The organism is Kribbella sp. CA-293567 (genome assembly GCF_027627575.1).
GTDB lineage: Bacteria > Actinomycetota > Actinomycetes > Propionibacteriales > Kribbellaceae > Kribbella.
In genome coordinates this window covers 3,478,758-3,536,428 of record NZ_CP114065.1, presented here as the reverse complement: position 1 = coordinate 3,536,428, position 57,671 = coordinate 3,478,758, and the positions used below count along the sequence as shown (strand labels likewise).

Here is a 57,671-nt window from a genome sequence, read left to right as displayed (position 1 = left end):
CTCGAGTTCGTCCGCAGCGACCACGCTCTCGGCGTCGAACTGGCCGTCCGTCATCTGCACGACCAGGGGCACCGCTCCCTCGGCCTGCTGCTGTCCAAGGGCAGCCCGACCTCGGCCCATCTGGCCCGCGGCTGGGACCTGGTCTGCGCGGAGCTCGGCATTCCAGCCGGCCTGGTGATCCGGGAGTCGGTCACCATGGACCAGCCCGGCCACCGCGACACCATCGCCCAGCTGCTGGCCCAGTGCCGCGCGGCCGGCACCACCGCGCTGGTGATCCACTCCGACCCCGACGCCATGTCCGTCGCCCAGTACTGCGCCGAGCAGGGCATCGCGATCCCCGACGACCTCGCGATCGTTGCCTACGACGACGAGATCGCGCAGCTGGTGGAACCTGCCCTGACAGCGGTTCGCCCGCCGAAGTCGATGGTCGGCCGGATCGCGGTCGAGCAGATGGTCGCGCGGCTGACCGAGGGCCGGCGAAGGCCGAACCAGCGGGTCCTGGTGAACCCCGAACTCGTCATCCGCGACTCCTCGATGCCGCTCCCGTTCGCCCTGCCGCCGGCCTGACGCCGCCGGCAGGTCACTCGCTCCGGACCCTTGACGGCGCGGCCGGACGCGGGCTCTAATCGTCACCACTCGATCGTGTTGACGTAAACATCCCGCTCACTCACACCCTCGCGCCGCCCCGGCGCTCGATCGCTGGTGAGGACCACCCGATGAGATCACGCATGCCCCGCCCTGCCCGGACAGCCGCGATCCTGGGCGCTGTCCTGGTGGCACTGAGCACGGCTTTCACCGCCGGGCCCGCCAGCTCGGCCCCGCCGGAACCGGCTCTCACCCCAGCGGTCGGCCCGCCGCAGTACGAGTCGCTTCGGCCAGGAGCGGAGTGGCGCGACACCTCGGGCAAGGTGATCCAGGCGCACGGTGGCCAGGTCGTGGCCGCGAAGGACCACCGTGGCCGGCGCATCTGGTACTGGTACGGCGAAGATCGCAGCAACGGGTACTTCGACAGCCCGGGCGTGCACGTCTATTCCTCTTCCGACCTGTACAACTGGAAGGACGAAGGACTGGCACTGCGGGCGATGAGTTCGCCGGAGCAGTTCGAGCAGGACAAGTACTTCTCCAAGCTCTACAAGAAGTACACCCCGGCCCAGAAGGACGTCGTCTGGCGCGACCTGTCCACCAACAAGGTGCGCTCCGACGGCTGGGCCGCGCCGTCGATCCTCGAACGCCCGAAGGTCGTCTACAACCAGGCGACCCGCAAGTGGGTGATGTGGGTGCACTCCGACGGCCCGTCCACCCCGGCCAGTACGTCGACCTACGCCCGGGCCGAGGCCGGAGTCGCGATCTCCGACTCCCCCATCGGCCCGTTCCGCTGGATCGACTCCTACCGGCTGAACCGGGTTCCGAGCGACTCGGTGACCTGGTGCGGAAGCGGCCCGGCGTTCGATCCGGCCGGCGGAATGGCGCGCGACATGAACCTGTTCGTCGACGACGACGGCCGCGGCTACCTCATCTACTCGTCCGAGGAGAACCGGACGATGTACGTCTCCAAGCTCGACCGGGACTACACCTATCTGTCGGCCAAGCCGGAGAACGCCGTACAGGGCAAGGACTTCGTTCGCACGCTGGCGTGCAACCAGCGCGAGGCGCCCGCGATGTTCAAGTCCGAGGGGACCTACTACCTGGTGACCTCGGGCGCGACCGGCTGGGATCCGAACCCGGCTCGCTACGCCACCGCCACCAGCATCCTCGGGCAGTGGACCGACCGGGGGAATCCGATCAGCGGGGACGGTGCCGCGACCACGTACCGCTCGCAGAGCACCAACGTCGTCCCGTACGACGCCGCGGCCGGAAAGTACTTCTACATGGGCGACCGCTGGACGCCCGACGATCTGGTCAACGCACCGTACGTCTGGCTCCCGATGAGCTTCGGCGAGGGCGGCAGCCTGTCGATCGGCCGGGATCAGGAGTGGAAGCTCGGCGACCTTCAGCCCTACCAGCGCTGGACCGTCGACACCGCCCTGCCGGATCACGTGTGGCTGAACGACATCACCACTCTCCCGGCCGAGGTCACGGTGAAGACCGGTCGGCGATCCCAACAGGTGGCCGTGACGTGGGACCGGTCGACGATCGCTCAGCCCGGCCCGGCGAATCTCCGCGGCACGCTGGCCGACGGACGCACGTTCACCCGATCGATCGTCGTGGTGCCTCACCACGTGCGCTACGCGGTGAACGCCGGTGGTGCGGCCACCGCGGATTGGCTGAAGCTGACACGAGCGGCCGGCAGTGAGGGCGCCCTACTGAACTCGATCCCGGAGCAGCCGACCGGGACCGACCCGGTCACTGGAACGACATGGGGTTACACCGGAGCGAGCGGCACCAGCGGCACGTCGACCGGCGACCTCTACAGCACCTTGCGGTACGCCAAGAACCACGAACCACTCGTCTACACCTTCGGCGGGCTCGAGCCCGGGACCTACACCGTGCATGCCGGCTACCACGACCCCTGGCCCTGGGCGAACCGCGCGGCGAAGGTGTCGGTGAACGGCACGACGGTCGACGCGGAACGACTGTTCACCAGCGCGAACGTCGCGGCGCAGTACGCCGGAGTCGTGGTCGGGGCCGAGGGCAACATCACTGTCACCGTCGCCCCGACCCGCTCACCGGACATCCAGGTCAGCTGGCTGATGATTGCCCGCGACAACTGATCGACGCAGTACGCCGAAGGGTGGCGCCGGCCGGAGCCGTCGCCACCCTTGCGATCAGTTGCCTTTGGCAATATTCGTGCGGTCAGCCCAGCAGTTTGAGTTCGCTGATGCTCGCCCAGTCGTTCTCCGGGTTCTGCCAGAAGGAGACCCGGACGTAGCGGGCGTCCCGTGCGGCACCGGTGAACTTCCAGGTCTCCAGTTGCATGGTCTTGCCGGAACTGCGGCCCTCCCAGGCCTTGGTATAGGTGACATTGTCGGTGGAGGTGTACACAGTGAAGTCGTTCCACCGCTGGTTGCCGCGGTGCCACGCGACCTGGGCGGCGCAGAGCTTGCGGACGGAGCCGAGGTCGGCGTACAGCGCGGCGCCGTACCCCTGACCCGACCACCTGGTCAGCAACCGGCCGTCGAGCACGTTCTTCGGCGGGTTGGCTGCTTCGGAGGTGGAGGCGAAGACGTTCTGGATCGGCAGGGCGGCCGGAGCCGTGCAGGTCGGCGGCGGTGGCGGCGGAGGCGGCGGGGTTCCGCCGCCCTGGGCCGGGTCGACGTCGGCGTAGGTGGCGTTCTCGTTGCCGAGCCGCAGCGCGTCGTAGTACAGGACTCGCTTGCGGGTGTCCGACGGCGGGTTGTTCGTGTTCTTGTTCTTGTTCCAGTCCCACTTGTAGATGCCGAACTTGAAGTACGGCGAGCGAGGACCCTTGGTGAAGGTCCGGCCCTTGTAGGCGGGCACCATCCGCTGGCCGTTCTTCCAGATCTCCAGCACCCCGTCGTTGCCGGTGGACCACTTCACGTGGAAGACCCAGTCGGTCCACTGCGTCGGCTGGTAGGCGCCCAGGTCGAGGATGTTGCCGAGGAAGTCGATCTTCCAGTTGCCGCGCTCCGTCATCAGCGCCAGCGGCGGTGACCCACCGTCGCAGCCCTGGTCGACGTTGTCGCAGTCGTGCCACTGCGAGACGATGTCGCGCGAGCGGTCCGGTGCGTAGTCCGCGGCCAGGTTGATGCTGAAGCCGTACCACCGGTCGGCGGTGCGGGGCTGGTTGTCATTCTGACTGAGCTCGGTCCGGGTGCCGTTGTTGGCGAGCGGATCGGTCGAACGGAGCTCGAACCGGGCCACGGTCCCGCCGTCCCTGGCCGGGGCGCCGGCGACGGTGGTGATCGCGTACGGCCGGGTCGTGCTGGTGGCGCCGCCCTGCTTGATCCAGCCCGGCGGCGCGGCGTTCGGCAGCGTCAGATCGGCGGGGTTCTCCCAGTTCAGGGTGCGGAAGACGCCGGCCGGATCGGCCTGGGCAGCTCCTGAGACAGCGATCACGGTGGTGACGAGGCCCGCGGTGAGCACTGTGCCCACCGCGGCCTTCCAGAACGGTCTACGCATCAGATCTCCTCTTTCCGGGGCCGTTGGCGGGGCCCCTTCAGAGCATGCGATCGAAACACCGGGCAGCGCGTGAGCACTCGATGCCCAATTTCGGGCCAGGAGGCCCGGCTGCTCCTAACGGCAGATGTGGGTGATGGTTCTGGCGGAGTCGCGGTCCGCCGCGGTGATCGGGAGCGACCACTTGCGGGCGACCTGGAGGTAGCGCAGGACATAGGTGCAGCGGTAGGCGCGGTTGATCGGCAACCACTCCCCCGGTCCGGAGTCGCTCTTGGAAGCGTTGGCCGGGCCGGAGACGGCGATCAGGTTCGATGCTGCGTCGTTGGCGAAGTCGACGCGGCGTTGCTTCGGCCACTTGGCGGCACCCATGTCCCAGGCGCGCGAGAGCGGATAGATGTGATCGATCTGGATCTCGGCCGCGGCCTCCTTGCGGAACTCGAGGCGCTTGCCGGTGTACGGCTCGGCGACCAGGGTGCCGGCGATCACCACACACTGAGACCTGCCGCGGTACTTGCGTGCCTGCAACTGCGCTCCGAGGACGTCGTTGCGGGTGTCGCAGCCGTTGTGGCCGCCGAGTCCGGCGTGGTCGTCCGACCAGGCCTGACCGAACTGGTCGCGCCGGTACCCCGGTGCCTCAGGGCGGATCGCCAGAACACGTACGCGACCCAGCTCGGCGATGATCGCCTTCGCCGTCCCAGTGACCGGGACAGGGCTCGACGAAGCGGTGGGCCGGGAGGGTGACGGCTTCGATGGACGGGTGGACGGAGTAGGCGACGAGCGTGGTTCTGCTCCGGCCTGGGGGAAGGAACAGCCTGCGAGTACGACGGGAACCAGCACAAGCATGGCTGTGAGAAGGCGGTGTTTCACCGGGCGGACAGTACCGGTGTTTCCCCGTGACTGCGCGCGGCCCGTAGGATGCTCACCGTGTCCGGCAGGCTGCAGGAGACCCACCCGGGAACCGGCCGTCTCAGGGGCTACCAGTTCGGTGTGTTGGTGCGGGAGTTTCGCCGGACCGCCGGGATGACACAGCGTGGGCTGGCCGATCTGGCCGGACTCAGCGCGGGGGCGGTTCGCGATCTGGAGCAGGGCAGGACCAGGAGCCCGAAACCGGCGTCGGTCCGGGCGTTGGCGGCCGCGCTCGAGCTGTCGGAACGTGACACGGAGAAGCTGCAAGCTGCCGCCGCTGCTCAACGCTCTGCCTCGTCGCCGCCTTCCGGCGCCACCGGCCGGCCGTACATCGGCATCCTGGGGCCGATCGAGGTCCGGTACGGCGACGTGCCCGTGTTGCTGAGCTCGGGCCCGCAACGCACGCTGCTGGCTCGACTCGCCATCTCCGTCGGTACAACGGTCAGCCAGGACGAACTCGTCGACCTGCTCTGGCCGCGCACCGTCCCGGCGAACGCGGTGAGTCTGCTGCACACGCGCGTCGCCAGGCTGCGCCGGCTGCTGGCGCCGGACGGCGCGGAGTTCCCGATGATCGTTGGCAGTGGCAACGGCTACCGGTTGGAAGCGAGCTCGGAAACCCTTGATCTGCTGGCCTTCTACAACCTCGTCGAAAAGGCTGACGTCGAAGGACCGGCCGCGGCACTGACGAAACTCTCCGCCGCGGTCGCGTTGTGGCGCGGTGAGACAGATGTGGAGGCGATCACAGCCAGCCCGCTCTACATCGCGATCTCCACCGACTACGCCGCCGCGGTTCGCACCCTGGCTGCCGTGGCTCGCGAAGCCGGTGAGCCGGAGCTGGCGCTGACCGCCCTGCTGAGCTTGACCGCGCGGCACGCTCTCGACGAGCCGCTGCACGTCGAGCTGATCCACACTCTGGCGGCGAGCGATCGGCAAGCCGAAGCCCTGGCGGCGTACGACCGGATCCGCTCGGCACTGGGCGAGCAGCTCGGTGTGCAGCCGGGCGAGCGTCTCCGCGCCGCGCAACTGCACGTACTCCGGCAGCACGACGATCCGGCCGAGGAACGAGTGGTGGTCCAGCAGACTCCCTCCGCTCCGCCTGACTTCGTCGGCCGGAGCGACGAGCTGACAGCAATCCGTACCGCGCTCATGCGACCCGGCGCCACGTCTTCGCGGGTCGTGCTGATCAACGGCATCGCGGGCGTCGGCAAGACCGCCCTCGCTCTCGAAGCCGCACATCACCTGCGCGCCGAGTACCCCGACGGCCAGCTCTACGCGGATCTCCGTGGCAGCGGCAGCGGTCACGGTCCGGCGGCGCCGGCGCCGATCCAGGTGCTCGGCCGGTTCCTGCGGGCACTCGGTGTCCCGAGCCGGCGGATCGGCACCGACGAAACCGAGGCCGCGGCTCTGCTGCGCAGCGAGTTGGCCGGTCGACGCATGCTCGTACTCCTCGACAACGCGCAGGATGCGGCTCAGATCCGTCTCCTCCTCCCGGGTGCGGGGCGCAGCGACGTCATCGTGACCAGCCGCCGCCGACTGCCGGGCCTGGACACCGTCGGCGTCGTCGGACTCGAGCCCCTCCCCCAGCAGGAGGCCGTTCTGCTGATCGCCGCCACTGCGAGAGCCCACCCGCTCGGTGACGACGCCGAGGGCGCGGCCGCTCTCGCGGAGGCCTGCGCCCGGCTTCCGCTCGCACTGCGCATCGCCGGCGCACGGCTCGCCACCCGGCCGGAGTGGACCGTCTCCGATCTCACCCGCCGCCTGTACGACGGCAGCCGCCGCCTCACCGAGCTGAGTGTCGGCGAGTCCAGTGTGCTGAACAGTTTCCAGCTGGGCTACGCGGACCTGAGCCCCGAAGCGCAGCGCGCCTTCCGGCTCTGCGATCTGCACCCGGGCGACGACTTCAGCGCCGACAGCACCGGCGTACTGCTGGGCATCTCCGCCGTCGAGGCCGACCAGGTCCTGGAAGACCTGCTCGAGGCGAACATGCTGCTGCAGTACACCAGGAATCGCTACCGCTTCCACGACCTGCTCGGCCTGTACGCCGGTCGCCTGCGCGCCGACGACCCGGAGTCCAGCAGCGCCCGTGCCCGCCTCCTCTCCTGGTATGCCGACGCGGTCACGGCCGCGATGGACCGGGTGTATCCCCAACTCGTCCGGCTCCGCGCCCGCCCCGAACCGGTCCAGCAGTTCGCCACCGAGAGCGAAGCGCTCAACTGGCTCGACGACGAACTGCCCACGTTGCTGGCGATCGTGCGCCAGGCAGCCGCGGCCGGCGACACTGCGCTGTCCTGGACGATCATCGACCAGCTCCGGGGTTACTTCCTGCTCCGGCGGGAAGTGGAAGGCTGGCTGCCCGCGGCCGAAGCCGGATTGGCTGCAGCTACCGCAGCGGGCGACGACGTGGCGCGCACCGCGATGCTGATCAGTCGCGGGCAGGCACTGTCGGCGGTGGGTCAGGACGAAGCCGCACTGGCCGACTGCCTGGCCGGTGAGGCGCTCGCAACCTCGATCGGCTGGACGGCTGCCGCGGCGTACCTTGCTCATCACGTGGGCTGGTTCTACCTGGAAGGCGGAAAGCTCGCCGATGCCGTCGCATGCATGCGGCGCGCTCTCGAGTCGACCGAGAACGACCAGCAGGGCCACGTCCGCGCGGTCGCGTTCAACGGGCTCGGCATGACCCGGCTCTACCAGGGACAGCTCCGCGAGGCCGCCGACCTGTTCAGTGCGGCCTTGCGGATCAACGAAGCGACCGGCAGGGACACCTCGGCTCTGGTCAACCGCGGCAACCTCGCCAGTGCCTGGCGTCAACTGGGTGCGGTCGATCGCTCGGCCGAACTGCTCGGCGAAGTCCTGCACGCCTACCAGGAGCGTGCGCGTCCGCGCGGTGAGCTGTCCACGCTGGATGAGCTGGCCAGGCTCTCCATCGACCACGGCGACGGGGTCACGGCACTGGAGACGGCGTTGCGAGCCCATCACCTCGCGACCGTCATCCGCGACCGGAAAGCACAGGCACAGACCGCGGCCACCGTCGCAGCCTCACATCTGGCAGCGGGTGACGCCGAGGCCGCGATCGAATGGGCACGGGCCTGCCTCACGATCGCGCGCGACACCTACCCGTACTTCGAAACCCAGGCCCTGCTGGCCCTGGCGGCCGCGCGACGAGTCCTGGGCGATGCGGCCTCGGCGACCGAGGCGAGCGAGCAGGCCGCATCGATCGCCGCCGCGTGCGGCTTCGCCCTGCTCGAAGCAGAGGCGACAGCCGACCGCGACGCGTAGCCGGACTCGGCCGCTACACCTCGGCGGCCGGTTTCGTGATCGAGGGATGTGACTCCCGGCGGTAGAGACTTCGGCCGGTGGTGGTGACGGTGTAGAGGAACGAGTAGGGCTCCTTGGCGTACTCGTCGACCTCTTCCCGGGTGAAGACGTGGATGTCCACCGGGATCAGCGAGGAGCTGACCAGCGGGGTCACGTCGGTGGCCCGGCGGGAGACGGGCAGGTCGGTGTCCCTGATCAGCACCAGGTCGAGATCGCTGGCAGCCGTGGCGGTGCCCTTGGCATAGGACCCGATGACGATCACCTCCTCGGGATCGGCACGGGCCACGATGCGATCCACCAGATCCCTGATCTCCCGTTCTGTCAGCATCTCAGCCCACCGTGTAGTTGATGATCAGGAACAGTTCCTCGATCGCCTCGGGCGGCACCGACTGCCAGTCGGCGGCGCCGTCGGCGCGGAGCTTCAGCACCCAGTCGGCCAGCGGAACCTCCGCGCCCGCAAGATCCTTGACGGCCCGGTGCATCCCGGCGAACGCCGGATCCGGCCCGAGAGTCAGCAGATCCGCCGGGGCGTCGCCGAGCGCCGACAGCATCACCTGGTGGTCACCACCGGCGATCCGCGCGACGACCTCGATCCGGCGGACCTTCTTCGCCCCCGCGTTCTTCGTGAAGAACGGCAGCCGGCCGGCCAGCTCGCTCAGCGCCAGTTGCTGATCGTCACCGGCCGCACCCGGGCGCAGGAACCGGTACCAGGCGTCGGGGAAGTCACGCTGCAGGTCGTACACCCAGTACAGCCCCTGCCGCCCGTCCGCCAGGTCGAGCTCGTTCAAGGTGCTCTTCAGTACGCCGGTCGCGGCGTCCCCGAGCGCCTCGCCGCCCTCGCGCGCGGTGTAGCTCACGTGCAGGACGACGTCGGAGATCGTCTCCAGGTCGAACTGCGCGTACTGCTTGGCGATCCGCAACTTCCAGGAACTGATCGCCCCGGCCCCCTCGAACGGCAGGTACCGGTCGTCGGCGAAGTCCAGCACGAACATCCCGTCGTCGTGCCGCGCGTCGCTGGTCGCGATCGACTGCACGGAAGCAATCTGGTCCCGGAACCGCGGATCGGCGGCCGCCGTGTCCCGCGGGTACTTGCCGCCCAGCAGGGTGTTGTCGGCGCGCAACTGGTTCCCCGTCATGGTCAGGGTGCAGGCGATCGACGTGTACGGCCCGGCCACGCACGGGATCGACAGGCTGACCGACTTGATCCGCCGGAAGTAGTGTCCCGGGAAGTCCAGGTCGAACAGCGCCTCCGGCAGATCGACATGGCACTCGCCGTTCTCCCGCAGCGACAGCAACGCGACCGGATCGAGCTGCGCGAGCGACACGTGCTTGGTCAGCTCGTACTCCCGCTTGTTCTGCTCCAGGTACGCGGCTTCCAGCCGGTTCAGGTCGTACGAGAGCCGCTCACCGGCCAGCAGCCCCTTCTTCAGGCTGTCCCAGTAGCCGAACTTGACGTAGTTCGAGGCCGGCAGTCCCAGCTCGTACCGGAAGCTCTGCTCGGCCCGTTTGGCCAGGTCGTAGGCGAGCTGATAGCTCTGGAAGTAGACGATCGACACCTGGTTGACCATCCACTCGTAGAGCTCGATGGCGGTGAACTTGGTCTTCAGGTACTCCGCCTCGACCAGGCCCTGCTCGATCCGCTTCTCCTGACCGGCCAGCTCCTTGACGGCGATCTGGTGCCGGAGGTCGGCCGCCGTGATCTCCTTGTCCAGCTGCGGCAGATGCAGATCAGCCAGCTGCTTCTGCAGCCCCCAGTCCTCGGCCCGCCGGTCGTAACCGCCGATGGTCGACGTCATCCCGGCGCCCAGCTGGGCGATCGTCGCGCCACCTCGCAGCGCGTCCGCGACGCCGTACAGCGAGATGGCGAAGTTCTTGCCGCCGATCTTGAGCTTCACCGTCGGCGACCCACCGAAGCCGGAGACGCCGGCGTCGATCTCCGCGATCAGGGCCAGCGAGGCGCCGATCGCCCGGACCGCGGTGGCCCCCGCCTCCAGCCCCATCGCGCCGATGGTGAGCCCGAGCCACGCCTTCTCCCAGCCGTTCCAGCCGTCGTCGATCAGCTTGCCGTAGTGCGCCGAGCGGGCCAGGGTGATCGCCTTCGAAGCCTCCAGCGCCTCCTTGTTCCGCAGTGCCTCGGTGATCTGGTCGGTGCGGATCGTCCGGACCCGGTCGAGCAGCTTCTGCTCGTGCCCGGCCCGCAGTACCGCGAACTCCTCGGCGTCCCGCTTCTCCAGCGCCGCGAGCATCGCCGACCCGAGATCCCGCACCTCGTCACAGACGGCCTGGGCCCGGCGCAGCATCACGGCGAACCGGTACTGCGGTGTCGGTGCGGACAGGTCGTTGATCACGGCACCGATGTCGAGCCCGGCCGCGGTCGCCTGGACCAGCACGGCCGGGTCGATCGGCGGATCGGACAACGGCAGCTGCCGGACGACCCCGGCCAGGTTCATGCAGTGCCGGATCTTGAACAGCCGGTCGTCGATGGTGTCCCAGAGCGCCTGCAGCTTGTCGTTGTCCGGGATGCCGAAGTACAGCACGTCCAGCCGCGGCAGCTCCGGACCGGCCGGTCCGGCTCCCCCGCCGGCTCCCGACGGCGGCGGTACCAGGTTCTCGATCTCGGTCAGGACGTTGCCGAAGGCATCGATACCTTCCTGCTGCAGCTGGTTGAAGGTCTTGACCGGGACCGGGTTCTGCCGTGGTACCACCCGGGCCCGCGGGCCGCGCAGCTCGGCGCAGACGACATAGAGCTGGGTCGCCTCGTTGATCGACTCGATGGTGTCCTGGGCGAACAGGTGGTCGGCCCAGGCGATCAGGGTCCGGAGGTACTTGATCAGCACGTTCTTCTGGTAGGCGACCGTTCGCATCCGGGCGATCAGGTGCGGGTTGAAGGGGTTGTCCCGCCACTCCCTGACCTGCTCGCGCAACTCCGCGTCGCCCTTGGCGATCCCGAGCATGATGTTCTGGATCTTCTGCTGGTAGTACTGCGCCTTCGTCGTCTCGTAGAACGGCTTGGTGATCCAGAACCGTTGCTGCGGCGTGTCCGGGTCGGCCGTGGTGGTGTCCGGCGTGGTCGGGTCGAAGATGTAGTGGAACCAGCTGATCGCCTCCTCGAACTTCTGGTCCGAGCTGAGCTTGTTGGCGATGAAGAACGGCACGTGGAAGAACAGCTCCCAGTTGTACGGCGAGTACGCGCCCTGGTAGCTGAAGTCCACGTCCTCGACCGGGTACGGCCTGGTCACCACCGGGGTCGGCTTGTAACCGGCGAAGTCGAACGGCTTCGGGCTGCCGGTGACACCGGCCGGATCGACCTGGATCCGCCGGTTCAGCAGACCGCCGAGCCCCCAGATGTTGAGCTCCTTGACGAACAGCTCGACGTAGGGGTGGTAGTGCGGGAAGAACTCGAACTCCGCGATCTCCTTGGCGTGCCACGCCTGCGACCAGTACGACCAGTCGGTCCGCCAGGAGTAGTCGACGAAGTAGGTCCGCCACGGGTCCCAGACGAAGAACGAGCCGTCCCGGGCGAAACCGCGGGCCTGGGAGTCGATCACAGTGTGGGTCAGGCTGGGCGCGATCTGGTCGAGCAACCGCATCGCCGGCGCGTTCTCGTGCGCGGTCAGCAGGTGCGGCTTGATCCCGCTCTCCTCGATCGCGTTGTAGTAGAAGTAGTGCGAGTGCGTCTGGTGCAGGATCAGGTTGTGGTGGAAGCGGCTCTCGGCCGGCGAGACCAGCTGCTCGTACTGCGAGGCGTGGCTGGTCGCCGTGACCTGCTTGCCGAGCTTGTCGAACCAGGCGTTGCTGATCGGCGCGTACGCGGCCGTGTCGGTGGCCGCGAACAGCCGGGTCCGGATGAACGGCTCGGCCCTGGTCCGCAGGCTGAGGTTGTCGAGCCGGTCGCCGCCGACCGTTGCGTCCGACAGGCTGACCATCGAGTCCGACAGCACCTTGGGCGTCCACTTGCCCTTCCTCAGCTCACTCCAGAACAGCCGGATCTCCCAGTACTTCGAGGGCGGGATCAGGGTGGTGCTGGCGTTCTCCGAGGGCGTCTTCAGCGTGGACGGCGGGACGGCCTTCGAGAGGAACTGCGGCCAGAGCAGCTGCAGCCTGCGGTTGTGCAGGCCGATCACCAGGTGCTCCGAGCTGATGTCGAGTTCGATCTTGCGCCAGGCCAGCCAGCGGGCACCGTTGATGCGCTGGCGGTAGTAGTGGTCCGGGCTGGCACTGCTGCGGGTCCGGCCGACCACGTGCAGGACCGACTCGTCGGTACCGATCGGCTCGTCGTACGTCGCGCGGATCTCCAGGTTCGCGACCGCGTCCAGCTTCTCCAGGTAGTTCAGGTAGGCCTGCTCGGCCGTCTCCTGGGTGATCTCGTTCTGCAGCAGCTCCTGTTCCAGGTCGACGAAGAACGGCGACTTCTCGTCCCGCAGCTCCGGCTCGATCCAGTTCTCGGGGTACAGGAAGACCTTGCGGTTCGCCTCCCAGACGCGGTACCGCTTCATCCACGGCCACTGCTTCCACTTCTGGTCCAGCGCCGAGTTCGCCAGGATGTCCACCTCGAGGTTCAGCAGGCACCGCTGGGCGAACAGCTGCGCCGAGGCCGCCGCCTGCTTGAGCCGGGTGGTCACCATGCACGGCTGCATCTCGACATCGATCAGGTAGTAGCCGTACAGACCGTCGGGGTCGACCCAGTTCTGTCCCTGCGCCTGGTTCGGGTGAGCCACCAGCCAGCCCACCAGAGCCTGCCGCTTGGCCTCCCGGAAGCCGTCCTGGATCGGCGTGATGACCTGCAACCACTGCGACAGGTCGTACTTCGCCTTGACCGACTGCTTGAGCCCCTCCGCGATCTCCTCGGTCGGAGGTGCCGCCGCCCACGACACCGCTCGTGCCGCGGTCACTCCCAGCGAACGCAGCGCGACGAAGCAGTCCGCCAACCGGTTCAGCGTGCCCGGCAGCAACAACTGCTGCACGGTCGTGTCCGTCCCGGCCACCGCGTCCGCCCAGCCGAAAGCCTCGGCCAGCGACACCACGTCGGCACTGCTCCAGCCGGTGAGGGCGCTCAGCGCGGCCACGGCGTCCGCGGGGGTGGTTCCCGGGGCGAGCAGCAACGAGGCCAGCTCCAGCGCCGTACCCTCCGACGCGGGCAGTCCGGCGCGCCAGGCGAAGTACTGCCGAAGAGCCACCCACTTGGTCAGGTCGACGGCTGGTCCGGTCGCGTCGATCGGGAAGTCCGCGGGATGCGGCCAGCCCAGGCCGGCGGCGTTGGCCTCGACCAGCCACCACGCCACGTCGAGCGCGCTGAGCGACAGCCGGCCGATCACCTGGGCGTTCTTGTGCAGCAACCGCAAAGCAGCGAAGTGCGAAGGGAACTCGGTCTCGTCGAGGGCGAACTGATAGCTGTCGTCCGGCAGGACGGCGAGCAGCCGCGGGTCGTCCAGCACCTTCGCCAACGAGTCGGCTCCGCCCGGCAGTCGCAGACCGGCCAGTAGCGAGTACGTCGTGGGCACGTCGAGCGCCAGGCTCTGCGCGACCTTCTCCTGCACGAACTCGGCAGCGTCGCCGGGCTTGCCGTGCGTGTCGTCGGCGATCCGCTGGAGTCCTTCCCGCAACGCCTTCAGGGTCGCGCCGATCGCCTTGTCCTCCAGCGCGATCCCGCCGGCGCCGGACCGCCGATCGGTCAGCAGGTAGTCGAGCTCGCGCGGCGAGAAGCCCGAACCGGCCAGTTGCCGGGCCAGGTCGAGGAAGGCCAGCGTGGCGGCCGGATCGGCGTACGGGTCCTGGCCCGACAGCCGGATCAGGGTCAGCAGATCCTCCACCGCGAGACCGGCCGATCGGGCCAGGACGGTGATGCGGTACAGACCAGCCAGGACCTGCGGGTCGAGCGGGTCGGCCGGGGTCAGGTGCGCCAGGATCCGCGTGAGGTCGTGTTCCTTGATCCGGAAGGCGGCCAGCAGTCCGGGGACGCGGGCCGAGATCGGTCCGGTCAGCAGCTCCGGTGACTCCGGGAAGGCGGCCACGGCGTCGACGAGCCGGTTGCGGAACAACCGCTGGTAGAGAGTCTGGATCGCGACCCCGCCGTTGCTCCGGTCGACGTAGGCCGTGTGGTCGATCCCGGCGTACAGTGCGCGGACCTCGGCCCAGCTCAGGTTGGTTGCCTGGCGCAACCGTTGCATCCGGGCGATGTCCTGCAGCACGGCGTCGGTGAGCTGGAGCTTCGTGACCGCGGGATCCGGATCGCTGTCGGGGAGCAGACCGTCGAGCTCCCACAGCTGCAGGTCGAGCGCGCGCCAGAGCCGGAGGAACCGGGTGATCCTGGTCAGTACGCCGGCCGTCAGGTTGCGGACCACGAAGGTGGCCGTGTCGCAGTTGGCCTGGTTGGGGTCGGCGTTCTCGAACACGAAGACCGAGCCGGTGGGGTTCACGAAGCGCAGGTCCAGCAGTTGCAGCAACTGCGGATAGGTGAGCCCGGTGCGGTGGAGCAGCACCGGTACGTCGGAGAGCACTTTCAGCCAGCTGCCGGTGACGTTGGCCGTCGGGTCCGTGGGCTTGTCCGGATGGGGCAGGTCGTTGCCGTTCTCCGCCAGCCCCCACAGCTCCCAGGGATCGCGGCCGATCGGCGTACCGGTGATGATCTGCCGCTGCACCTGGTTCAGCCCGAGCCAAGCGGACTCGAGCTGCACGGCGTCCGGCGCGAGCACGCCGCCCTTCTGCTGCCGGAACAACTCGAAGAGCCGCGCCTGCGGTACTCCGAGCCGCTCCAGGTACGACCGGGACTGCACGTTCCACAGGTCGAACGGCAGACTGATCGGGAACACCTCGCCGGACAGCTTGGTGTAGGCCTCCGCGTTGATGTACTCGGGGTTGGCCCGTACCTCCTCGGCCGAGAGGAAGGTCTGCTTGCTGGGCAGCAGCACCAGACCCGCCCCGGTCTTGCGTACTCCGTACGCGCGCTCGGCGTCGCGGATCACCCAGCGGCCGGTGCTGTCCGGGGCGTAGACCAGCGCGTCGGCACTGATCGGCACTTCCCGGGCGGCCAGTTCGTCCAGCACCGGCTGCTTCGCCGGCCCCGCGACCAGGTCCGCCTCGATCGCCGCGGACAGCACGACGCCGTCCGGTGGTGCGACCACGTCCTCGAGCAGTTCACAGACCAGGTCGACGTACGGGAGACCGGTGTTGGTGTTGTCGCAACTGAGCTCGACGTCGCCGAGATCGGGCCGCCGCTCGAACAGCACGTCGCGGACCGACCTGCCCGCGTTGATCCCGGTGCCCTGGCTGTCGCGGTCCGCCAGGAAGCTGACGATGTCGACGAAGTACGCGGCCGGGCTGTAGACCGAGCGGCAGGGCGGGCACTCGCAGTAGTCCAGCGAGCCGAACAACGACTGCAGATTCGGCAGCGCCGCGATCTTGGCCTGCGTCTCGGCGTCCAGCACCTGGGCCGGCACCGCGAACGGCGTACCGACCTGGAGGGACTGGTTGTACTGCCCGAACCAGGTCAGCGCCATCGCGTAGGTGGACTCCGCCTTGCGGTAGATCCGGCGCGCCTCGACCTTGTTGATCGGTGTGTCCTTCACCGCGGCGAGGAACTGGCTCTGGCCCTTGAAGTAGATTCGCTGGGCGGTACCGGCGTCGAGTTTCACCAGCGTCTCGACACCGTCGAAGGTCGGCGTCAGCTTGAACGCTCGCTGGACCGCCTTCAGCTGGGCCGTCAGCGCGTCCGGATCCTCCACTCCCTCCATCGCCTCGGGATGCTCGGCGAGGTAGTGGTCGATCCGGAACCGGTCCAGCTGCAACGACTCGTTGCGCTCCAGGAACGTGGTGACCTCACTGGCCCGCGGCAGCACCTCGCCTGCCCGGCCGAGCTTCGCGGCGAACGACGCCGTCGGGTACGCGCGCTGGAACTGCCCGTCCAGGATCGCCGCGTACTGCGCCATCCGGGTCTCGTCGTCGCCGTCCAGGTTGGCCGGTACGCCGACCACCTGACCGTCCGGCAGCCGGCTCTTGAACACCTCGATCCACTCCGGCTGCGAGAGCCGGGCGAGATTGCGGAACCCGTTCAGCGACCCGTCGTCGAGCTGGAGGCTCAGCGCCTGCACCAACGGCACGTGGTTGCGGGTCAGGGCGCCGAGCTCGAAGGTCCGCTTCACCGCCGGTACGGCCTCGGCGGGCAGCACCTCGTCGCGGACCAGGTCCTGCCAGAACGTCGTCAGCGGCCCGACGTGATTCGCGAACGCCGTCAGGAACACGTCCTTGCGCTGCGCCGACTCCGGCACCAGCTCGAGCAACTGCCCGATGGTCCCCTTGCCGCCACCGAACGTCTGCTCCCCCGCGAATCGCACCTTGTACTGCGCCAGCGCGGCGAGGATCCCGGGCTTCGCGTCCCTGATCCGGGCCGACACCAGGTTGTCCGCCACCGCCTTGTCCAGCAGGGACTCCTGCAGCACCGCGGTCAGCTCGGCCAGCCCCCGTAGCAGTTTCTCCTCCAGCAGCACCAGCCGGTCGGCGTGCCGGACGTCCTCGCGCAACGAGTCGTGGAAGATCGACGGCTGCCCCTGGGCGAGGAAGGCGAAGAACGCTTCCGCGTCGATCGGAAGCTGCTCACGCTCGGCCTTCTCGGCCAGCCGGAAACAGGCCGCCCAGGTGCCGATCGCCAGCGGGTCGTAGCCGGTCTCCCCGGCCAGGAAGGTGATGTCCTGGAACTGCTCGTCGTCACGAAGTTCCTGCGGCGCGACGTCCTCCAGCAACGGCAGCAGCGCCCCGCTCTGCTCCTCCCACTGCGAGCTGCCCTGGTAGGCGCGGCCGGTGAAGACGATGTCGATCTCGGCCTCGTCCGGCACGTTGTAGTGCACCGGGGTCCGGTAGAGCTCCTGCTCCTGGCCGTCCAGCACCTTGAGCACCAGGTCGGCGGAGAGCTTCTCCGCCCGGCGGAACTGCGACGGGCGGTAGGTGATCTCGAAGCGGCCTGCCCGGCTCCGGCTGCTGCCCAGCGACTGTTCGGCGCGGAGGTCGCGGTCGAAGGCCTGCACGGTCACGTCGTCACGCAGTTCGCCGTACTCGTCGCGGACGGTTCCGTGGACCCGGCGAGGTTGTTCGTTCGGTTCCCCGGGGTCTGGCTCCTGCGGTTCGCCGCCTTCCACGGTCAGGTCCAGCACGGTCCGCGGGAACTCCACCCGGACGAACTCGCTCTCCCCGAGCTGGACGTCGTCACGCAGTACCCGGATGAAGACGCCCGCGCCGCGGAGCAGCTCCGGTGTCTGGTCCCGGCCCGCCTCGATCAGATAGCGGCCCTCCCCGTCGGTGAAGCCGTCGCGGTCACCGAAGCGGACGAGTTCCTGGCCCGGCTGCGCCCGGCGCAGCCGCACGAAGGCGCGGACCGCCACCGCGTCGAGACCGGTCCCCCGGCTGTCGGCGATCCGGCCGGTGAGGCTCACATCGTTCTCTGGCATCTGGCACTACCTTCCACGTCGTCCTCACCAGTACTTGCTGATCAAGTAGGCCGCGAGCCCCACCGCCGCGCCGATCGCGGCGCCCGTCCCGGCTCCGATCGCGGTGCCGGCGATCGGTACCACCGAACCGATCAGGGCGCCGATCGCGGCCCCCGCGGCGGCCGCGCCGATCACTCCGGCGGCCAGCTGCGCCTCCCGGTTGTCGGTCACCTTCGAGGCGCCGTACTCCGCGAGGTTGCCGCCGAGCACACCGGCGACCGCGCTGCCCGCCACCAGCGGCGTGTACGCCGAAGCCGTCGCGAGACCGCTGCTGAGCGTGGTGTACCCCGCCCCGTACGCGTAGATGGAGAGGCCGGCCAGACCGGTCTCCACCTCGGCCACCAGCGGGATCGCGCCCCGGACCAGGCCGACCGCCAGCGTGCCGCCGAGCCCGACCAGGGTCGGTCCGAGGATGTACGGCGGCATCGGCCCGCGGCTGCCGGTCATGTCCCGCATCACCCGGCGGCCGGTCTCCACGTGCTGGGTCCGCGGGGTCGCGTAGTTGCCCCAGCTCTGTTCGACCTCGCCCTCGTGGTGCGGGTAGAGCCCGCGGTCGGCGTAGGTGTGCGGGGTGGCGTAGGTGCGGCCGTTCGGTGCTACTCGAGGCGTGCTGTTCTTGGAGAGTGACTGCAGCGGGCCCATGTAGCGCGGGTCGTTGGTGATCCGCGGATCGAGGTTCACCCGCTTGCCGTTGAGCCACTTCAGGTAGTGCTGGGCGTTGTCGCCGGGACCCCAGGTGCCGAACTGCCGGGCGTTGGCGCGCCCCGCCGCCTCGGCGGTCTTGAAGTTGGTTCCGGCCGGCGCGCTCGGTAGGTCGACCTTGGGAACCGGCTTGATGTCGGGCGACGGCCCGGGCGGGCCCTGGACGCCGGGGCGGGTGAGGAGGCCTACCCCGCCTCCTCCTTCGGGCGACGTACCGGGAGCTGCGCTCGCGCCGCCGCTGGAACCACCGCTGGAACCACCGCCGGACCCACTCCCCGGTCCGGCTCCTGAACTGCCGCCGGAGGAGCTGCTGTCCGCCTCAGCTGCCGGCGGGATGACCTCGTCGGCATCGATGTCATTGAGATACCAGTGCCCGTTGCCCCAGGTGAGAGTGCCGGTGCCGGGCTTGACCCTGTAGGTCTTGCCGTTGACCTCGAACGACTGTGCCCGCACCCAGGCGGAGTACTTCTCCCCCGCCGCCGGGCTGGGGTCGGATTGCGCCGCCTTGATGTCGTCCGGCTTGTTCTGCAAGCTGCCGGACCAGCCCTGGCGGCCGGTCGGGTCCGTCACCATCACCGGGTTGTTGTGGCAGTACAGGTAGAGGTTCGGACCGTCGGCGAATCCACCGGGGTCCGCGCTGATCCAGCGGCCCAGCCAGGGCGCGTAGTACCGGGCTCCGCCGTAGTGCAGGCCGGTCTCGTCGTCCCGCTCGCGGCCCGCGAACCGGTACCGCTTCAGGCTGTGGTTCGACGACGGCTTCCCCGACCGGTACGCCGTGGTCCCGTACGGGTGGTACTCCTCGTAGGAGATGGGGGTGCCGCTGTCGTCGGTCTCCAGCGTGGTCGAGCCGGCCTGGTTGCCGTACTGGTACCGGATCAAGGCGACGCCCAGCGGGTTGGCCGGGTCGGCGTTGTCTTCGTCGCGCACCTTGAGATCGACCTGCGCTATCCGGCCGGCCGTGTCCGACACGTGCAGCGTCCGGCGTTCCAGCTTGACCGGCCCGTTGCCCTGCCGTTCCCGGTAGATCTCGACCGCGCCGAGGTAGATCCGCTCCAGCCTGGCACCGCCGACCCGCTCGATCACCTTGCGGACACGGCGGCCACCGGAGTCGTAGCTGTAGTACGCCGTACCGCCGCCGCCCAGGTCGACCTCGGCCAGCTGGTCCAGCAGGTTCCAGGTGAGCTCGCCCGGGGTCGGTAGTCGCAGGTGCAGCAGGTTGCCCCGATCGTCGTACTCGTACGTCGCGGTGTACGGTCCTGCGTCGGGGTCGTTGGCCACACTGGTCGCAGCGAGCCGGTTCGTCAGGTCTGCGGGGTCGTTCTCGTACTCGTACCGATAGTGCCGCGTCCAGCTTCCGTTGGCGGTCGGCGCGACGTGCCGGAGCCGCTTGAGGTTGCCGACCTCGTCGTAGTCGTACAGCTCGGTGTAGTTGCGTACGGCCCCCGAATCGTTGCTGTGCGGGAGTTGCGGGACCGCCTCGACATCACTGCTGTCGAGCACGGTGTCGTTGGCCCCACCGGCATGCTCACGTCCAGTGGCGCTGGTGAGCTGGTAGAGCGCGTCGTACCCGTAGCGCGTCCGGGCCTCGACCACCGCGTTGCTGAAGAAGAACGTGGGCTGCGCGGCGTCGCGGAGCTCGGTGATGTTGCCGACCGGATCGTAGGTGTAGCCGACGTTCTGCAGACTCCGCGTCGCCGGGTCCTGGCCGGCTTTGACCGCGACGAGGTTCGCCAGCCGGAAGGTGTCCGGGTCGTACAGGTAGCTCAGCAGGACGCCGTTGCCGTAGCGAGCGGAGCGCCGCCTGCCGAGAGCGTCGTACTCCTGCTCCACCAGGAAGTCCACCAGCGGTCCCTGCCCGCGCACCTGCACCTGCAGCCTGGCCAGGGCACCGGCCACGTCATAGGTCGGTACGACGACGCTGCCGTCCGGCAGGGTGATCCGCCGCGGCCGGTTCATCGCGTCGTACTCCGAACCTGCGGGAAACGGCTCAGCGTCGAGCAACGGGGCCGCGGCAACCTGGATCGCGCCGTACCCGTCGGCGGCCGCCACGGGGGTCCAGTCGGGCAGCTCGGTGTGGTCCGCGGTCAGCACCCGCTCCAGCGCCACCGGGTTGCCCTTGAAGTCGACCTCGATCACCCGGGTCATGCCGGCCGAGTCGAACACCTGGTGCGTCAGACCGAGCAGGTTGCGCTGCTTGGCGTCGGCGACGGCCTCGCCGTAGACGAGGTGGCTCAACCGGATCTCCGGCCGGCCCGGCTCGGCGGCGAACGTGCCGGCCGGACGGTTGAGAGCGTCGTACTCGGTGCGATAGACCCGCCCGCACGCGTCCCAGGTGCGGACCATCGCGCCGCGAGCATCGACGAACGACCAGCGATCGCCCTTCTCCGGGCTGGTGCCGAAGACCGCCGTCCCGTTCATCGCGGTGAAGCTCGAGGACACCTTCCGTCCGAGTTGGTCGAACAAGGAGCTGAACCGGCCGGTCAGGTCGCTCTCGGCCCGGGAGCCCGCGGTCCTGCCGCCGCCGTAGTCGAGCACCGTCCAGACCGTGCGGCCGAGACTGTCGAGGTGCGCGACGGCGGGGGTGTTCGCATGTTGGGCGGCCAGCCAGGCGGCTCTGGTGGCCGGGTCCCCGAGTGGCTCCGGTCCGGCCGGGTCGGGGCTGCCGCGCTCGGCGTACCAGCGGCTGTCGAGGACGGTGTCGTTGGCGTCCTCGTCTCGTTGCCACCAGGCACTGATCGTCACTCTGGCCAGCGTGCCGTCCGGGTTCTCCACTCGGACGGCACGACCGAGCGGGTCGTAGTACCGGGTCGACGAGACGCCGACCGTCTGCGCTGTCTCCTCGTCGTCGTACTCGTCGGTGTCGCTGAAGAACGGTTCGTACTGCTTGACCGGCAGGCCCTTGTTGTTCAGGACCGTGCGTCCGGTGCAGAGCCAGCCGGAGACCGCTTGGGACTTCTGCATCGCGGTTCCGCCGGTGCCGTTGCCGTAGGCAATGGTCTGCCGCCACTCACCGGCGGCACCGTGCTCGGTGCGCTGGTACGACCGCACACGGTTGGGTGTCGAACCGTCGAGCCAGTTGAACAGCTCGTACTCGACCCGGATGGTCGGATCGTCGAGGGTGTCACCGACGCCGGCCCCGGCCTTGCCCATCACCGCCGACGCGGTCACCCGGCCGAGTTCGTCGTACCGGACGGCGCTGCGGTTGCCGTTGGGGTCGGTCAGCTCTACGGGGCCCAGGACACGGTAGTCGTTCAGGGCATGGCTGTCCTGCCAGAGGGCCTGGCTGACTTGTACCCGTTGCGGCAGCAGGTCGTACCGGTCCAGGGTTGTCAGCGTCACGATGCCGGTCGGATCGATCACACCGGCAGGCAGGAAGAAGTGCGCGGCCGGGTCAGGCGGGTAAACGTAGGTGCCGGACGGGATCCACCAACCATCGTCGATCCGGAGGTAGCCCGCGTCGACCCAGTCGGCGGTGGTGAGCTGACCGTCGTAGTACTCGGTGACCACGCCGGGCGTGAAGGCCAACTGGAGGGTGCGGTGACTGAGGCCGAGCGTGTCCCACTGTCCCAGCGGGAGCTCGGCGAGGGTGTTGCTGAGGAACAGGGTTCGGGTGTGCGCCAGCAGGCGGCGCTGCTTATCGATGCCGTTGGCAACTACTTCGTAGTCGATCGGCGCGGCCGCGGCGAGGGCGTCGCGGAGTTCGCGGCGGGTGAAGCGGGTGGCGGCGGGCGTCGTACCGGTGAGTTCGTGGTTGCGGCCCTCGTAGGCGACCGGCAGCCGGAAGGACGCCGGGCCGTCGATGACCGGGGTGAGGTCGATCTCGGTGACGGTCACGGTCAGCCGCTGCTGCGCCTCGGTCACCTCGATCGGCAGCTCCGGGTCGGCGATCACCCGGCCGTAGGTGATCGACGCGTTCGCGATCGGGATGCCGTACGGTCCGGTCTCCAGTACGACGCTGTGCTCGACCCGTGGATCGCCTGACTCACGTTCGTAGTGCCGGTCGAGGGTCTCCGTCGGCTTGGGATGCCAGACACCCCGCTCCTTGCCGCCGCTCTGCAGGCATTCGATCTCGTAGCCGAACTCGGTGACCTGGTAGGGATCGGCGGCCTTCGACGAGCCGTCGAAGCTGTAGGTCTCCTTGCGCAGCGGCAAGCCCCGCAGCGCTCGGACGCAGTCCCGCAGAGCGGCCGCGTCGAGCTCCGGTGGGAGTTCGGCATCGGGTAGCTCGCGCAGACCCAGGTGGTACTCCGCCTCCAACTGGTGCAGGATGCGGTCGGCACCCAGGTAGGCGCCGGTGTGGAACCAGCTGCGCGAGGTGACCGGCGGCTGCTGGAGCAACGGATCGGGCTCCTGACCCGCCGCCGCGACGTACTCGTCGATGCTCTCGGTGTCCTGCTGCTCGACCATGGCGAAGCCGCAGAACTCGCGCTCCTCACCGTCGTAGTGCCCATGGTGATAGCTGTACGTCGTCACGTGCCTGGTCCGGGCGATCAGATCCAGTTGCTCGAGCCGCTCGACCACGTGCACCGGGAACGGGAGCCGGGTCGCCCACGGCCGGCCGGCCCGGCGATCGGCGAGCAGGAACTTGGTCGAGGCCGCGTAGCCGATCTTGGTGACGCCGCCGAGATTGTTCGTCACCGTGGTGAGCAGGTACGGCTTGGTGCCACCCATCAGGTCGACGTACCGGACCGGCGATCCGGCGTCGGCGAGCAGGGGTGACGACCAGACCAGACAGGCGGTGCCGTTGCCGAGCAGGTCGGCCAGCTGAACGCCGGTGTGGTCGTCGAGATGCGGCAGAGTCGGCAGGTGGGTCGGCGTACTCCAGGAGTTGCCGCTTTGGTTCGACCAGAGGCGTACCTGCTTCGGGCCGACGTACAGGACGTCGGCCAGGCCGGAGCCGTCCACGTCCGCCAGCCGCAACCTGGCCGGGTCGAACTCTCCCGGCCGGTCGAAGCAGGGGCTGTTGGCCATCACGACCCGGGCCCCGAAGTTGCCGTAGCCCAGGTTCGGCCAGTAACAGATCTCGGTGTTCCTGATCCGGATCAGGTCGCTCAGGCCGTCGCCGGACAGGTCTGCGAGGAACACGCCTTCCTGCCGGCCCGCTCCGAGTTCCGGCCGGGTCTCGTCGCCAGGCGGCACCGGAAGTGGCAATGCCCGGCCGTACCCCGCGTCGCCGTGCGACGGATGCCAGCGATAGACCCCGTCGCCGGCGATCAGGAGGTCGGCCAGGCCGTTCCCGGTCAGGTCGACCAGTTGCAGGGCAGGGGAATCCCAGTCGATCTGCGGCAGCTCGGAGAACGGTACGAACGGTGCCCAGCCGCCCTCGTCGGTCCGCTCGTGGAAGCCCGCCGGTTGGCGGTCGAAGGTGACCAGGTCGAGACGGCCGTCGCCATCGAGGTCCACCAAGCGCTGACCGCTGCTGAAGCCGGCCGCGTTCGGCAACGGATCGACCGTCCGGAGCGGCCCCAACGTGCCGCCGCCGAGGTTCGGCGCGTAGTACCAGCCACCGGCCTGCTCGGTCAGTACGCCGGTCAGCCCGTCACCGTCGAGGTCGAGCCACTGGTGGCTGCCGGGTGCGCCGAGACCGTACGGCAGGCTGTCCGTCGGCAACCTGCGGACGGACGGGTCGATGGTCGCGCGGCTGTACGCCAAGCTGAGTGGCGGTGTGGATGCCTTGCTGTAGCCGGTTCCGGAACGCTGATAGCCGTGGCGGGCCACGGAGGTGAGCAGGGAGGCGACCGGCGAGAGTTCGTAGCCGAGATCCATCGAGCCGACCAGGCAGTCGGCGCCGACGCCGGCCTCGTCCGGGAAGTGGTGGAACATCAGGATCCGGCGGCACAGCCGGTAGCTACGGACTTCGAAACCCGGCCGCCTGGTCGAGTACGCGTCCGGCCTGGCCGGCCGCTTGCCGTTGTCGCCCGGCAACGGACGCTCGGCGTCGTGCTCGCCGTAGTCGAAGACGAGCTCGAACATCCAGCGTCCGTCGGCCAGTTCGGCCGGCGGAACGTCGACGGGCCGCTCACCGGCGGCGTCGAGCAGGGACGTTAGATTGCCGTAGCGGATTCGCTTGAGGTAGCGGTTGGAGATTCTGGCCCCGGCCGGCCGGTTGAGCTCGTGCGGCGCCGAGAGGTCCACGTTGTCGGTGTTCTCGGCGGCGTACTCGTAACGGACGGCGTTGCCGACGTCGTCACGGGTCTCGCAGAGCAGCCAGCTGAAGACGCGGGTGCGGCTCGCCGGGTCGGCGGGGTCCAGCGGGTCCTCGATCCGGGACCCCGCGTCGCGGCCGTACACGGCGAGCACATTGGCGGCGGAGAGAGTGCGCCAATGGACGTCGCCGTCGGTACTGCGGGTCCAGCGCTCGACCCGGACGAAGCCACCCTCGATCCGGGGCCGGTACCGGCGGACCGCGTAGGCACCGAGCTGGTCGTCCGGCCGGAGGGTGCCGTCGGGGCGGCGTACCGGGACCAGGTCCTCCAGGCCGGTCAGCCGGAAGACATCCTGCTCGTCGTCGTACCGGGGCAGCCCTCGATCGGTCGCCCGGCTGAGGACCGGCAGGTCCAGCGACCATCCCAACCCGAACGGCCCGTTGCCGGCGCCCGAGTCGTACCGCAACGACAACTGCGGGCCGAAGCCCGAACGCGACGCGCTCAACGGCAGCGGCAACGTCATGCCGCCGGTGCCGCCGGCCGGGTCGGCTGCGAACTTCTCACCGATGCCGCGAACAGCCCCGCCGCCGGTCGGCAACCCACCGGCAGGCGGCAACGTCGGAGCGGCCGGAGCCGCCTTCTGATCCTTGATGGTTCCCCCCATCAACGACGATGCACTCCATACCCCCATGGAGTCCGCACATCGTCAGCAACCCTTATATCCGCCGGCTCCGCCCGTCACCAGGCTTCGGCGGCATTTGCCGCCCCCGGTTTCTCAGAGCCGGGCCAGCGCGCGGCGCAACGGGTCGAGGCCGAGCGATCCGAGGTTGAGCGCGTCGGAGTGAAAAGCCCGCAGATCGAAGTCGGCGCCCTTGCGCTGTTTGGCCTCTTCCCGCGCCTGCAGCCAGATCCGCTCACCGATCTTGTACGACGGCGCCTGCCCCGGCCAGCCGAGGTACCGGTTCAGCTCCGCCTTCAGGAACTCGGTCTCCATCCGCGAGTGGGCCCGGAGGAACTCGTAGCCGAGCTCGGCGTTCCAGGTCTCGCCCGGGTGGAAGCCGAACGGGTTGTCGCGCGGGATCTCCAGCTCCAGGTGCATGCCGATGTCGACGATCACCCGGGCGGAGCGGAAGCCCTGCGCGTCGAGCATGCCGAAGCGGGCGCCCGGCTCGTCGAGGTAGCCGAGCTCCTCCATCAGGCGTTCGGCGTACAGGCCCCAGCCTTCACCGTGGCCGGAGACCCAGCAGCCGACCCGTTGCCAGCGGTTCAGCAGGTCGGCGCGCAGCATCGTCTGCCCGACCTGGAGGTGATGGCCCGGAACGCCTTCGTGGTAGACGGTGGTGACCTCACGCCAGGTGGCGAAGTCCTCGATCCCGGCCGGCACGGCCCACCACATCCGGCCCGGCCGGGTGACCAGGTCCTCGCTCGGCGGGGTGTAGTAGATGATGCCCTCGGAGGTCGGCGCGATCATGCACTCGATCCGGCCGATCTCGTCGGGGATGTCGAAGTGCTTGCCCCGCAGTTCCTGGACGGCGCCGTCGGCGAGTTCCTGCATCCAGTCGCGGAACGCCTCCTTGCCGTGGATCTTGCGGGCCGGGTCCGCGTCCAGGACGGCGGCCATCGCCGGGATGCTGCGCTCGCCGTCGTTCAGCGCGGCGGCGATGGTCTGCATCTCCTGCTCGATCCGGGCCAGCTCCTGCCAGCCCCAGGCGTACGCCTCCTCCAGGTCGAGGGTCGCGCCGATGTGGTCGCGGGAGGCGAGCTGGTAGACCTCGCGACCGACCGCGTCCCGGTTCGGCGCCTGCGGCAGCAGGTCGGTGAGCAGCCACTGGCCGAACTCCCCGAACGTCTTGCTGGCCTCGGTCGCGGCCGCCTCGACCCTGGCCTTGAGCGCCGAGTCCGGCGCCGTCGCGGTCAGGCCGAGGAAGTAGTCGTTGCCTTCGGCACCGGTCCAGCCGGCGATCCGCTCGGCCAGCACCTTGACCTGCCGGGCCGCCGAGACCCGGCCGGCGGCGGCCTGCTGGAGCAGGGTTTCGCGGTAGCCGTCGAGCAGCGTGCCGACCTGGTCCAGCCGCCGGCCGATGTTCTCCCAGTCCTGGTCGGTCGCGGTCGGCATCAGGTCGAAGACCGCGCGGATCTCGACCGGTACGCAGGAGATCCCGTTCAGCTCGTACTGCGGGACGCCCGCCTCGTACCGCTCGGCGTCGAGCTCGATCCGCTCCAGCAGCGCGTCCCTGGCCGTCTCCTCCCGGAACGACGAGACCTCGACCGCCTTCGCCTCGGCGATGGTGGCCCGGTGCAGGTCGAGCAGCGCCTCGAACCCGGCCGGTGACCGGTCCGGCAGCTTGTCCTCGTGCCCCTGCATGCCCATGATCGTCGCCGCGGCGGGCGACAACTCGGCACGGGCCTCGAGGAAGCGTTCGGAGAGCTCGTCGATCGGGCTGTGTGGTGCCGTCGTCTCGGTCATCGGGCGACAGTACCGTCGCGACCGGAGCGACCGGAATGCCAAGCTGCGCAGGTTTTCCCGGCCGTTTCTCGCCCTTCTCCGGCCTGCCCGGATCAAACCAGCGTTGGATTGAAATGACTGGGGCCCGGCTCAGTCCTGGGGCGGCTTGGTTTCGACGTGGCGGATCTTGGTGTGCTCGTCGCTGTGCGGGGCGGTCTCGGAGGTGTTCTCGGTGCCCACGGACTCGGCGGTCGCGGCCGCACCACGGCCCGCGGCGAACAGCGTCCAGAGCAGATAACCGACGGCCGCGAGGACGATGACGGCCAGCGCGATGACGATGGGTACACCCATGATGGTGGCTCCTCTCGGGTTGCGGTCGCAGTACCCAGTCGGGGCCGAGGGCATGCCCGGAGCGGGGAAAACGCGCGAGGCGCCACCCAGGATGCCGGGTGGCGCCTCGCGAGTCGGCAGCTCAGGTGCCGGCGAGCGGGTAGATCAGCGGGAGGATCTTGTAGTCGTCGGCGTTCGGGACCAGCGAGACGTACGTGCCGGAGTACAGGCAGCTGGTCGTCGAGGTGTTGTGGTTGAGCGACAGCGCGTGGCCGAGTTCGTGGCAGGCGATAGTACGGCGTTCGGCTGCCGTCAGCGTGTAGCTGTCGTTGAGCTTCACCGAGACCGGCCCCTGGGTGTTCGGGGTCCAGGTGGTCAGGCCCAGCCAGCCGGTGCTGCCGTAGGCGCCGTTGGCGACCGTCACACAGTGGACGCCGGTGGGACAGGCGGTCGAGCCGGACTTCCAGAAGGAATCGATGCCGGTCGCGCGGTTCCACTCGGTGACCGAGGCGATGACCGGCCACGCCGAGGACGTGGAGTCCAGGAAGTAGACCTGCGGGTCGTTGTACGCGCCGTAGGACCACTGGTGGTCACACCACTGCCGGGCAGTTCCCTCGCTCAAGCAGGCGAGCGCCTTCTGCTGGGTGGGCTGGTTCGACGGGGGCTGCTGCCCCTTCGCCAGTACGCCGGTGACGCCGCTGCGGCGGAGCTTGTCGCGCAACTGGTCGGGAGTGACGCCCTTGGCGGGGTCGTAGATGGTCACCGTCGTGTTGCCTGCCCGGTCCTTGCCGGTGGCGTAGACGGTGTCGTGCTCGGCGTCCGCGGTGGCGGCGGGCGCTGCGACCGGTTCTATCGGCTGGGCGTTACTGCTGGTGGTCAGCGCGACGACGGTCAGCAGGCCCACCGAACCGATGGCTGCAATGCGTTTCGCTAGCCTCACGATTTCCCTCTCGAGAGCGAAGTGCGGTTCCCCTGAGTGATCGAACCGCCACTTCACCGCACCATCGACGGGCGCTCCTGGCTAGGTACGAAACGTTTGATTCTCACGGTTCAGGCGGGCACGGCATCCACGGAGCGAGACACTCGCTGAGACGGTCAGGCAGAACGGCCATCCTTGGTGCCCACCCTGCGGACAGACCAAACAACGCGCGAATCAGGTCCGCGGCTGGGCGGGGTTGGTGGGATCGCCGTGGGCCGGCGGGTTGAGCGCCGGACCGTCCTCCGCCCCGACCCGCGAGCCGGCGTCCGGCGGACCGGCGACCTCCGGCCGTTCCGCGTTCGGGTCCCCGTCGGTCGGCTCGGCTCCGTTGTTCAGAGCCTCCAGGCGATGCCCCAGCGCCTCCAGTACCGCGATGCGCTGCGAGTGTTCGCGTTCGTAGCTGATCAGCGTCTCGAGCTGCCCCGCGTCGAGGGCCCGGATCCGGCTGGTCAGCGACCCGAACGGCAGGTGGTCGAAGTCCGTCAGCGGCAGGTCACCACCGTCCCGGGATTCCACGTCCTCGCCGTTCAGCCGGTTCTCGTCGTCACGCTGGCTCATCAGACCTCCTCGATCGAGCTGGGCCTTCGCGGTTCCCCGCCGGCCCGCGCTGAAAACCCTCCCGCCGGGATCGCTCAGCGGGAGCCGGTGGTGATGAACGCGGCGGTGTCGAAGTAGGTGGCGAAGCGGCTGATCCGGCCGTCGTCGGCGTACTCGAGCAGCGACACCCCGGCGTACCGGATGGGTGTACCGCCGGCCAGCTTGCCGTCGGCGGTCCACTCCAGCACCGCGAGCTGCGCGCCGGCGGCGGATCGGGTGAACGTGCTCGCGATCTCGTCGAACTGGGCCCGGTAGGCCTGCCAGAACTCTTCGGGCGACGACGTCCTGCTGTGGTGCGACCCGACCTCGGGACGCTCCAGCTCGGCCGTCTCGCCGAACAGTTCCGTCAGCTCGTCCACCGCACCGGAGCTCTCGAAGTCCGTCAGGGCCTGCCTGAAGCGCTGCAGGTTCTCTTCCGCGCTCATCCTCGAACCTTCCTTCCCGTTGTCGACGTCGGGCGTCGGTACCCAGGAAGGGCGCGCGTAGTAGCGCGCACAAGTTCGGTCATCAGGAGCTGCGGCGGGTGGCCTTCTCGATCACGTCGGCGACGATGCCGTCGGCGACCGTCTTGAGCTTGGTGTTGCTGTCCTGTGAGGTCCGGACCAGGAAGGCGAAGGCGCGGTCGGGGTCGATCGTGTAGCGCTCCATCACGATGCCGACCGCCTGGCCGATCACGTTGCGGGTGGCCAGGGCCTGGTTCATGGTGTCCTCCTGCCGGGCCCACCCCATCGCGACCGCGACCAGCCCGGCGAACAACGCACCCAGGGCGCGGGTGTCGCCGTCCAGGCTGTGCGCGCGATCGGCGTACAGGTTCAGTGCGCCGCGGGCATGCGGCTCGGCCCGGAACTGGAAGGCGATCTGCGCGCCGAAGCCCAGCGCCGCGGCCTGCGGCCCGTACTGCGGCCAGCGGTGATCGGAGGCCAGGTCGAGGGCCTCGACCACCGGCTCGGACAGCGCCGCCTGCAGGCAGGGCCCCTCACGCAACTCGTACTGCAGTTGATCCGCGCGCACCACCCGCTCGTCGGTCGGAGCCAGGGTTTCGATCAGACCGTCACGAGTGGTGACCGACAGGCTCGCCTGGTCGATCCCCGGCACCGTGTCGACCGCGCTGGCCAGCAGTTGCTCCAGCGTCTTGCCCAGGTCGAGGGGCGCCTGTAGGGCGGCGGCCGCCGCGGTCATCACCGCGGTCAGGTCGTCGGAAGTATCCGCGGTCATCCAGCAAACTCCTTACGAGCACCAGCAATCTGCGCTCAGTGTAATCCGGATCGGACCGGCTGCAGAGGTTCTCTGCATAGGATTCACCGCCGCACCACGGGTCACGATCCGGTAACCGCGCCGGCCGGCGGCATGTCCGGAAACGCCACGGGTACCGGGCCCCGCGTCCATCCGGATCAGGTCTGGAGGAGGTCTCCAGACCGCCACCGTCAGGAGACGCCCGCCATGTCCCAGACCAGCTCGGCCCGTCGCATGACCGCGACCCGGGTCCAACTCGCCGCGACCGTCGTCGCGGTCACCTTCCTCGCGGTCGGCATCCTCGGCTTCGTGCCCGGTATCACCACCGACTACGACACCATGATGTTCGGTGGTCACCACTCCGAGGCCATGCTGCTCGGCATCTTCCAGGTCTCGATCCTGCACAACCTCGTGCACCTGCTGTTCGGGGTCGCCGGGCTGGCGCTGGCCCGTACGGCAGCCGGCGCCCGCAACTACCTGATCGGTGGTGGCGTCGTCTACCTGGTGCTGTGGATCTACGGCCTCGTCATCGACCAGTCCAGCGCCGCGAACTTCGTGCCGCTCAACACCGCTGACAACTGGCTGCACCTCGGCCTCGCTGCCGGGATGATCGGACTCGGCGTCGCCTTGGCGCCGCGCAGGTCCCGGCCCTGAGCGAACTCGGCTCGGCAGAGCACCGCGTGGCCGCCGGCCGGCTGCACTACTGGACGAGCGGATCGCGCGGCCCGTGGATGCTGCTGACCCACGCCACCGCCCTCGACCACCACAGCTTCGACGAGCTGACTCCCCTGCTCGTCGAAGCCGGGTGGCGGACGGTGGCGTGGGATCTGCCAGGTCACGGCCAGTCCCCGCCGGCGAACGGCAGGACGACCATGGCCACCCTGGTCGACGACGCCGTCGCGGTGATGGACGACGCCGCGGGAGCTGAGCCGGTCACCCTGCTGGGGCATTCGCTCGGCGGCTATCTCAGTCAGCACGTCGCGTTCCGGCGACCCGACCGGATCGCCGCCCTGATCGCGATCGGATGCACCAGCGCGACACTCCTGCCGGCCCGCTACCAGCTACGTGCGTTGCGAGCCTCGGCCGCGCTGATCGCGGCGCTACCGGCCTGGGTGCGCCGGCGTCACACCGCCGTCCAGGCAAGTCACCACCCCGAAGTACGCCGGTACGTACGCCGTACGAGCGCACGCGTCGGCACCCGATCCGTCCTGTCGGTCTGGACCGCGCTGACCCACGGTTTCGCGGACGAACCGGAGCGGCGGTTGCAGGCGCCCTTGCTGATCATGCACGGTACGGACGATCGCACCGGCATCATCTCGTCGGAGGCGCCGCGCTGGGCCCGTCATCACCACGGCAGCAAGTATGTGGTCGTTCCGTGCGCCAGGCACAACGCTCATCAGGACAACCCCACCGCGGTGGCCGCCGCCGTGCAGGCGTTCACCGCTCAGTGAACTCCGCTCATCAGTTTGCGGATCGGCCCGACGGCGAGAGCCAGCATCGCGGCGAGGGCCAGGGCCACGGCCCCGATGACGCCGAAGTACGCCGTCTCGTGGTCGGCGCTGTAGAACTTGGCGAGGACCCCCGACATCGCCGTACCGAGGGCGATCGAGAGGAAGAACAGCGCGACCATCTGGGTCCGGAACGCCTCGGGAGCGAGCTTGGTCGCCAGGGACAGCCCGACGGGTGACAGCAGCAGTTCGGCGATGGTGAAGACCAGCAGGACGCCGGCCAGGCCGATCAGCGGGGCGCTGTTCGGGCCTCCGCCGGCCATCGGAAGGAACAGCAGGAACGCGACCCCCATGACGGCCAGGCCGAGACTGAACTTGACCGGGGTGGACGGCTGCCGGGAGCCGAGTTTGGTCCACAGCGCCGCGAACAGGCCGGACAGCACGATGATCATGATCGGATTGATCGACTGCACGAACGAGACCGGCATCTCCCAGCCGAACACGGTCCGGTCCAGCCGCTGGTCGGAGTAGATGGTCACCACCGTGAACTGCTGCTGGTAGAGCGACCAGAAGGCCGCGCTCGCGACGAACAACGGGATGAACGCGAGCACCCGCCGCCGTTCGGCCGGCGTCACGCGGCGGCTCCGCAGGATGACCACGAAGTAGCTGACCGCCGCGATCAGGCTCAGCACCACGACCGCGGTCGCGTAGCGGGCCGCCGGGAGCAGCCCGGTCGCCAGGACCACGACGACGATCACAACGGCGGCGGCCACCCCGAAGGCGACGCGGCGCAAGCCGGCGGCCGGGATGGGATCCGGTACTTCGCGGGCGGCATCGCTGAGTCGCCGGCGCCCGAAGCTGTACTGCACCAGACCGACCGCCATGCCCACGGCCGCCAGTCCGAACCCGTAGTGGAAGCCGACGTTCTTCTGCAGCAGCCCGGTGAGCAGCGGACCGGCCAGTGCGCCGAGGTTGATGCCGAGATAGAAGAGCGAGAAGCCGGCGTCGCGACGCTCGTCGTCGGCGGCGTACAGGGTGCCGACCAGGGAGGTGGCGGTAGCCTTCACACCGCCGCTGCCGAAGCCGATCAGGACCAGGCCGACCGCCACCCCGGCCATCCCGGGGATCAGCGCCAGCCCGATGTGGCCGCACATCACCACGACAGCGCTGTAGAAGAGCGTTCGCTCCGCGCCGAGCAGCCGGTCGGCCAGCCAGCCACCGGCGATCGTCGAGAGGTAGACCAGACCGCCGTACGCGCCGACGATGCTGGTGGCGGTCCCCTCGTCGATTCCCAGGCCGCCTTCGGCCGCGGAGTAGTAGAGGTAGATCAGCAGGATGCCCTGCATGCCGTAGAACGAGAACCGCTCCCACAGCTCGACGCCGAACAGGTTGGCCAGCACCGGCGGTTGCCCGAAGAAGGTACGACCGCGCTGTTCGCTCGTGTCCGTGGCCACAGCAACTCCCCTGCGAGTCGGCGAAAGTATTCGCGTCCTCAGTGCCCACTCACAGGCCGGACACACTCGGCCCGCGGCGCAACCTCACAAAAGCGTCAGGTCGTCCTGCCGTCCGGCACTCGTCCCTGACCGGAGGCGGCCGGCCAGCGAAGTTTCGAGCGGCGGGCCCAGACGGCTTGGGCGTAGGCCTTGGCCGCGACGGTGGCCTTGCGAGGAGTGCCGACCCGGGCCCGCCGGGAGAACACGTCGTAGTCGGCGGCTTCGATGCGTTTGAGGATCTCCGAGTACAGCACGTACGCCGTACGGACACAGGGTCGTGACACCGGGGCGAGCATGGCGATGCCTTTCTCGGCTTCCCGGTAGATCCGGCGGGTGATGGCGATCTGTTCGGCCAGCGCCTTGGTGACCCGGGGTTCGGTCCGCCGGTGGGTGACACACCAGCCGAGCAGTTCGGTGTCGACGTCGTAGGCGCCCAGCTCGTCGGCCGGCAGGTACACCCGGCCGCGTTCGTAGTCCTCCGCCACGTCCCGCAGGAAGTTGGTCAGCTGGAACGCCAGCCCGAGGGCCGCGGCCGCGGGGGCCGCTTCGGCGCGGCTGGTCACCGTGCCCAGCACCGGCAGGACCTGGAGCCCGATCACTTCGGCAGAGCCGCGGGTGTAGGTCTCCAGCGCCGCGCGGTCGGGATAGTGGGTGGTGAACAGGTCCATCCGCATCGAGGCGAGGAAGTCGTCGAACAGGTCGTCGGTGATGGTGTAGCGGTGGGCGGTGTCGATCACCGCGGCCAGGATCGGATCCGGGCTGTGGCCGGCCCGCAGCCCTGCGAACAGGTCGTCGGTGACGACGCGCAAGGCGGCTTCGATGTCGGTGGTGGTCGCCTCGGCGGGCGGCAGGTCGACGATGTCGTCGGCGTACCGGGCGAAGCCGTACAGGGCGTGGATCGCGGGCCGCTGGGGCGCGGTCAGCATCCGGGTCGCCAGGAAGTAGGTGCGGCCGTGCTCGGCGTTCAGCCGGCGGCAACGGTCGTAGGCGGCGCGCAGCCGGGGGTCGGCGATTCCGGCTGCGTCGAGTTCCGAGGTGGTCATGAAGTGCCTCCAGCGGGTGGCCGAAAACGAGCAGGATGAGCGAGAGCGGGCCCGGTGATGCGGTCCGCGGCCAGCCGGCCGGAGATCACCGCGGTCGGTACGCCGACGCCGGGCACGGTGCCGCCACCGGCCAGTACGACGTTGTCGCTGCGGCGCGGGAAGTTTCCCGGCCGGAAGGGACCGGTCTGGGCGAAGGTGTGCGACCACGCGAACGGCGTACCGGCGGCCATGTCCTGCCGGGCCCAGTCGGCCGGGGTGATGAGTTTGGTCGCGGTGAGACTGGCGGCCAGGCCCGGTGCGATCCGCTGCTCGACGAGGTCGACCACCTGCTCGGCGTACCGGGGGCCGTCCCGGTCCCAGTCCCGCGGTCCGGTCTGCAGGTTCGGCACCGGGGCAAGGATCGAGAGCACGTCGTGTCCGGGCGGGGCGAGCAGCGGATCGGTGGCGCTGGGGCGAGTGATCAGCAGCGACGGGTCACGCATCAGGGAGCCTTCGTCGATCAGCTCGGTGAAGGTGGAGCGCCAGGCATCGCCGAACGAGATGGTGTGATGAGCCAGCTCGGGCCACTCGCGGTTCGAGCCGGCGTGCAGCACCACAGCCGACGGAGCCGCTCGCAATGGCAGCAACCGCCGGGGCGCGGCGCCGAGGAGGCGGTAGCTGACCGGCAGTTCGGTGGTCAGCACGACCGCGTCGCACGGGTAGCGGTCGCCGTTCTCGGTTCGTACCGCGTCGACGCGCTGACCGGTTCGTTCGAGTTCACTGACCGTCGAGCCGTAGTGGAACTCGACGCCGGCCTTGGTCGCCGCCGCGGCCAGGCCGTCGGGGATCGCGCGGATCCCGTCGCGAGGGAAGTAGACCCCGGCGACGGTGTCCATGTAGGTGATCACGGAGTACAGGGCGAGCGCCTGCTGCGGCGCCTGGCCGACGTACAGGGACTGGAAGGTGAACACCCGGCGCAGCCGCTCGTCGGCGATGAACCGCCCGATCACCGGATCGAGCCGGCCGAAGCCCCGCAACGCGATCAGCCGGGCCAGCTGGGGCGAGAGCATCGACAGCGGCGAGTCGAAGTTCGACGCCACGAAGCGGTCGAACTCGACCCGGTACATCGTCTCCAGCCACGCCCGGAGTCGCCGGTAGCCGGCCGCCGCTTCGGCGCCGGCGAACTCGCGGACGGCATCCGCCATCTGCTCGGGATGGCGATGCACGGCCAAGCTGGTCCCGTCGGCGAACCTGGCCGAGTACGCCGGATCCAGCTCGGTCAGCTGCACGTGGTCGGCCAGCCGGCCACCGACCGCCGCGAACGCGTCCTCGAGGAGGTCGGGCATCGTCAGCACGCTCGGACCGGTGTCGAACTTGTAGCCGTCCAGATCGAATCGGCCCGCCCGGCCGCCCGGGACCGGCTCACGTTCGAGCACGGTCACCTGCCGGCCGCGGCCGGCGAGGTGAAGCGCCGCGCTCAGGCCGGCGAAGCCCGCGCCGACGACGACCACCCGGTCCGTGCGACCTGCGACTGTCCGCATCAGTGAGATCTCCCCTGCTCGGTCATGCCTGCTCGGTCATGCCTGCTCGGTCATTCCTGCTTGGTCATGCCTGTCTGGTCATGCCTAGTGGTCCCGCCGGGTGCACTTCTCGGCCAGCAGCAGCAGGCCCTGCCGCGGCAGCGCCGGAAGTCCTGCCGCCCGCAGCAACCGGGTCGCTTCGACCACCCGCTGCTCGATGAGCTGCTCGATCCGCGCCCGCGCGCCGGTGGCGACGATCAGCTCCTGCCACCGCCGGACCCACTCCGGATCACCGCCACCTTCCGTCTCCGCGGTGGCCGCCAGTTCCTCGAGCTGAGCGCGCTGCGCGGGGTCGGCCAGCTCACGAGCCATCACGATGACGCTCGTCGCCTTGCCCTGCCGCAGGTCGTCGCCCAGCGGCTTGCCGGTCGTCCGCGGATCGCCGAACACGCCGAGCTCGTCGTCGCGCAACTGGAACGCTTCCCCGATCAAGGCGCCGTACCGCTGCAGAGCCGCGGTGTGCTCCCGGCTGCAACCCGCCAGCGCCGCGCCGAGCTCGAGCGGCCTGCGGACGGTGTAGTTGCCGGACTTGCGCCGCGCCACGTCGAGCACGCTCTCCAGACTCGGGCTCGCCGAGGTGTCGTTCAGCAGGTCGCTGAACTGGCCGACCGCCAGCTCGCTGCGGGTCAGGTCGTACACCGGCCAAGCCCGGTTCAGGCAGTCGGCGGGCAACCCGGCCTCCCGCAGCATCCGCTCGGACCAGGCCAGACACAGATCGCTGAGCAGGACCGCGGCCGATCGCCCGAAGCGGTCCGCGCCGTGGCCCGGGCGCAGCCGGTGGTGCCAGTCGGTCAGCTGGACGTGCACGGTGGGATGCCCGCGCCGGGTCGCCGAGTCGTCCATCACGTCGTCCTGGATCAGCGCGAACGCGTGCAGCAGTTCCAGGCTGGCCGCCGCGTGCGCCGCCGCACCGGACTCGGGCCGCCCGCACAACCAGCCCAGATAGGCGAACGTCGACCGAACATATTTGCCACGAGCAACGAACTCGCGGAGGACCTGCCGCAGTACGTCGGTGTCCGGCGCGGTGAAGTACTCACTGCAGCGCTGCACCGTGAACGTCGACACCATCGCCTTCGCCCCGGTCACCTGCGCCTCCAGCCACTCCCCCAGGCCGGCGATCTCGTCCTCGGGGAGCTCGACGGGTGGAGCGACGGCCGGGTGGGTCCTTCCGTTCAGCATCACGTCAGCCACGCGACCTCCGCATCGTCCGATTCCGGTCTGCACGCATCTCCTGCGCCTACCTGCTGTTCTGCTCGAAGCCCCCACAGGGATGCACCTGACGCGAGAAATTTCGGCGAACCCGGGTACCGCACAAATTGTGCCTAAGTTTGATGGGGCGGTACCCGCCGATCTGCCGGTGAAACGCCGCGGCCGGCCGGTGCGATATACAGAGACCGTGGCCGATGACGCACAGCAGCAGTGGTCGCGGCGGCACGGCGGCCTGGACCCGCAGAGGTCGGTGTGGATCTCCGGATGGGTCGGGCTGGTCGATGCGTTCGCCCGGCCCTTGGCTGCACGCGGAGTCTCCCCCGACGTCGTCACGCTGCTCGGGACCGCGGTGACAGCCCTCGTACCGTTGCTCGCCTGGGCCGGATCGGTCTGGCTGTTCGTCGCGATACCGGTCGTCGTGGCGGGTGCAGTGCTGGACGGCGTCGACGGCGCGGTCGCGTCGCGCACAGGCAAGACCTCGCGATGGGGTCAGGTGCTCGACTCGCTGGCCGACCGGCTGTCCGATCTACTCCTCGCTCTCACTCTGGCCCTGCTCGGCGCGCCTTGGTGGCTGGCCGTCGCGCTCGGTGCGGTGACGCTGTTGCACGAGTCGGTTCGCGCCACCGCGCAGGCAGCGGGCCTGGCCGGACCGGGCGCGGTGACGGTGGCCGAGCGCCCGACCCGGGTGATCGTCGCTTCGTTCGCGCTGTTCTTCTGCGGTGCCGAGTGGGGCGCCCGGCAGGTCGGCGTCGACGTACTGCCTGCGGTCGACGATGCCGCCATCGCCACCGGAGCAGCGGGTCTCGGCCTGCTGCTCGCCGTGATCGGCCTAGGCCACCTGCTGTTCGCGGTACGACGTCGCCTGGCCTGATCCTGCTCAGGCCGGCCCGATCAGCTCGCTGACGATCCGGGCGGACAGGACCACCAACGGCAGCCCACCTCCGGGGTGCGACGAGCCCCCGACCAGGTAGAGCCCCGGTACCGGTGACCGGTTGGCCGGCCGCCGGAACGCCGCGCTGGCGCCGTTCGAGGACGTGCCGTAGATCGAGCCGCCCGGGGTGAGAGTACGGCGGGCCAGGTCGGCCGGGGAGAGCACGGTGCGGTGCCGTACCAACCGGCGTACGTCGAGGCCACGCGACGCCATCACCGACAGGACCTGGTCGGCGTACCGTTCGGCAAGTCCAGGCGAATCCCAGTCGACGCCATCCTGAGGATCGTGCCTGGGTGCATTGACGAGCACGAACCACGCGCCGGCTCCGGCGTGCGGAACCAGCGCCGGATCGTCCGGCGCGGAAATGTAGACGGTGGGCCGCTCGACCGGCCGGGCCCGGCCGCGACGACCGAAGACGGAGTCGAACTCGGCGTCGTAGTCCTCGGCGAACAGCACCTGATGATGCGGCTGATCGGCGGGCGCTTCGTCGAGGGCCAGCAGCAGCACGAACCCCGACAACGACGGCGTCGTACGGTGGATCCTGGCGGCGGCACGGCGTGCCAGCGGTCCTGACACGAGCCGGTCGTAGACCTGGGCGGCATCAGCGTTGGCCACTACGGCGTCAGCTTCGATCACAGTGCCGTCGACCAGACGGACGCCGGTGGCCCGGCCGCCGCTCAACAGTACTTCGGCAACCTCGGCGCCGGTTCGCACCTGTGCACCAAGAGACTGAGCCCGCTGCAGCAGCGCCTCGCCGATCCGGTACAGCCCACCGGGCACATACCAGGAACCGTAAGCCTGTTCGGCATAGGGCACGGCGGCCAGCGCCGCCGGTGCCCGGCGAGGGTCCGAGCCGGTGTAGGTGGCGTAGCGATCGAGCAACATCCGCAGCCGCGGATCTTCGAGGTACGCCGTCCCGAGACCGCGCAGGCTGCGCCAAGGCGCGACCGCCCCGACCTGATCCAGTCGGCGCGACAGCCGTGCCATGTCCGCGAGGGTGATCGGTGACTCCAGGAACGGTTCCCGGGTGATGTCCCAGATGCGGTGGGCTCGTTCCATGAACGCCGACCACTGCGCACCGCGGCCGGGTCCGAGGGCGGCGTCCAGAGCAGCCGGTATGTCGGCAGCCTCGCCGGGCAGTTCCAGCACGGTGCCGTCGGCGAAGCGGTAGCGGCAGGCGATGTCGAGGCGCTGCAGGTCGAGCACCTCGGTGAGCGGAGGTCCGGTGTCGGCGAACAACTCGGCCAGTACCTGCGGCATCGTCACCAGCGAAGGGCCCGTGTCGAAGACGAAGCCGTCCTGGGTCAAGGTGCCGAGCTTGCCGCCGATCTCATCGGCCTGCTCTAGAACGGTGACCTGATGCCCGAGCGCACTCAGCCGAGCGGCGGCGGCAAGCCCGCCGACGCCTGCCCCAACGACGACCAGCCGGCTCATGAATCGCTCACCGGCGAACCTCGACAGGCCGGCCCTTCCAGCGCAAGGTTCCCCGTTGGCGGGCCACCACGGAGTCGGCGGTGAGCGCTGCGAACGCCGCTACTGACAGCGGATGCGCCCAGGCATCAGGGTGCACCCGGCCACCGGTACGCCGGGCCACCAGCGCCCGCCCGGCCACACTGGCGAGGTAACCGATCAGCCCAACCCGCGAACCCCGCAGCGCTGCCGCAGCAGGCACGACGTGGGAAAGCAGCATCAGCGCCGTCACCGCCGCAGCGCCCATCGGTGATCCGAACGCGGCCCACAAGGACTTCGTATAGCCGGCCCTCAAGTCGCGCCAGCCGTCGTACATCCGGCAGGAGGCGATGTCACTGCCGTCGACCACCACGCCACGGCCGCCCGAGCGCTTCAGCGCCCGCAGCAGGCCGATGTCCTCCAGTACGTCGGCCCGGACCGCCGCGTGCCCACCTGCTCGCCGGTAGGCCGCGGCGTCGACAGCGAGCAACTGGCCGTTCGCCGCCGTCAGCGACGGCCGCGCGGAGCTCTCGGCAATTGCCAACGGCAACGTGCTCATCCAGGACCACTGCAGCAGCGGTTGCACGAGCCGCTCCGCGACGCCCTCGGCTTCCTGGCGCGGATAAGGGCAGACGAGGTCGAGACCGGACGAACGCAGCAGGCTCACGGTCGCGGTCAGTCCGGCCTCGGAGACCGTCACGTCGGCATCGACGAAGACCAGCACCGAAGCCCCACCGGCAGCGTCGGCGAGTTGCTGACACGCCCACGGCTTCCCCAGCCAGCCGTTCGGTGTCGGGACGCCGGTGATCACCTCGACCGGATGCGGCACCGGATGCTCGCTGTCGTTCAAGATCCGGTGCAATGCGTCGGCCGTGCCGTCGGCGGACCGGTCGTCGAGCACGATGACCCGGGCAGGCCCAGGCCAGTGGGCGGCCGCCGACGCGAGTTCGCGCACGCACTGCTCGACCCGCTCGGCCTCGTCGCGCACGGGCAGCAGCACCGCGAGGGTCTCGGAGGCCGGCGAGGCCACGGGCGAGGGCGCACGCAGCCGGCGCAGATTGTCGAGAGTCAGGCCCAGCGACGCGACAGCGAACGTCGTACCGGCGCGAACCAGCCAGCGGCCGGCCGGCACCCTCACCGCCGACCCGTCCGGCGAATCACCAACGCGGCCAGCGGTAGCGCCACGATTCCCATCACCAGGCTGCCGACCAGCGCCACCGGAGGACGACCGAAGAACAAGGCGTGGGCGAGCACCGAAGAACCATAGGTCCACAGATACACCGCAACCGGTACGGCGTCGCGCCGCAACTCCACCCGCCGGCCCGCGGAGGCGGGCACCAGCCGATCGAGCACTCCGCAGATGAGCGCCGACACCACCAGCCAGCCGGCGAAGTTGGTCAGCGGGATTCCTTCCACCCCGGGCAACGCGGGGTGCGGGTCGTCCCAGGTCCAGTGCCCGGCATCGACCATCTGCGGGTCGAGGAAAACGTCCCAGGCCGTCAGCGCCCAAGCCGCTACGAGGAGCCGCAGCACCGGTCGGCGGCCGGGGACCAGCAGCCGGGCCACCAGCAGGGCCGGCCACGCCATCATCACCCAGGCCAGCGGCACCAGCCCCGGCACACCGAATACCTCCCAGCCGAGCGTGCCGGTGTAGTCGTACCTGCCGAACGGCACGCCGGTACTCACGCCGATCGCCTCAGCGACCAGTCCACCGCCGCCGGCCACGACGAGCAGAGCCAGTGCCGTGCTCGGGCCCCGGGTCGCCAAGGCATGGGTCAGCGCGGCGGCCGAGAGCAGCAGCACGCTGGCGACTGTGAGCGCGAACGTGCCGCCCGCTGTGAACGGGAAGATCATCTGCACCAGCACCGCGGCGGCCGCCAAGCCGCCCGCCACCCAGGTGACCGCCCTGGGCGCTGTCCACGACCTCGCTGCGCTGGTCTCGACGCGGGAGCTGGTCATGGCGTCCGCCCGCGGTAGGTGCCCTCGATCTCGCGGACGGCGAAGCGGGCGAAGAGTTCCTCGGCGTACCACCGGGCCGGCTCCGTCCGCTCGACCGCGGCGCGATGAGCCTCTCCGCGGTACGCGAAGTCGACCAGGGTCTTGCCGGAGTCCCACAAGGAGAAGGTGCCCTGCAGACCGATCGGCGCCTCACCGATGCCGATCGCCAAGCGGAGTCCGGGGGCTTCGGTGAGGTCGGAGACCACCGGAGGCACCGCCCGCCAGAACGACAGCGCCCGGGACGGCCGCAGCCGGGCCCGCGTGATGGCGGCCACCGGGCCGGCCTGTGCCGGCCGGTCCGCCAGGCGGAAGGGTTCGCTGCCTGACCACCGTCCACGAGACGACAGCGGAGTCATCCGCACCCGCAGCCGCTCCTGCGCCGCCGCCTCCCAGCTGCCGACCAGGGGGCCGCGTCCGAAGTCGTCAGCGGCTTCGATCTCGTCCCACACGGTCAGCAGGGCCCAATGATGCAGATCGGCGTCACGAGGAGTGAAAGTACGTCCTGAGCTGGTCCCGAGCAAGGTGGCGAACCGCAGGCCGGGAGTCCTGCGCAGCCGCGAACGTCCGCCTGCCATCCGCAACAGGGCCGGCCCCACCTTCGGCACCCGCCAGACCCGCAGATCCACCACGCTGCCGTCAGAGCTGTTCACGACCGCCTCCCGTGGCCCACGGGGAGTTGGCACTCACTCGGTCCTCGAGAGCCTGGGTGACCGCCCAGCCCAGTAACAGCAGCACGTGCAGCACATAGAGCCACAGCCCGACGGCGAGGACCCCACCGACCACTCCGAGCCCGCCGAACGGAACCCCGACATCGATCGGGATCGCCAGGAACAGCTGGAACCCGTGCAGGAAGCCGGCCAGGCAGGACCCGGTGGCCAGCGCCCCTACCGCCGCAACCCACCAGCGTGGCCGGCTCGGGGCGACAGCCCGGAACACCCACGTGAGCAGAACGCTCAGCGCCAGCCAGACGATCGTGAAGCCCGCCACGATCCGCACCAGCGCATTGCCGAGCCCACCCCCGCCTCCCTCGGGCGACAGGGGTGCCAGCCGGTCACCGACCGCCAGGATCGCCCAGGTGAGCGGCGGCACGACCACGACCAGCGGCATCAGCAGCAACCGGGCACGCCACCCGGTGAAGCGCTCCGTAGCCGGCCGTAACGTCAGGCAGGCCCGTCGGATGCCTTCGCCGTAGAACGATGCCGGGAGCAGGAGTACCAGGGCGCCGATGACGCCGAGCTGGGTCGCGGCGTGCACCAGATCGTCGTACCGCGGCCGGCCTCCCAGGTCCGGCGGCACCAGCACCCGCAGGTCGAGCAGCCGTCGTTCGGCGCCGTCGATCCCACCGAACCAGGTCGTGCTCCACAGGGCGAGCAGCAGCCACGGAACGACGGCGATGGCGCCGAAGTAGGTCAGCGTCGCTGCCGCCGCCGACAGGTCGCGGCCCTTCAAGATCGCTCCCGTACGCCGGGCCAGCCCGCGCAGCTCGCCGGCCGGACCGCGAGGGTTCGTCATCGCGGCCTCGGGCGCATCGGCGAGAATGACGCCATGCGTGAACTGACGTACGTGGTCATGCTGGTGTTCGTACTGGTCGCCACGCTGCCACTGGAAGTGCTGTTGCGCACCCGGGTGTACGCCCGGCCGTACCGGTTCGGGCTGGTGCTGCTGTGCGCGGGACTGCCGTTCGCCCTGTGGGACTTCCTGGCCGTCCGCGCCGGGCACTGGGTCTTCGACGAGTCGCTCACGCTGGGGATGTCCCTGGCGAGCCTGCCGCTGGAGGAGCTGCTGTTCTTCGTCGTGGTGCCACTGGCGTCGGTGATGACGCTGGAGGCCGTGCGCAGCGTGCGGGGCTGGACGGTGGGCGACGAGGCAGGCGTCGCGGCCGAGGAGGACGACCGGAGATGACTCACACCGAGGCTTCACTTCTGGGCATCGCCGTCACTGTCGTGCTGGACCTCTGGGTGCTGCGGACCCGGCTGCTCGGCCGCCGCGCGTTCTGGGTCTCGTACTCGATCATCTTGTTCTTCCAGCTCCTCACGAACGAATGGCTCACCTCCCGGGGCGTCTTCCGCTACGACGAGGATGCCATTCTCGGCTGGCGGATCGGCCACGCGCCAATCGAGGACTTCTGGTTCGGCTTCAGCCTGGTGGCCCAGTCGATGATCTGGTGGGTCTGGTGGGGACGCCGGGGAGTGCAGGCGGAAGAGCCACCCGGTCCGCGGCCGGCGATCGCGCGGGCGCTGCGCCGCCCGCGACGCTGAGCCGGTGGTCCACTCACTCACCGGACCGGTCCAGGGTTCGCAGCGAGTCGAGCCGCGGGCCGAGCCACCTGGTCAACTCGTCGTCGGCCGGGCCGGTGCCCGAGCCGGTCCCGGCGGTGCTTCGAGCGGCTTCGATCACTCTGGCGGCGATCGTCGATGTGCTGACGCCGCGTTGCCGGGCCCAGTCCCGCAGTACGTCGGTCGCTGCTTCTTCGTCCAGCCAGTAACTCACCATCAGAAGACCGACGGCGGTCGCCATCGGGTCCACTCGGTCGTCCACAGTCGTCGCCTCTCTTCACCACTGACGCAGTACTCCGGGCCCGGTTCCCGCGAACCATGCACCGGATTTGCCGGAGCCTGGTTCCAGCGATGCGGTCTGGGTACTGAGGCCTTCCAACCTTCGGCAGGCCTCGGCGCGGGTCACCGGAGGGAGCGAGAAGTGACGGTGGCCGGATGACGGGGTATCGGCCGGGGACGGCCCGCCGAGAGGCGTCGGGCCACCGTCACCGTGAAGTTCCGCCCGCCAGGTCGAGCAGCGGCCGTGAGCCAAATGATGCCTACGGCACCGACTGCTACTCGGGCGGCCCGATGTGCTCGCCCGGCTCGTGGTCCTGGTCGTCGTCGGCCACGGTGCCGTCCGGACGGCCTTCCTCGGGAGCCTTCTGGGTGGGCTCGCTGTCCTGGTCCTCGTACTCGCCTGGTTGTTCTGTCATGGCTCGCCTGTACCCCGGCGCCCGCCCCGCAACCTGCTGCCGCGTCGCATGACTGCGGGTACTTGTCTCGCCTACCTACGAATCTGCGCGAGCCAGGAGGCGGTATGGTCGGCGAGTGGGAGCGGCGGCTGTGACGGGAGCCTGGTTTCGATGACTGATCGCGCGGAACTCTTCGTGCGGCTCGCGACGCTGGCCGCCGCCAACGTCACCGACGCCCATCTGGCCGGGCGGTTGTGCGACGCGAGCCGGCTGATCCTCGGTGCCGACGGCGCGGCGATCACGGTGGAGAACACCAGCTCGAGCCGGACCACCCTGTCGACCACTGATCGGGTGATGGCGACGTTGGAGGATCTCCAGGACGTGACCGGCGAAGGCCCTTGCCTGGATGCCTTCCGGTACAGCACGTACTTCACCCTGGCGCTGGAGAACGAGCCCAATCTCCGCTGGCCCGAGTTCGCCCGGTCCGCTTGGCAGGCGGTCGGCGGCCTGCAGATGTACTCGTTCCCGATGCGACCGGGCGGTGAGACCTTCGGGGTGATCAGCGTCTACACGACCGATGGCCGCGAGCTGCCCGAGCCGATCGACGCCGTGCAGTTCGTGGCCGACGCGGTCGGCGCCGCGCTGCTCCGCGACCCGACGGCGGAGGGACTCGGCGAAGGAGCCTGGGCCTCCCGCGCGCAGGTCCACCACGCCTGCGGCATGGTCACGGCCCAGCTGGGACTGCCCCCCGACGACGCGCTGGCGATCCTGCGTGCCCACGCTTATGCCTACAACATCACCCTGGTGGAGACCGCCCGCCAAGTGGTGGACCGCGAACTGACCTTCGGAGGTGAGAAGTGAGCAGTCGGCTCGACACCCAACTGCCCGAACGCGCTGTCCAGGAACTGGCGACCGCGCTGTCGGCCCTCGTCACCGATCACGACGTGCTCGGGACGATCACCAACCTGCTGGCCGGCTGCGAGCGGTGCCTGCTCGCGACCGGGAGCGGCATCGTGATCTCCCGGCCGGACAACCAGGAACTGGAGTTCCTGGCCGCCACCAGTCACCGGGCCGAGGGCATCGAGCTCTATCAGGCGCAGACCGAAAGCGGACCCGCGGCCCTGACCCTCGCGACCGGCGAGCCGGTGGCCGCCGACTCGACGTTGCTCGCCGGCCGCTGGCCGGAGTTCGCCGAGCGGTTCGAGGCGCAGGGCTACCACAGCCTGTACGCGCATCCCATGCGCTGGCGGGGCCAGACGTTCGGCGCCCTCAACCTGTTCTTCCCCGCCGAGCTGGTTCCGGCCGGTACCGCGACCGTGGCCCAGGCGTTCGCCGACATCGCCACCGTGGTCATCCTGCACTCGGGGACGAACTCGATCACCCATCTGATCGGTCAGTTGCGGATCGCGCTGACCGACCGGATCGTGATCGAGCAGGCGAAGGGAGTGCTGGCCTACACCGAGGACCTGACCCTCGACGCTGCCTTCGACCAGCTACTGCACCGGGCCAGGACCAGTGAGCGGTCGCTGTCGGAGGTCGCCGCCGAGGTCGTCGACGCGGTCGCCCATCCCAGCAAGTCCTAGTCGAGGTAGTTCTCGGTGGCCTGGCTGCGCAGGACCTGACTGCGGGCTCCGTGCCCGTCCGGCTCCTGGTCGATGCCCTGGAAGACCTTCTGCAGCTTGGCGTCGTCCAGACCGGGAGGCAGCAGCGGAACGGCGGGATCGACCACGGCTTCGATCACGGTGGGCCGGTCGGCGGTGAAGGCCGCTGTCCAAGCGGCCTCGATCTGGTCGGGCTTGTCGACGCGGATGCCCCGCAGACCGAGCAGTTCGGCGTACGACGCGTACGGGAAGTCCGGGACTCGCTGCGAGGCCGGGTAGCGGGGATCGCCCTCCATCTCGCGTTGCTCCCAGGTGACCTCGTTGAGATCCTGGTTGTGCAGCACGAGTACGACGAACCGTGGATCCGGCCACTGCTGCCAGCGATCGGCGACGGTGATCAGCTCGAGCAGACCGTTCATCTGCATCGAGCCGTCACCCACCAGCGCCACCACCGGACGTGACGGCGCATCAAGCTTGGCCGCCAGGCCGTAGGGCATCGCGCAGCCCATCGACGCCAGGTAGCTCGACACGTGAGCCGGTACGCCGGCCGGCAGCGCGAGATGCCTGGCATACCAGTACGTCGCCGACCCGACGTCAACGGCGACCCGCGCATCGTCGGGCAGGTGACCGGACAGTGCCCGGACCACCGCCTCCGGGTTCAGCGGATCGGCCGGGGTCTGCGCGCGCTCCTCGGCCAGCCGGTGCCACCGTGCCACGCTCTGCTCGACCTGCTCCGGCCACCGCCGGTCGGCCGTTCTGCGCAACTGCGGGATCAGGGCTCGCAGCGTCGTCGCCGCGTCGCCGACCAGCGCCACCTCGACCGGATACTTGCTGGCGACGACGCGGGCCTCCAGGTCGAGCTGCACCGTCCTCGCCCGGCCCGGCTCCGGGTAGAACTCCGTCCACGGATCGTTGCATCCGACAATGAAAAGGGTGTCGCAACCGCCGAGCAGTTCCGCGCTCGCCGTGGTGCCCAGATGCCCCATCACGCCCGTGTGCCAAGGCGATCCTTCGTCGAGCACCGGCTTGCCGAGCAGCGACACGGTCACTCCGGCCCCGAGCAACTCGACCAGTTCGGCGATCTCGGCGGCAGCCCCTGCCGCTCCCCGGCCCGCGAGGACGGCCACCTTCCGGCCCTGCTGAAGCAACTCGGCGGCCCGGCGTACGGCGTCCGCGTCGGCCTCCACCTTCGGCGGGCTGCCGACGACCGCGGCCGACGGGACCATGCCGTGGTCGTGCGGCAGGTCGTCGATCGCGTCGGCACGCTGGAGATCGTGCGGCAGGATCAGGCAGGTCGGCGTCCGCGCCGCGATCGAGGTTCGCATCGCGTTGTCGAGCAGCATCGGCAGTTGCTCGGGCCGGACGGCGGTCTGGACGTACTGCGAGCAGACGTCCTTGAAGAGCGAGTGCAGATCGATCTCCTGCAGGTAGCCGCTGCCCAGGGCGGTGGAGACCACCTGACCGACCAGTGCGACCACCGGCTGCTGGTCGAGTTTGGCGTCGTACAGGCCGTTGAGCAGGTGGATCGCGCCGGGCCCGTGGGTGGCGACGCAGACTCCGGGCCAGCCGGTGTACTTCGCGTGGCCGGTCGCCATGAACGCGGCCATCTCCTCGTGCCGGGTCTGGACGAACTCCGGCTCGCCGTCCGCCCGCCGGAACGCCGCCAGCAGCGGGTCGATGCCGTCACCGGCGTACCCGAAAACGCGGGGTACCTGCCAGGTCCGGAGGCGGTCGACGAGGGCATCAGCGACTGTACGGGTCATGAGTCGCTGTACCCGGCGCCGGTTCCGGGCAAACGACCGCTTCCTCCACCGGAGAAGCGTTTTCACCGCTTCGCTCGGGGTACCTCGGAGCATGGATGCAAAGCATGTGGTCGTCACCGGCGGAGCCGGGTTCCTCGGAAGCCATCTGTGCGAGCGGCTGCTCGCCGACGGCCACCAGGTGACCTGTCTGGACAACTTCATCACCGGTACGCCGGCCAACGTCGCGCACCTCGCCTCGGACGGCCGCTTCCAGTGCCTGCCGACCGATCTGACCGAGGTGGTCCGGATCCTCTCCCCCGTCGACCTGGTGCTCCATTTCGCCAGCCCCGCCTCGCCGATCGACTATCTGCGGTTGCCGATCCAGACGCTCAAGGTCGGCGCCGTCGGCACCCTGCACGCGCTCGGCCTGGCGAAGGAGAACAACGCCCGGTTCGTCCTGGCCAGCACCTCGGAGGTGTACGGCGACCCGCAGGTCCACCCGCAGCCCGAGTCCTACTGGGGTCACGTCAACCCGATCGGGCCCCGCGGCGTCTACGACGAGGCCAAGCGGTACGCCGAAGCCCTCACCACCGCGTACCGGACCAGCGAGGGAGTCGACACCGCCATCGTCCGGATCTTCAACACCTACGGCCCGCGGATGCGCCCGCAGGACGGTCGCGCGATCCCCACCTTCATCCGCCAGGCCCTGGCGGGCGAACCGCTGACGGTGGCCGGTGACGGCAGCCAGACCCGTTCGGTCTGCTACGTCGACGACACCGTCGACGGTGTGCTGCGGATGGCCTTCGGTGACCACCCGGGCCCGGTCAACCTCGGCAATCCCGACGAACGCTCGGTGTTGCAGATCGCGTACGACGTAGTGGCCGCGACCGGCTCCGGCTCCCCGGTCGAGTTCGTCGACCGGCCGGTCGACGATCCGGGCGTCCGGCGGCCCGACACCACGCTGGCCGAGCAGGTGCTCAGCTGGAAGCCGCAGGTCGGCTGGCGCGAAGGGCTGGACTCGACTGTTGCGTGGTTCCGCTCGCTAACTGCTTCCGAGCAGCCCGTAGCACCTCGGGCACGGTGATCCGCAGCAGTCCTTCGTCGACCTGATCGGCGTGCGGATCGCCGACCCCGCTCCCTCGGTAGAGCACGGTGTGCCGCTCCGGATCGATGGCCGGGCCCCACCAGGCCGGCGGAGTCGGACCGAACAGGGTCACCGATCGGGTCCCGGCCGCGGTCGCCAGATGCGCGACTCCGGTGTCCCCGCTGACGAGCAGCTCGGCCGATCCGATCCGCGACGCCAGTTCGTCCACCGACAACCGGCCACTGAGATCCTCGGTGCCGGTCCCCCGCGCCAGTTCGGCGCACAGCTCGGTCTCCGTTCCGGTCAGTACGACGGTCCGCCCGTCCCCCCGCAGTTCCTGGACGACCTGCCGCCACCTGTCCAGTGGCCACTGCCGCGACACGCTGGCGGCCCCTGGATGAACGACGACCGCGGCATCGCGTCGTCCACCCAGGGGCAACCGCAGATCGTCCCTCGAGCAAGCTCCCCCTGCCTCCGCCACGAGCCGGCACCAGCGATCGACTTCGTGTTCGTCCGCCCGCCACCGGGTCTTGCTCCGGTGACCGGCGGCCGCGCAGTCGAAGGCAAGCAGTTCGTCGGGGTCACCGGACTGCAGCAGCAGATGACTCTGCGGCCCCCGGCCGTGCAGATTGACGGCCAGGTGCCGCCCGAGTCCACGCCCGGGCGGCCGGCCGGAAAGACCCGCCGTGGCGACACTGTCGTCTGCCACGCCGAGCCTGACCAGCCAGCTCCCGAACGGTTCTTTCCCGGCCAGCACCAGTTGCCGATCCGGGTAGAGGCGACGCAGTCCACGCAGCGCCGGTACGCCGGTCAGCGCGTCGCCGAGGCCGAGCGCTCGCAGTACGAGAACCGGTCCGCGCATCAGGGCCAGGACGGCTCGACCGACGGGCAGACGACCAGTTCGCGAATCTCCACTCCGCGCGGCTGGCTCAGCGCGTAGATGACCACGTCCGCGACCGCGTCCGGGTCGTTCAGCATCGCGTCCGGTCCGGGCTTGTACTGCTCCGGACGGTCGTCGAAGAACGACGTCTGCATGCCTCCGGGCACCAGCATCGTCACGCCGATCCGGCCGGCTGTCTCCACCGCCAGCGCGCGGGTGAAACCGACCACCCCGAACTTCGACGCGCAGTACGCCGTCGCGTCGCTCAGCGCCCGGAGTCCCAGCGTCGACGCCACGGTCACCAGACGTCCGCCCGAGCGCTCCAGCCGCGGCACCGCCGCCTTCGCGATCGCCGCGGTACCGATCAGGTTGACGCTGATCACCTTGGTCCAGTCGGCCAGGTCCAGGTCTTCCAGCCGGCCGCAGGCGTCGACGCCGGCGGCGGTCACCACGCCGGTCAGGTCACCGATCGCCTCCTCCGCCGCGGCCAGCGCGGGCTCGGCCGCGGCCGGATCACTCAGGTCGACCTCGACCCAGGCCACGTCGTCGGCCGGCTTCTGCCGGTCCAGCACGACCGGGGTGCCGCCCGCCTTGCGGACGGCCCGGACCACGGCGGCTCCCAGGCCGCTTGCTCCACCGGTGACGGCGACTCGCTCGAAACTCATGAAATTCGTCCTCCTTCGAGGATCGCGGTAGTGGATCGACCGGGCAGGAACGGAACCAGGACCACCCGGCCGCCCCAGCCGGCGATGATCGGTGCCTCGGGCAACATGTCGGCGGTGTAGTCGCCGCCCTTGGCCCAGACGTCGGGGCGCAGCTCGCGCAGGGCCGCGATCGGGTCGTCGCCGTCGAAGACCACGACGGCGTCGACGAAGCGCAGCGAGCGCAGTACCTGGCAGCGGTCCGCTTCGGAGTTCACCGGGCGGCCGCTGCCCTTCAGCCGCCGGACGCTCTCGTCGGAGTTCACCAGCACGATCAGGGCGTCACCGAGCCGGCTGGCGGCCTCCAGACTCGCGATATGGCCGGCGTGCAGGATATCGAAACAGCCGCCGGTGGCCACGACGGAACCGCCCGCCGCCCGGATTTTCTCGGCGACTGCGAACGCCTCCAGTGGTCCTGGTTCGCGATCGGCCTCGGGTTCAGGGGCCGGGGTGACCCCGCCCAGGGCCAGCCAGGCCGCCGTGTCCTTGACCGCGGCCTCGACGGCCGTGCTGACCGTCGCGCCGCTGCCGATCTCGACCGCGACCGTGCCCGCGAAGCGATCCCCCGCCCCACAGGAATCACCCTGGTACTGGAACGGAGCAGGGGTGAACAGAGGTCCGTCCCCGGCCGCCACGTAGACCCCGTGGCATCCGTCGGTGACGGCCAGAGACCAGGCCCGCCAGCGGTCCCGGAGCTCGACGGCGAGCTGGTCCGGTTCCTGCGACGTACCGAACTGCACCGCCTCGCTCCGGTTCGGCGTCACCACGGTCACCCCCGGAACCGGTTCGCTGCCCCGCGGATGCGGATCCCAGATCATCGGACGCCGCAACGCGCACCGCTCCAGCGCGGCGCGAACCTCGGGGTGGCTGACCACCCCGCCGGCATAGTCCGACACGAGCACGACATCGGCGTCGTTCAGGGCCGCCTCCAAGGCCGCCAGATCGCAGTCGTCGCCCACCTCCGCAGTGGGCGCGGCGTCGATCCGCAGCAAGGACTGGCCGGCACTGCGCACCCGCGTCTTGCAGCGGGTCGCGGAGGCACTGAGGATCGGGCTGACCTGCAGCCGCCGGTCGAGCAGCCCCAGCAGTCTCTCGCCTGGTTCGTCGTCCGCGATCGCTGTCACCAGATGCGGTGAGACTCCCGGGCGGTCGAGAAGCGTCGCGACCAGCCCGGCACCCCCTGCTCGTTCCGTCGTCCGGTCGACGTCGACCACCGGCACCGGGGCGTCCGGACAGACCCGCCGGACGTCACCCTCGATGTCGCGGTCCAGCAGGACGTCGCCGACGACGACCACCCGGACGGTCATTGCGACACCTCCGTCGTGATCGCGGCCCAGCGTGCCGACGGCAGATAACGCTCCACCGCCGAGCACAGCGCATGCACCGCGACCAGGTGAACCTCCTGGACCGCCGTGGGGGCGGAGCACTCCACGGCCAGCGTCTCGTCCGCCAGTTCCGCCAGTGGGTTGTCCCGTGGGCCGGTCAGTGCCCACACCCGCAGACCGCGTTCCTTGGCTTTCTTGGCGGCCTCGATCAGGTTCGGGCTCCGGCCGCTGGTGGACAGCAGCACCAGCACGTCGCCCGAGCGGCCGTGGGCCCCGACCTGGCGGGCGAAGATGGTCTCCGGCCCGAAGTCGTTGCAGATCGCCGTCAGTGTCGAGGTCTCCACGTGCAAAGCGATCGCGGGCAACGGCTCCCGGTCACCCTCGAACCGGCCGACCAGCTCGGCGGTCAGGTGCTGGGCCTCGGCGGCGCTTCCACCGTTGCCTGCAGCAAGTAGTTTCTGGCCGGAGACGAACGCCGTGGTGAGCTGCTGCCCCCAGCTGTCGACCAGTGCCGACTGGCGGTCCAGGCTGGCCAGTCCCAGCCGGAGATGTTCCAGGTGTTCGCTGACGCTCCCGAAACGTGTCATCAGTGTGCTCTCCCCACGACGATCGATTTGGCGGTCGTGATCTGCCGGTAGACCGCTTCGGTCTCGGCGGCGACCGCTGCCCAGGTGTACTTCTCCGCGACTCGGGTCGCGCCGGCCAGACCGAGCCGCCGGCGCTGTTCGGGGTCGGCGAGCAACCCGCCGAGAGCCTCGGCCAGCCGGCCGGGTTCCTTCGGTGGCACCAGGATCCCGGTGACGCCGTCGACGACCGTGTCGAGGAGTCCACCGACGGCCGATCCGACCACCGGACGCGCGCAGGCCATCGCTTCCAGCGGCACGATCCCGAACGGCTCGTACCACGGGGTGCAGGCGACCACGTCGGCCGAGCGCAGCAGCCCGGGCACCTGGTCACGCGTCACCGCGCCCACCAGACGAACCCGATCCGCTACTCCGAGCCGTTGTGCCAGCCGACGCAACCGGCGGACCTCCGGATCGCTCTCGAAGCTCCCGGCCGGACCACCCGCGACCACCAGTTCCGCGTCCGGCAGCGCGGCCATCGCCGCGATCACGGTGTCCACGCCCTTGCGCTCGACCAGCCGGCCGAGCGAGAGGACCCGCCCGCCGGCCTGGTTCCACCAGCCGTCGGTGGCCGTCGTGCCTTCGAAGAGCTCCACTCCGCACGGAACGACGTGCAGCGATTCCGGCCGGGCGCCGAGCCTGAGCAACTCGTGGACTTCTTCGGTGGCGGTCGCGATCACCGCGTCCGTGACGTAGGCCAGCCGCTTCTCGGCGGGCTGCCGCTCCGGCGGGCTGGTGTCGTCGGCCCCTTGGTGGCGGCGCTTCACCACTCCGAGCGCGTGGAACGTCTGCGCGAACGGGAAGTCGATCGACCGCCGGGCCTGGGCGCACGCCAGGCCGGACATCCAGAAGTGCGCATGCACCACCTCCGGACGGCGACGCAGCCAACGGGACGCGAGCCAGTCACCGAAGGCCGGCATGTAGGCGTGCAACTCGTCCTTCGGAATGGCTCGGGGTGGTCCGGCCGGTACGTGGATCACGTCCACCCCGGGACCGAGCGGGACGGTCTCGGCCGAGCTGACGTCGTCGCGCCGGGTGTAGACCTCGACCTCGTGGCCCAGCTCGGCCAGCGCCAGCGCCAGCGCGGCGACGTGCACGTTCTGGCCACCGGCGTCGGCCCCGCCCAGCACGGCCAGCGGACTGGCATGCTCGGAAACCATCGCAATTCTCATCGGCAAACCTCTTTCAGCAATCGGTCCCAGTCGTCCAGGAACCTGATCAGGCCGAAGGCGCGCAGCGCGTGGTCGCGAGCCGCCCGGCCTACCTCTCGGGCTTCGTCGGGATCGGCCAGCCACCGTCGTGCGGTCTCCGCCAGCCGGTCGGGGTTCGTGCTCACCAGGCCGGTCCCCGGTGCCACTGCCTCGTAGGCCGCGGTCGAACCGTTCACGAGTACCGGAGCGCCCAGCGTCATCGCCTCGATCAGCGACAGTCCGAGGCTGGTCCAGCGGAACGGGTGCAGGTAGGCGAAGTGACGCGCCAGCCGCTGGTGCAGCTCCTGCTGGGACAGGTCGTCCACCGCGGCAAGACCTTCGCCGATCCGGCCGCGCAACTCGTCGGCGCCCAACCCGTAGACAGCGACCGGTACACGGGTCGCGACCTCCGCCACCAGGTCCAGGCCGGCCACGTGCCAGCGCCGGACGGGCTCGTTGACGGCGACGCCGAGCGAGCGCTCGTCACCGACGTACCGGTAGCCCTGATCCGGTACGCCGTGAGCGACCACCAGCGACGGCGCGATGCCGTTGTCCCACACCATCCGGTTGAACTCGGTCACGTGCGCGATCGGGATGTCCGATCGAGCCGCCAGGACGTGCTGCCACTCGTTGACGTCTCCCCGCGGGGTGTTGTGCTCGACGTAGACGGCCGGCACGCCTCGGCTGCCCAGTGACCGTCCGGTCCAGCGCTGGAACAGCTCGAGCTCCCGTGGGCGTTGCAGCACCACCACGTCGATCTCCGTGGCGGCGAGCTGCGCCGGAGTGAGTTCCTGCACACTGGCCGGCCAGTGATAGGTCTGGGCCCGGCCCTTCCCGTCTTCGCTGCGGTCGGGCAACAGCGGTACGTAGTACTCGTGCGGTCCCTGGACGAACGAGGTCATCCAGGCAGCGTGCACATGCCAGGCGAGGATCTTCATCCCGCGACCTCCTCGATGAGTTTGCGGACGGCGACCAGGACTTCCTCCGCGCTGATTTCGTTCAGGCAGGGGTGACCCGGGACGGGACAGTCACGCGCTCTGCTGTCCCGGCACGCGGCTTCCTGGTCGCCCAGCAGGACATAGGGCACTCGCCACGGTGCCCAGCTCTGCGCCGGCACGACCGGCGCGAACAGTGACACCACCGGTGTGCCGACGGCCGCTGCCAGGTGGGCGGGGCCGGTGTTGCCCACCACCACGCAGGACGCGGCCCGCAGTACGGCGGCGAGCTGTTCGTAGTCGGTGCGGCCACCGAGGTCGATTCCGTTGCTTCCAGCAACTACTCGGGTGAGGGCTCGCTCGCTGTTCGATCCGGTCACCACCACCTGGTGACCGTCGGCGCTGAGCGCCTGCACCATCTCGGCGAGGCGACGAGGACCGGCGGCACGAGCCGCGACCGAGGCGCCGGGATGGACGACGACGTACGAGCCGTCCGGCACACAGTCGGCTGAGGTGCGCTTCACCAGCAGCCGGCCGTCGTCGCCGTCCGGTAGCTCGTAGCCGGCGGCGCGAACGAGGGAAAGCGATCGCTGCGCTTCGTGCAACGGTTCGGGCCGGTGGCGCAGGTCCAGCAACGAGCCGGGATAGTCCTCGCTCGCCGCCGCGACGTAGCCGATCCCCGCCATCCGGAGCAGCAGCGCCATCGGCAATGAACTCTGGTGATAGGAAGTCAGGACGAAAGCGGCCGCCAGATGGGACAGACTCAGCGCATCCACCAGGGTGTCGACGCTCCGCCGATCGACCGGTGACGGGTCGAACCCGGTCCACGGGCAGTCCCACACCAGCAGATCGTGGACGCCGGGCAGCAGGCGCGCCGCCTGCTCGCCGGACGGCGCCACCAGCAGTACTACCCGATCCGTAGCGGCAACGGCCCGGATCGCGGGGCCTGCCAGCAGCACGTCGCCGTCGTTGTCCAGCCGGGTGATCAGCACCGATCTCATCGGCGACCTCCGGGCAGCTGGCTCAGCACCTGATCGACCGCGGCCTCCAGATCCGGTGCGGTCACCGGTGCGTTCAGGATCTCCTCGTGCCTGGTCTGCTGAGTGGGGACCAGGACGGAGCGCGCTCCGGCGGCCTGGGCCGCGGCGACGTCCGAACCGATGTCGCCGATCACGACGATCTGAGCAGGCCGTACGCCGAGCTCGGCCGCCGCGGCCAGCACCAGCCCCGGCGCCGGCTTGCGGCAGGCACACCCGTCCGTCGAGTCGTGGGGGCAGACCTGCCAGGTGCTGAACGGTCCGAGCAGGTCGTCGACCCGCTGGTTGACCTCGGCAACTTGTTCGGCGGTGATCAGGCCGCGACCGATCCCCGACTGGTTGGAGACGACGCCGAGTTGCAGCCCCGCGGTACGGAGCCGCTCGACCGCCGGACGCGCGCCAGGCACCAACTCGACCCGGTCCGCGTCGCCGTTGTAGGGAACGTCGTGGACGAGGGTTCCGTCGCGATCGAAGAGCACCGCGCGGATCGGACCCGGCCAGACCGGACTGTCCCGATGCATCCAGGTGCCCCTGAGTCGATGCCAGACCGCGGCGAAGGGAATCAGCACCGAGGTCGACGCCATCCGCAGTACTTCGTCCGTCGTGCCGGGACCACCGGACAGCCGGCGTCGGAGAAAGTCGGCGGTCAGCAGCGACCAGGCGAGCCCAGCCGGCCGACGGAACCGGGTGAAGGTGAGAGCGGCCGCCATGACAGTGGCCAGGTGCCACCTGAAGCGACCGGGCGGACAGTCCGCCTCTCGGCGCCAGTGCCGGCCGTGGACCGCGCGGAACAACGCATCGTCGGCATTGCCGCGCTGGACCCGCAGGCTCACCCAGAAACGTTCGTCGCGAACGGGGTGGACGACGTGGTGGCGCCCGTGGACGAGCCGCCAGCCGTGCCGGCGCACCCTGAGCGCGAGTTCGGCATCCTCCCGGTAGGCCCGCGGGAAGCGTTCGTCGAAGCCGTCCACCTGAGCGAGCGCTTCCCGGCGGTACGCCATGTCCGCGGTCGCCCACTCCGCGGTCTCCAGCCCCGCCGTACTGCGTTCCCAATCCGTCGGCGCGCGCTCCGCCGGGAGCGGCACGACGATGCGTCCCTGGACTCCGGCCGTCTCCGGCCCCGCGGCCCGCAGATCCGCGAGCAGACTCTCCGACCAGTCGGCGGGCAGCCGGACGTCGTCGTCCAGGAAGACGATCCATTCCGTGCCGGCCGCTCGCCAGCCGACGTTGCGGGCAGCCGCCGGACCTCGGCCGCCGCTTCGCAGTACCACCACGTCGACGGGCAGCGGCTCATCCGGCCGCCGCCGGTCGTCGACGACGAACACCACGTCGGGCTGGTGCGGCTGAGCGGCCAGGTCGGCGAGCAGTTCGGTCAGCGCCGGCCGCCCGACGGTGGGCACGACCACCGACCAGGAGGTCACCGGAACGCTCCCGCCCGGCGGACCACGTGGGGTCCGAGCACCAGCAGGTCGACCGGCGTGGACCCGAACAGTTCGAGCGCGTCCGCCGGGCTGTCGACCATCGGCCGGCCGGCGGTGTTCAGGCTGGTGTTGACCAGGACCGGCAGCCCGGTCCGCGCCTCGAACTCGCGCAGGACCGCCGCGAGCAGCGGCTCGTCCGCCGGGTCGACGGTCTGGATCCGCGCGGTGCCGTCGACATGGACGACGGCCGGGATCCGGTCCCGCCAGTGCGTCGCCACGTCGTGCACGAACAGCATGTACGGACTGGGCAGCGGACCGTCGAAGATCTCCGCCGCGCGATGCGACAGCACCAGCGGCGCGATCGGGCGGAACTGTTCGCGGCCCTTGATGTCGTTCAGTCGTTCGAGGTTCTCCGGCCGGCCGGGGTGCGCGAGCAGGGACCGGTGCCCCAGCGCCCGCGGCCCGTACTCCGACCTGCCCTGGTACCAGGCGATCACGCCGTTGTCGGCCAGCGCCTGCGCGGTCACCGCAGCCAGGTCGGCCGGCGTCTCGAACGGCAGGGCCGCCTTCCTGAGACAGTCGGCCAACGCGTCGTCGGACCACTCGCGGCCCAGAGCGGCCGTTGCCATCGGCTCGGGACGCCCGGCGGCCGCACTCAACTGAAACGCCGCTCCGAGCGACGTACCGGCATCCCCGGCAGCGGGCTGCACCCAGACGTGATCGAAGGGACCGTTCCTGGCGATGACCGAGTTCGCGACGCAGTTCAGCGCCGTTCCGCCGGCCATCGTCAGCGCCTTCGCGCCGGTCTGCTCGTGCAGCCAGGTGGCCAGTTCGACCAGCACCTC

At 69.8% G+C, this 57,671-nt stretch carries 43 protein-coding genes (2 of these 43 cut by a window edge); 11 read left to right on the top strand and 32 right to left on the bottom strand.

What is annotated here, in order from left to right:
* Positions 1–567, top strand: partial view of a substrate-binding domain-containing protein gene (locus OX958_RS16370; protein WP_270138582.1) — the 3' portion only. It extends 546 nt beyond the left edge of the window; only the last 567 of its 1,113 coding nucleotides appear in the window; the start codon falls outside the window, past its left edge; its stop codon occupies positions 565–567.
* A gap of 149 nt (positions 568–716) precedes the next feature.
* Positions 717–2,711 carry a glycoside hydrolase family 43 protein gene (locus tag OX958_RS16365; protein WP_270138580.1) on the top strand — a complete coding sequence of 665 codons (1,995 nt, stop codon included), beginning with the start codon at positions 717–719 and terminating at the stop codon, positions 2,709–2,711.
* 82 nt (positions 2,712–2,793) lie between these two features.
* Here the strand turns inward: OX958_RS16365 and OX958_RS16360 are convergent, their stop codons facing one another.
* Together OX958_RS16360 and OX958_RS16355 are read right to left on the bottom strand one after the other, a co-directional pair.
* Entirely contained in the window at positions 2,794–4,080 is a 1,287-nt protein-coding gene (locus OX958_RS16360; RefSeq protein WP_270138578.1) for a heparin lyase I family protein, read from the bottom strand.
* Between the two features lie 114 nt (positions 4,081–4,194).
* The gene (locus OX958_RS16355) at positions 4,195–4,944 is read right to left on the bottom strand and encodes an HNH endonuclease family protein (RefSeq protein WP_270138576.1); all 750 of its coding nucleotides are present in this window, start codon (positions 4,942–4,944) and stop codon (positions 4,195–4,197) included.
* 57 nt (positions 4,945–5,001) lie between these two features.
* Between OX958_RS16355 and OX958_RS16350 the strand changes: the two genes are divergently transcribed.
* Positions 5,002–8,259, top strand: a complete 3,258-nt coding sequence (locus OX958_RS16350; protein WP_270138574.1) for a BTAD domain-containing putative transcriptional regulator — start codon at positions 5,002–5,004, stop codon at positions 8,257–8,259.
* A 13-nt stretch (positions 8,260–8,272) separates the two neighbouring features.
* On the opposite strand, the gene OX958_RS16345 is transcribed toward OX958_RS16350, so the two are convergent.
* The 9 genes from OX958_RS16345 to OX958_RS16305 all read right to left on the bottom strand — a co-directional run bounded on the left by OX958_RS16345 (position 8,273) and on the right by OX958_RS16305 (position 30,189).
* Positions 8,273–8,626: a nucleotidyltransferase domain-containing protein gene (locus tag OX958_RS16345; RefSeq protein ID WP_270138572.1), complete on the bottom strand. Its 354-nt coding sequence runs from the start codon at positions 8,624–8,626 to the stop codon at positions 8,273–8,275.
* A 1-nt stretch (position 8,627) separates the two neighbouring features.
* Positions 8,628–17,735, bottom strand: a complete 9,108-nt coding sequence (locus OX958_RS16340; protein ID WP_270138570.1) for a neuraminidase-like domain-containing protein — start codon at positions 17,733–17,735, stop codon at positions 8,628–8,630.
* Between the two features lie 24 nt (positions 17,736–17,759).
* Positions 17,760–25,286, bottom strand: a complete 7,527-nt coding sequence (locus OX958_RS16335) for a SpvB/TcaC N-terminal domain-containing protein (protein ID WP_270138568.1) — start codon at positions 25,284–25,286, stop codon at positions 17,760–17,762.
* Between the two features lie 111 nt (positions 25,287–25,397).
* Positions 25,398–27,089: a DUF885 domain-containing protein gene (locus OX958_RS16330; protein ID WP_270138566.1), complete on the bottom strand. Its 1,692-nt coding sequence runs from the start codon at positions 27,087–27,089 to the stop codon at positions 25,398–25,400.
* A gap of 129 nt (positions 27,090–27,218) precedes the next feature.
* On the bottom strand, positions 27,219–27,419 hold the full coding sequence (locus tag OX958_RS16325; protein ID WP_270138564.1) for a hypothetical protein: 201 nt from the start codon (positions 27,417–27,419) through the stop codon (positions 27,219–27,221).
* 121 nt (positions 27,420–27,540) lie between these two features.
* Positions 27,541–28,338: a hypothetical protein gene (locus OX958_RS16320; RefSeq protein WP_270138562.1), complete on the bottom strand. Its 798-nt coding sequence runs from the start codon at positions 28,336–28,338 to the stop codon at positions 27,541–27,543.
* A gap of 213 nt (positions 28,339–28,551) precedes the next feature.
* Positions 28,552–28,935 carry a hypothetical protein gene (locus OX958_RS16315; protein ID WP_270138560.1) on the bottom strand — a complete coding sequence of 128 codons (384 nt, stop codon included), beginning with the start codon at positions 28,933–28,935 and terminating at the stop codon, positions 28,552–28,554.
* A 74-nt stretch (positions 28,936–29,009) separates the two neighbouring features.
* Positions 29,010–29,399 (bottom strand): nuclear transport factor 2 family protein, encoded by a 390-nt coding sequence (locus tag OX958_RS16310; protein ID WP_270138558.1) that lies wholly within the window; start codon positions 29,397–29,399, stop codon positions 29,010–29,012.
* An 82-nt stretch (positions 29,400–29,481) separates the two neighbouring features.
* A complete protein-coding gene (locus OX958_RS16305; RefSeq protein WP_270138556.1) occupies positions 29,482–30,189 on the bottom strand; it encodes a GAF and ANTAR domain-containing protein in 708 nt (235 codons plus the stop codon).
* Positions 30,190–30,414: 225 nt separating this feature from the next.
* Here OX958_RS16305 and OX958_RS16300 point away from each other — a divergent pair, with 225 nt between their 5' ends.
* Together OX958_RS16300 and OX958_RS16295 are read left to right on the top strand one after the other, a co-directional pair.
* Complete coding sequence (locus tag OX958_RS16300; protein ID WP_270138554.1) at positions 30,415–30,861, top strand: DUF4383 domain-containing protein; 447 nt, start codon at positions 30,415–30,417, stop codon at positions 30,859–30,861.
* A 26-nt stretch (positions 30,862–30,887) separates the two neighbouring features.
* Positions 30,888–31,658 (top strand): alpha/beta fold hydrolase, encoded by a 771-nt coding sequence (locus OX958_RS16295; protein WP_270138552.1) that lies wholly within the window; start codon positions 30,888–30,890, stop codon positions 31,656–31,658.
* Here OX958_RS16295 and OX958_RS16290 read toward each other — a convergent pair.
* The 4 genes from OX958_RS16290 to OX958_RS16275 form a co-directional block, all read right to left on the bottom strand.
* Positions 31,652–33,109, bottom strand: a complete 1,458-nt coding sequence (locus OX958_RS16290) for a peptide MFS transporter (RefSeq protein WP_270138550.1) — start codon at positions 33,107–33,109, stop codon at positions 31,652–31,654. The two genes, OX958_RS16295 and OX958_RS16290, sit on opposite strands and share 7 nt — an antisense overlap.
* A 95-nt stretch (positions 33,110–33,204) precedes the next feature.
* A complete protein-coding gene (locus OX958_RS16285) occupies positions 33,205–34,191 on the bottom strand; it encodes a phytoene/squalene synthase family protein (RefSeq protein WP_270138548.1) in 987 nt (328 codons plus the stop codon).
* Positions 34,188–35,711, bottom strand: coding sequence for a phytoene desaturase family protein (gene crtI, locus OX958_RS16280; protein WP_270138546.1), 1,524 nt, complete (start codon positions 35,709–35,711; stop codon positions 34,188–34,190). The genes OX958_RS16285 and crtI overlap by 4 nt, the downstream gene beginning before the upstream one ends.
* An 84-nt stretch (positions 35,712–35,795) precedes the next feature.
* A complete protein-coding gene (locus tag OX958_RS16275; protein ID WP_270138545.1) occupies positions 35,796–36,941 on the bottom strand; it encodes a polyprenyl synthetase family protein in 1,146 nt (381 codons plus the stop codon).
* Positions 36,942–37,146: 205 nt separating this feature from the next.
* Between OX958_RS16275 and OX958_RS16270 the strand changes: the two genes are divergently transcribed.
* The gene (locus OX958_RS16270) at positions 37,147–37,830 is read left to right on the top strand and encodes a CDP-alcohol phosphatidyltransferase family protein (RefSeq protein WP_270138543.1); all 684 of its coding nucleotides are present in this window, start codon (positions 37,147–37,149) and stop codon (positions 37,828–37,830) included.
* Positions 37,831–37,836: 6 nt separating this feature from the next.
* Here OX958_RS16270 and OX958_RS16265 read toward each other — a convergent pair whose 3' ends face one another.
* Genes OX958_RS16265 through OX958_RS16245 form a run of 5 tightly spaced genes read right to left on the bottom strand, consistent with a single transcriptional unit; the run spans position 37,837 to position 42,849 of the window.
* A complete protein-coding gene (locus OX958_RS16265) occupies positions 37,837–39,324 on the bottom strand; it encodes a phytoene desaturase family protein (protein ID WP_270138541.1) in 1,488 nt (495 codons plus the stop codon).
* Between the two features lie 7 nt (positions 39,325–39,331).
* A complete protein-coding gene (locus tag OX958_RS16260) occupies positions 39,332–40,477 on the bottom strand; it encodes a glycosyltransferase (protein ID WP_270138540.1) in 1,146 nt (381 codons plus the stop codon).
* A complete protein-coding gene (locus OX958_RS16255) occupies positions 40,474–41,298 on the bottom strand; it encodes a carotenoid biosynthesis protein (protein WP_270138538.1) in 825 nt (274 codons plus the stop codon). Before OX958_RS16255 ends, OX958_RS16260 begins: the two co-directional genes overlap by 4 nt.
* Positions 41,295–41,987, bottom strand: coding sequence for a hypothetical protein (locus tag OX958_RS16250; RefSeq protein WP_270138537.1), 693 nt, complete (start codon positions 41,985–41,987; stop codon positions 41,295–41,297). The genes OX958_RS16255 and OX958_RS16250 overlap by 4 nt, the downstream gene beginning before the upstream one ends.
* Positions 41,974–42,849, bottom strand: a complete 876-nt coding sequence (locus OX958_RS16245; RefSeq protein WP_270138536.1) for a YhjD/YihY/BrkB family envelope integrity protein — start codon at positions 42,847–42,849, stop codon at positions 41,974–41,976. The genes OX958_RS16250 and OX958_RS16245 overlap by 14 nt, the downstream gene beginning before the upstream one ends.
* Before the next feature lie 33 nt (positions 42,850–42,882).
* Here OX958_RS16245 and OX958_RS16240 point away from each other — a divergent pair, with 33 nt between their 5' ends.
* Together OX958_RS16240 and OX958_RS16235 are read left to right on the top strand one after the other, a co-directional pair.
* Entirely contained in the window at positions 42,883–43,239 is a 357-nt protein-coding gene (locus tag OX958_RS16240; RefSeq protein WP_270138534.1) for a lycopene cyclase domain-containing protein, read from the top strand.
* Positions 43,236–43,595, top strand: coding sequence for a lycopene cyclase domain-containing protein (locus OX958_RS16235; RefSeq protein WP_270138533.1), 360 nt, complete (start codon positions 43,236–43,238; stop codon positions 43,593–43,595). Before OX958_RS16240 ends, OX958_RS16235 begins: the two co-directional genes overlap by 4 nt.
* Before the next feature lie 13 nt (positions 43,596–43,608).
* On the opposite strand, the gene OX958_RS16230 is transcribed toward OX958_RS16235, so the two are convergent.
* Positions 43,609–43,875 (bottom strand): ANTAR domain-containing protein, encoded by a 267-nt coding sequence (locus tag OX958_RS16230; RefSeq protein ID WP_270138532.1) that lies wholly within the window; start codon positions 43,873–43,875, stop codon positions 43,609–43,611.
* A gap of 292 nt (positions 43,876–44,167) precedes the next feature.
* Entirely contained in the window at positions 44,168–44,308 is a 141-nt protein-coding gene (locus OX958_RS16225) for a hypothetical protein (RefSeq protein ID WP_270138531.1), read from the bottom strand.
* 150 nt (positions 44,309–44,458) lie between these two features.
* On the opposite strand from OX958_RS16225, the gene OX958_RS16220 reads away from it, so the two are divergent.
* Both OX958_RS16220 and OX958_RS16215 read left to right on the top strand, forming a co-directional pair.
* Positions 44,459–45,148 (top strand): ANTAR domain-containing protein, encoded by a 690-nt coding sequence (locus OX958_RS16220; protein WP_270138530.1) that lies wholly within the window; start codon positions 44,459–44,461, stop codon positions 45,146–45,148.
* Positions 45,145–45,870: a GAF and ANTAR domain-containing protein gene (locus OX958_RS16215; protein WP_270138529.1), complete on the top strand. Its 726-nt coding sequence runs from the start codon at positions 45,145–45,147 to the stop codon at positions 45,868–45,870. The genes OX958_RS16220 and OX958_RS16215 overlap by 4 nt, the downstream gene beginning before the upstream one ends.
* Here OX958_RS16215 and OX958_RS16210 read toward each other — a convergent pair.
* Positions 45,867–47,651 (bottom strand): thiamine pyrophosphate-requiring protein, encoded by a 1,785-nt coding sequence (locus OX958_RS16210; RefSeq protein ID WP_270138528.1) that lies wholly within the window; start codon positions 47,649–47,651, stop codon positions 45,867–45,869. The two genes, OX958_RS16215 and OX958_RS16210, sit on opposite strands and share 4 nt — an antisense overlap.
* Before the next feature lie 91 nt (positions 47,652–47,742).
* Here OX958_RS16210 and OX958_RS16205 point away from each other — a divergent pair, with 91 nt between their 5' ends.
* A complete protein-coding gene (locus OX958_RS16205; RefSeq protein ID WP_270138527.1) occupies positions 47,743–48,714 on the top strand; it encodes a UDP-glucuronic acid decarboxylase family protein in 972 nt (323 codons plus the stop codon).
* On the opposite strand, the gene OX958_RS16200 is transcribed toward OX958_RS16205, so the two are convergent.
* The 9 genes in view from OX958_RS16200 to OX958_RS16160 are tightly spaced (each overlapping or abutting the next) and all read right to left on the bottom strand, a layout consistent with a single transcriptional unit that may run on beyond the window.
* Positions 48,608–49,576 carry a glycosyltransferase family 9 protein gene (locus tag OX958_RS16200; RefSeq protein ID WP_270138526.1) on the bottom strand — a complete coding sequence of 323 codons (969 nt, stop codon included), beginning with the start codon at positions 49,574–49,576 and terminating at the stop codon, positions 48,608–48,610. The two genes, OX958_RS16205 and OX958_RS16200, sit on opposite strands and share 107 nt — an antisense overlap.
* On the bottom strand, positions 49,576–50,259 hold the full coding sequence (locus OX958_RS16195) for an SDR family oxidoreductase (protein WP_270138525.1): 684 nt from the start codon (positions 50,257–50,259) through the stop codon (positions 49,576–49,578). The genes OX958_RS16200 and OX958_RS16195 overlap by 1 nt, the downstream gene beginning before the upstream one ends.
* Complete coding sequence (locus OX958_RS16190) at positions 50,256–51,602, bottom strand: PfkB family carbohydrate kinase (protein WP_270138524.1); 1,347 nt, start codon at positions 51,600–51,602, stop codon at positions 50,256–50,258. Before OX958_RS16190 ends, OX958_RS16195 begins: the two co-directional genes overlap by 4 nt.
* Complete coding sequence (locus OX958_RS16185) at positions 51,599–52,207, bottom strand: D-sedoheptulose-7-phosphate isomerase (protein WP_270138523.1); 609 nt, start codon at positions 52,205–52,207, stop codon at positions 51,599–51,601. The genes OX958_RS16190 and OX958_RS16185 overlap by 4 nt, the downstream gene beginning before the upstream one ends.
* Positions 52,207–53,415, bottom strand: coding sequence for a glycosyltransferase (locus OX958_RS16180; protein WP_270138522.1), 1,209 nt, complete (start codon positions 53,413–53,415; stop codon positions 52,207–52,209). The genes OX958_RS16185 and OX958_RS16180 overlap by 1 nt, the downstream gene beginning before the upstream one ends.
* Positions 53,412–54,371, bottom strand: a complete 960-nt coding sequence (locus OX958_RS16175) for a glycosyltransferase (protein ID WP_270138521.1) — start codon at positions 54,369–54,371, stop codon at positions 53,412–53,414. Before OX958_RS16175 ends, OX958_RS16180 begins: the two co-directional genes overlap by 4 nt.
* Positions 54,368–55,369, bottom strand: a complete 1,002-nt coding sequence (locus tag OX958_RS16170; protein WP_270138520.1) for a glycosyltransferase family 9 protein — start codon at positions 55,367–55,369, stop codon at positions 54,368–54,370. Before OX958_RS16170 ends, OX958_RS16175 begins: the two co-directional genes overlap by 4 nt.
* Positions 55,366–56,826, bottom strand: a complete 1,461-nt coding sequence (locus OX958_RS16165) for an HAD-IIIA family hydrolase (protein WP_270138519.1) — start codon at positions 56,824–56,826, stop codon at positions 55,366–55,368. Before OX958_RS16165 ends, OX958_RS16170 begins: the two co-directional genes overlap by 4 nt.
* Positions 56,823–57,671, bottom strand: the 3' portion of a protein-coding gene (locus OX958_RS16160) for a carbamoyltransferase family protein (protein ID WP_270138518.1). Its footprint extends 786 nt past the window's final position; only the last 849 of its 1,635 coding nucleotides appear in the window; its start codon lies off the right edge, out of view; it ends in the stop codon at positions 56,823–56,825. Before OX958_RS16160 ends, OX958_RS16165 begins: the two co-directional genes overlap by 4 nt.

Bases quoted from the DNA above. Each gene is read 5' to 3' on its own strand.
- OX958_RS16365 (WP_270138580.1), top strand. From the start codon at position 717: ATGAGATCACGCATGCCCCGCCCTGCCCGGACAGCCGCGATCCTGGGC.
- OX958_RS16360 (WP_270138578.1), bottom strand. From the start codon at position 4,080: ATGCGTAGACCGTTCTGGAAGGCCGCGGTGGGCACAGTGCTCACCGCG.
- OX958_RS16345 (WP_270138572.1), bottom strand. From the start codon at position 8,626: ATGCTGACAGAACGGGAGATCAGGGATCTGGTGGATCGCATCGTGGCC.
- OX958_RS16340 (WP_270138570.1), bottom strand. From the start codon at position 17,735: ATGCCAGAGAACGATGTGAGCCTCACCGGCCGGATCGCCGACAGCCGG.
- OX958_RS16335 (WP_270138568.1), bottom strand. From the start codon at position 25,286: ATGGGGGGAACCATCAAGGATCAGAAGGCGGCTCCGGCCGCTCCGACG.
- OX958_RS16330 (WP_270138566.1), bottom strand. From the start codon at position 27,089: ATGACCGAGACGACGGCACCACACAGCCCGATCGACGAGCTCTCCGAA.
- OX958_RS16325 (WP_270138564.1), bottom strand. From the start codon at position 27,419: ATGGGTGTACCCATCGTCATCGCGCTGGCCGTCATCGTCCTCGCGGCC.
- OX958_RS16315 (WP_270138560.1), bottom strand. From the start codon at position 28,935: ATGAGCCAGCGTGACGACGAGAACCGGCTGAACGGCGAGGACGTGGAA.
- OX958_RS16310 (WP_270138558.1), bottom strand. From the start codon at position 29,399: ATGAGCGCGGAAGAGAACCTGCAGCGCTTCAGGCAGGCCCTGACGGAC.
- OX958_RS16305 (WP_270138556.1), bottom strand. From the start codon at position 30,189: ATGACCGCGGATACTTCCGACGACCTGACCGCGGTGATGACCGCGGCG.
- OX958_RS16300 (WP_270138554.1), top strand. From the start codon at position 30,415: ATGTCCCAGACCAGCTCGGCCCGTCGCATGACCGCGACCCGGGTCCAA.
- OX958_RS16285 (WP_270138548.1), bottom strand. From the start codon at position 34,191: ATGACCACCTCGGAACTCGACGCAGCCGGAATCGCCGACCCCCGGCTG.
- crtI (WP_270138546.1), bottom strand. From the start codon at position 35,711: ATGCGGACAGTCGCAGGTCGCACGGACCGGGTGGTCGTCGTCGGCGCG.
- OX958_RS16265 (WP_270138541.1), bottom strand. From the start codon at position 39,324: ATGAGCCGGCTGGTCGTCGTTGGGGCAGGCGTCGGCGGGCTTGCCGCC.
- OX958_RS16255 (WP_270138538.1), bottom strand. From the start codon at position 41,298: ATGACCAGCTCCCGCGTCGAGACCAGCGCAGCGAGGTCGTGGACAGCG.
- OX958_RS16245 (WP_270138536.1), bottom strand. From the start codon at position 42,849: ATGACGAACCCTCGCGGTCCGGCCGGCGAGCTGCGCGGGCTGGCCCGG.
- OX958_RS16240 (WP_270138534.1), top strand. From the start codon at position 42,883: ATGCGTGAACTGACGTACGTGGTCATGCTGGTGTTCGTACTGGTCGCC.
- OX958_RS16235 (WP_270138533.1), top strand. From the start codon at position 43,236: ATGACTCACACCGAGGCTTCACTTCTGGGCATCGCCGTCACTGTCGTG.
- OX958_RS16225 (WP_270138531.1), bottom strand. From the start codon at position 44,308: ATGACAGAACAACCAGGCGAGTACGAGGACCAGGACAGCGAGCCCACC.
- OX958_RS16220 (WP_270138530.1), top strand. From the start codon at position 44,459: ATGACTGATCGCGCGGAACTCTTCGTGCGGCTCGCGACGCTGGCCGCC.
- OX958_RS16210 (WP_270138528.1), bottom strand. From the start codon at position 47,651: ATGACCCGTACAGTCGCTGATGCCCTCGTCGACCGCCTCCGGACCTGG.
- OX958_RS16205 (WP_270138527.1), top strand. From the start codon at position 47,743: ATGGATGCAAAGCATGTGGTCGTCACCGGCGGAGCCGGGTTCCTCGGA.
- OX958_RS16200 (WP_270138526.1), bottom strand. From the start codon at position 49,576: ATGCGCGGACCGGTTCTCGTACTGCGAGCGCTCGGCCTCGGCGACGCG.
- OX958_RS16195 (WP_270138525.1), bottom strand. From the start codon at position 50,259: ATGAGTTTCGAGCGAGTCGCCGTCACCGGTGGAGCAAGCGGCCTGGGA.
- OX958_RS16190 (WP_270138524.1), bottom strand. From the start codon at position 51,602: ATGACCGTCCGGGTGGTCGTCGTCGGCGACGTCCTGCTGGACCGCGAC.
- OX958_RS16185 (WP_270138523.1), bottom strand. From the start codon at position 52,207: ATGACACGTTTCGGGAGCGTCAGCGAACACCTGGAACATCTCCGGCTG.
- OX958_RS16180 (WP_270138522.1), bottom strand. From the start codon at position 53,415: ATGAGAATTGCGATGGTTTCCGAGCATGCCAGTCCGCTGGCCGTGCTG.
- OX958_RS16175 (WP_270138521.1), bottom strand. From the start codon at position 54,371: ATGAAGATCCTCGCCTGGCATGTGCACGCTGCCTGGATGACCTCGTTC.
- OX958_RS16170 (WP_270138520.1), bottom strand. From the start codon at position 55,369: ATGAGATCGGTGCTGATCACCCGGCTGGACAACGACGGCGACGTGCTG.